Below are 57,671 nucleotides of genomic sequence, written 5' to 3'. Positions count from 1 at the left end.
TTAAAAACAAAGATGAAATTGGGGATATGGCGGCTGCCTTCAACAAAATGGGGACAGATGTAGCGAATATGGTACGTAAAATTAATGTTTCTGCTACACAGTTAGCGATTCAGTCAGAAGAATTGTCCGCAAGCTCAGAGGAAAGTTTGGCATCTTCTGAAATGGTTGCCAAGACTGCTGAGAATCAGTTAATGGGTAGTGAAAAGCAGCAGGGAATTATCGAACAATCCAGTTCTTCCATGGAAGAACTATCATTAGGAGTTGCAGAAATTGCAAACAATAATGAAGAAATGTTGCAGTCAACGGAAACTGTATCGAAGCTTGTTACGACGGGGTCGAGTGTAGTCGGTGAAGTATCAGTTCAAATGTCAACAATTCATACGACAATCCAGGAATCTTCCGTCATCATGGAGGAAATGGCACAGCATTCAAATGAAATACAGAAAATTACGACTCTCATAACTTCCATTGCCGAGCAGACGAACTTGCTTGCACTCAATGCTGCAATCGAAGCCGCACGTGCAGGAGAATACGGCAAAGGCTTTGCAGTTGTAGCAGAGGAAGTCCGAAAATTAGCAGAACAATCGAAGACGTCTGCTACAGAAATCGGCACAATGGTAAGCATGATCCAAAACGCGTCCAAACGGGCTGTCACATCCATCACCGCTGGCAGTGAGCGCGTAGATATCGGTATCGCTGCCACCGAACAGTCGCGTTTGGTCTTCGAAGAAATCCAGAACGCAGTCGGCGATGTTGCAACAAAAGTCGAGACAGTTTCTGCCGCAATTGAAGAAATCCAAGCGATGGCAGACGAGGTGAGCCATGGTGCCGGGGAAATCGCACAGTTGAGTGGCGAAGCGGCTGCGTCTGCAGGTGATACAAGTGCAGCTACAGAAGAGCAGTTGGCTGTCAATGAAGAGATTTCATCCAGCGCGCAAGCACTTGCAAAACTTGCCGAAGATCTCCAAATGGAAATGAAGCATTTCAGAGTGTGAATATCAAATAAAGAGACAAAGCGTGCAACAAGTCTTCGGACATGTTGTTCGCTTTTTTTATATACCTTGGTTTCAAGTATCTTTAAATGGAGACTTTTTATTTGGAATAGTTTTAAATAAAGATGCAAAAGTCCTGCATAATTGGTTATATTTGAAAAACTAGTGCAATAAGAATGGTTTTTCAATTAAAGAATAATTATAATACATCTAAAAAATAAGTGATTCTTTTATACAACGGTCTACAAAGTCAAAGTGCCTATGGTCTATTTGACCATGACAGCTCAAAACTTAATGAAATTTTTTTGACAATTTAGTAATGAAATGATAATTATATAGTACTAGGTTGGAGAAATCTGGGTAAATAGGAAACTGGATTTACATAGGTAGACTTTTGGGAGGTTAGACAAATTTTGAGGACGTTATTGTTTATAATAATAGGTTGTTTTATTTTTGTACTTACTGGTTGCAGCGAGACAGAAGCACGGCCTGATAAGAATGAGAACAAGCAAGTAGAAGCTCAAATAGAAGACGAACAGGGAAATGCAGTAGAAGAAACGAGACCGATAAAATTTAACGATGCACCATCCAGCGCGGAAGATATCATAGCGGCGGGCGCTGGTGTAAAGATGAAAGACATGTCCACATCTTCAAAGTGGAAATTGAATCCCGAAGACCTTGCTATTATGGAGGGATTTCCAGTTGAAGAGTTAAGTAAAGATGAAATGATCAATGGGATCGTAGAATGGTTTGCTATGGATTATACAGATGTCCATAAACCTCTTATCGATTTTGAGGCGGACTATGGCGAATACGGGATTGATAAACGAGAGATGAAGCAGTTGAACCTCTCAGTCCTTATTGATGCAAGTGGTAGTATGAAAGCAACAATCGATGGGGAGCAGATGATGGCACTCGCGAAAGATGCGGTGGAACGATTTGGAACAGAACTCCCGGAAGAATCAATTGTTTCTCTCCGAGTTTACGGTCACGCCGGAACCGGTTCAAAGGCAGATAAGGCGATGTCCTGTTCCAGTAACGAGTTGATATATGGTCCCGATAGTTATAATGATACAGAGTTCAAAGATGCATTAACGAAATTCGAAGCGGCCGGTTGGACTCCGCTCGCCGCTGCTATCAAAGCAGGCGGAGGTGACTTACGGACGAGAGCATCTGAAAAGACTCAAAATATGATATTTGTAGTGAGTGACGGTGTAGAGACATGCGACGGAAACCCGGTTGCAGAAGCTTTAGAGCTTGCCGAATCAGATTTGGACGTGGAAGTGAACGTCCTCGGTTTTAACGTGGATAATGAGGGACAAAGACAATTAAAAAAAGTAGCAGCAGAAGGAAATGGAAAGTATGCAAACGTCAAATCAACTATCGACTTTCAAAATACATTTAAAACGATGTTGGAGGAAGCAAATGCTGAAGTCAGGGAATTGAGCCAAAAAGTGAACAATGGAATGCAAATTGATAATAGGACGATTCAATTAAACGATCAAGTTCTAAAACTGACTTCGTCATTTAATGAATTTGCTGCTTTGGAAAATAGCAACATGAGAGCAGCAATTAGCGTGTTGCGTGAATCGGATAGAATCGATAATGAAACACAATTTGGATTGAACGATAGGATTGATGAACGTCGAGAAATAATGAATGAGTACGGAAAATCATTAAAAGAGGAAAAATTTGAATTGATTAAGAGAACCCGACAGGAACTCTATGATGCTATGAAATGAGGGGGCTGACTGTGCGTATATTAATCGATCAAACATTAGGGATACCCATTACGTCAAATAGGGATGTAATAGTTCGGAAAACACCTTTGAAAAAAGATAGAAACCTCGAGGAAATAATTATAAAAAAAGAAAACAGTGTTTTGAAAACAAGATTACCTATTGTAAAACGGACAATTCAGGAAGAACTCGACCAAATTGGCACACTCCTAAAGAAGCATGGACGTATCCTTTATATTTACGACGGCAAGATGACGGACAAAGAGGTACTGGATCGGATGCGTAACTGGTATTTACCGGACTATACACTTCAAATATTGGATGGATCGATTCATAGAGCCTATGCACTTTATTTGATCAAACTCAAAGAAGAAGGACAATCCCTTGCCACTTCATTACCGCCTGAACAAGGTATTTTAATAAGTAACTTCAGTAAATTCACAGTCTCTAATTATCAAAAAGTAGGGCGAAAAACGAAAAAGAAATGCTTCATACATTCTAAAGAGCAGCAAAAAAATAAAAAAAGAGAAGAACATACGATTTTACTGGAAAGGCTAATGGAGAGTTACCCTGCAGTAAGATTTATAGCTGTTGGAAACATGGACATTCCCGTAATGGCCAATATGGAATTTTATCCATTAGAAAAATGGGCCTTTCCGAATTCTGTAAACTATCTTTCTATCTTTCCACTCCCGGAAAGATCTGATGGAAATTAATGTGTTAAATGGAGTGGAAAACTGATGATTGATTCGAAAAGGAAAGCGATCATATTTTTAACAATATCTTTCGTATTGGCAGTCGTGACTGCTGGAGTGGTCCTGGTGCAAATTAGTCAAGCGCAGGAAAGGCTCGGTGAAATGGTAGAGGTTGCTTCCGTTACAAAAGATGTGGCATCTTATAGTGAAATTGATATGAATACTATTGAATGGGTGAAGTTCCCAAAGAACAATGCATCTTCATTTTTCATTACAGATAAAAAAGAGTTGGAAGAAGTAATTACAATTGTCAATTTAGATTCGGGTGACTTATTGACGAAAAATCTAGTTCGAAAAAGGTTAGATATTCCGGTGAATGAACGTGTTGTATGGTTAAATGCGACTGAAATCGTATTGATCGATCAACAGGTCACCGAAGGCGATCTTGTTGATGTCATTGTTTCCAGAGAAGTTGAAAAAAGCGTTGAAACGAAAAGACTACTATCTAATATCAAAGTTGTGCAAATTGAAAAAGGTCTAGAAGGTAGTGAAGGCATCAAAATTTCTTTGCCGCTTGAACAGGCGGAGCAATTGATCCACTATCAAAATTTCGCAAAGCAGATTCGCGTTCTCCGTGTCAATCAAGCAGAGGATGACAAGACAAGTACTGTTGTGGATCCTCCCAAACCTATTATTGAAAAGAAACTTGAAGTGAAGGAAACGGACAATAAAAAGGTAGAAGAAACAAAAGAGGCAAAAGAGAAAAAAGATAAAGCACCCGTAACAAAGATTGAAGTTGAGGAAAGTACTGCTGACTAACGATTGATGTAAAAGAGGGATGTGAATGCATGTTTCAGTTGAGTGCACTATTGCTAACAGAAGACGAAGAATGGAAAATGAGGATTTCTAATTATGCGGAAAAATACGGACTTAACTTATCTGTCTCAAAAGAAATGCAAAAAATGTTGGGGCAACAACATTATCATATTTATTTTATGGACTTAGATGTCGTTAATCTTCAACAAGTTCTTCCGAAAATGACGGCAACTAGTGCTGTTATTGGATTAACACGAAAAAAAGATTTTGAAATTACGAGAGAATGGCTTGTAAGAGGGGCGAGAGACGTCGTCGTTTTCTCCCAAGAGGAGATGAGACTTGAGATTCTTATACAAGAAGTTGTCAAGCAGTATACGATTCAAAGGGAAGCCGACACGGGTCTCGGAACCGGAGAAGTCCATACATTTTACAGCGCTAAAGGTGGCAGCGGATGTACAATTTTAGCTGTCATGATGAGCCAGACGCTAAGCATACATCATCAAAAAAAAGTGCTACTAATAGATTTGAATGCCCAGTACGGTGTAACAGATACACTTTTTTCAATGCAACCCCAAAGATCTTATTATGACTTACTGCCCGTAGTGAATGAAATGGAAATGAGACATTTGCAAAATATCGCGAATGAACATACTGAAACAGGAGTGTTCGTTATTTCGAGTCCTTCTGACCCTGAAAAAACGGAAGAGATTACGGATGAACTCATTGCCAAACTTATTCGGGTAGCAAGGGTTCACTTTGACCATGTCGTATTGGATCTTCCATCTGCTATGAATTCAATTACATTTACCGCGCTCAGCGCAGCTACAAGATTGCATTACGTCATGACACCCGATAGTTTAGGTTTGCGATCTTATAAGTATGCTACACAATTGTTTAAGAGGTTTTCCATCGGCAATGGCATTACGATGTCTTTATTGCTAAATAAAGTTAATCCGAAGAGTGAAATGACATCATCTGATATTGGAAAAATAACTGGTACTGAAATTGATGCGCAAATTGCGGACGACTTTTACGGCATGCAATCTAACATAAATATGGGCTCTGGTTTTTATCGGAATAAAAAACATAAAGGTGATTCGAAAGCCGCGAAAGACATGAAAAAATACATAGATTCCTTTGTATTACGATTGAAGGAGTGAGGGTATGTCATGGATTGAAAAAGTATCTAGCAAAAAACAGATGAAAACCAATTTAGAAGTTACCCTATCACAGGTTGATATTTGGGTAAAACATTATAAAAGTAGGCTTATAAAAGAGGCTAATTTAGAAAGTATCATTGTTCTAAATCCGATGGAACGAAAACAAACAATTGAAAGACTCGTTCTACAAATGATTAATGAAGAACGGGTCATCATTCCGAATGAAGAGATAGATGAAATTATTCAGCAACTTATTAACGAATCTGTTGGATATGGCCCGCTTGAAGCGTTGCTAAAAGATGATTCGATCACAGAGATTATGGTTAACGGTCCTGATGAGGTGTTCATTGAAAGAAATGGAAAGCTCGAACAATCAGGCGTGCGCTTCAACAATGAAGAACATATCCGACATATTATTGATCGAATCATTGCCCCTCTAGGCCGTAGAATTGATGAAAGTTCTCCAATGGTGGATGCACGTCTACTTGATGGAAGCCGTGTGAATGCAATCATTCCGCCAATTAGTTTAGACGGACCTTCAATGTCCATTCGGAAATTTAAAAGAGACCCCTATGTTCTAGATGACTTAATGGCATTTGGTAGTTTTTCGATGGAGATGGGAGAGTTTCTAAAAGTTGCTGTAAAAGCGAAGATGAATATTCTTGTATCGGGTGGGACGGGAAGTGGAAAGACAACGCTTCTGAATGTATTATCTGACTCGATTCCGGCGGGTGAAAGAATTGTGACAATCGAGGATATGGCAGAGCTCCGTTTTACGTATGATAACCTCGTTCGGTTAGAAGCGCGACCTCCCAATATGGAAGGAACCGGCGAAGTGATGATCCGTCACTTGGTGAAAAATGCACTTAGGATGCGTCCGGACCGAATTATCGTAGGTGAAGTTCGGGGATCGGAAGCAATTGATATGCTGCAAGCAATGAATACCGGACACGAGGGATCTCTAACGACAGTTCACGCAAATAGCCCGAAAGACGCTCTTGGTAGATTGGAAGCAATGGTTATTATGGCTGGTTTGCCTCTAACGGTTGATGTAATCCGGGGCTATTTTGTTGGAGCATTGGATTTGATTGTTCAAACGTCTCGTTTTTCCGATGGCAAAAGAAGAATTGTCAATATCGCGGAACTAATTGAAGAAAATGGAGAAATAAAAGCAAAAGATATTTTTGTTTTTCAGCGAAAAGGAACACTTTTCGACGGCAGTATAGAAGGTGAGTTCCGAGCAACAGGCTATATTCCGAAATTGATGGATCGGTTCAAAAGTTTTGGAATCGAGTACGATGAAAGTATTTTCAAAGAAGGTATATACGTATGAGTTGGACGCTACCGTTATTGACTTTCGCAATATTCACTTTCCTTGTCTCGATTTATTATCTGCTTAGGGGAAAGCGTCAAAAAGAGACGCGTAAACGCGTAGATAATTGGTTCGAAACTGATTTACAAAAGGAAAGAAACAGTGTGGTACTTCTATTAGGTGACTTTTTCGACCGATCCGAATTGTCACAGGAATTGGAGAAAAAGCTGAAACAGGCGAATTTATCTCTTAAACCATCAGAATATATGGGGATTTATGTTCTTTTATTAAGCTTGTTTACATTTGTAAATCACTTTTTATTAGGTCTTTACCTTCTTATGTCACTTTTAGTTGCATATTTAATCGTTATGGGGAGTTCAAAAGCATTTTTGAGTTCAAGGAAGAATAAAAGGACCGATTCATTTAATAGCCAACTGCCTGAGATATGCCGGACAATGGCGAATAGCATTAAAGCGGGGCAAACGATACCACAGGCAATCGAAATGGTTGCAAAAAACACAAAGGCACCGAATGGCCCGGAGTTTCAAAGGTTTAATCAGCAATTGAAACTAGGTGACAATTTGGAAACAGTCATGAACGAGTTTCGTCAACGAGTACCCAGTAATGACGTATCGATATTTGTTGGAACCATTTTAATTCAACAGCGAGTTGGCGGAAACTTATCAGCAGTATTGGGGAATATGGCTGAAACACTTGAAGAAAGAAATCGAGTCCATAAGGAGATTTCTACAATCACAGCGGAAAGTCGTTCTATCGCCTATATTCTTGTCGTCATGCCATTTTTAATGGCACTTATGATGAACTTGTTTATAAAAGGGTTTTTGAATGTCTTATTTACACCATTTGGACTAATCTTGTTTGTCGTTTTTACTGCAATAGTGCTGTGTGGGTTTCTTATAATTAAGCGGATTACGGATATAAGGGTGTAATTAATGGAGATTATCGGTTTTTTTTCTATCATCATGTTCAGTTTAATACTGATTTCTTTATTTACCAGTTTTCTATTTTTCTATCTGTATATTGCTAAGAGAGAGAATTTAATGCACTCTCAAGGTTACTTGAAAGACAAGAAAAAGAATATGCCACTTCGAAAAAGAATAATGGAACCTTTGGTGAAATGGGCGGAGAAAGCCAGTCCCATCGGAATGAAATATGCTCTATTTCTAAATGTAGAAAAACATGAAAAATGGTTGAAGGAAGCGGGAAGACCCCTTGAACTGACATTAAAGTCATTTTTTGGACTTCGTTTCGTTACAGGGCTGATTGGATTATTATTCGGCACTTTATATACATTTTTAGGTTTGCCTTTTGCCTTATTTGTTTTGATGTTGTCAATTGGCGGTGGCTTTTTCGGACCTTCCATTTGGCTTTACTTTTCAGCAGTAAGGCGACAAGAGGCAATCAGTACAATGATGCCAGATTTCCTAGATACGGTAAGTATTACGTTGCAAGCTGGTGTTAGTTTGGATGGCGCACTGCAACATGTGACGAGTCAGCTTGATGGACCGCTATGTGAAGAAATAGACCGTTTTAATAAAGAGGTACAACTAGGCGTTCAAAGAAATACTGCTTATAAAAGTTTGATGGATCGTAATTCTTCAAAAGAATTACAGTCACTTGTAAATGCCCTGATACAAGGTTCTTCTTTAGGGGTGGCAGTCGCTCGGGTATTTAAACTTCAAGCGGAGGATTTACGGATTACACGAGGTTTTACCGCAAAGGAAAGAGCCGCGAAAGCGAACCCGCTAGTAACATTGGTCACAACATTCTTCATTGCACCAGCTGTCTTTGGATTTATTATGGGTTTAATAGTCTTAAATATCATCTATAATCCAGCAGCATTCGGATTAGATGCATTCCTGCGATAGCAGATATTAAAAATTACTGGAGGTTAGGAAAATGATGAAAAAACTAGTAGCTAGAATGAATGAAAAGTATTTTGTATATGTTCGAAATGAAAAAGGAGCTCAAGCACTTGAATGGGTTGCACTTGGACTTGTTGTTATCGCAATTATGTCTGTCATTGCGATGGGGATTCAAGGATCAAGTATAGGTGAGACAATCATTTCAAAATTGGAAGAGATGATTCAAGGAATCGGTGGTTCTTAATACAACGAGGGTGATGATGGAATGTTGAAAGAGTGGGGTTCCTATGTAAAGAATGAAAGAGGTTCACAAGCTCTTCAGTTTTTAGGATTGTTTCCGCTTGTGATTTTATCCATGTTAATCATTTGGCAAGTTGGGCTTATATCTTATACCGTTGTAGTCGCAGAAGCAGCAGCTCGTGATGGCGCTAGAGCAGCCTCAGCACACGATGAAAAATGGAAAGAGATTGCTGAGAACTCAGCATTTGGTCTGGAAATTGAAGTTTCCGGTGGAGCGGGAACTGATATGGCAACTGTCAAAGTGAAAGCGAAAGCACCTATTATCAGTTTGCCTCTAATTGATAACATGATATTCGAATTTACTGCTGATGCAGTCATGCCGATGGAGAAAAAGAGGGATTAGGATAAGATGAATTACATCCGCAAGTATGTACAAAATGAGCGGGGTGATGGGTTAATGCTCGTTATTATCGGCATGCTTTTTACATCTATCTTCCTTTGTTTTGTTTTCTTTGATTTTTCAAATGTATTTATTAATAAACGTGTCACGCAAACTGGTGCTGATTCGGCTGCACTTGCAGGTGCGAGAAGCTCGTCGGAATATATGAGCGAAGTGTTGAAAGAGAAAGTTGAAGAAGAGCTTCAAAGCTTACTACAATCTTGGGAAGACTTTTTGACAGCAGCGTTGGCAACAGCTGAAGATTTGGAAGAAAAGAAGAGTGTCGCCGAAATTTTCGATGAGTTTATAGAGGGCATCGAAACAAGTTTAGGGAAATCGATGCCCGGTGATGTGAAAAGCTATGTATGGAGCGGCGGGGGAGAAGTCGAAGGCAATCCGGCATTGCTTTTCTTTTTTAAGGATAATCAAATTAGTACGATGGCATGTCAGGCTGTACTTGAGAATCTTACAGAATCGTATAACGAAGCCGTGACTTTTGCGGAAGCAAATCAAAATGATCGGATCGTCGAATACGAATTTCTAAAAGAGGAGTTTAAAATCTACGCAAAGACAGAAAGAAAAGGTCAATACATAACTGTTCCAGACAAATCGGTCAGTGCAATATCTGCACAAGCTTCCGTTCAAATTGGCTCGCCGAAGGGAGTAACGATTACTTGTCCTTGAGAATTTCCAAAGGTTTGGTTAGTGGGTAAAGATGTGAAGAATGATCTTTGTACAAATAATGGAGTTTATTAACTGAAAAAAGGAGTACTTAAATATGGAGTTTTCAACGGCAAAATGGATTGCAAGTATATTAGGTTTATTAAGCGTGATTACAATAACTGTATATTTCGTATTAGAAGAGAAGGAGATTATGATTCCTGCGTTTTCTGCAAGTTTCATGACAATTGTTACTATTACGCTCCTTCCAGCAGTATTCTTGCTTGGCGCAATGATGATGGCTGAAGCGAAAAAAGAAGATAAGATATCGGGTAAGAGCCTCCAGAGGGCATTGGTTCTTATTGTAGGCTTACTTATTTTCAGGTTGCTGACCGGATATTTTTCATGAACCACATCAAGGAATAACTGGCTATTTTCCGTTCTCTTTTGATGCGAATATAGGGTCGTGGATGACTTTGGTAATTAGTGGATTATTTAGTTTTAGTTGATCTGAGAGGGTGTGAACAAATTTGAAACATAGATTGAAAATAGGTGCATTAGTTGCGGTTTTCATAACATTACTCTTTTCAAATTTTTCTAATACCACCTTAGCGGATGTTACAGAAATAGACTATGACTCTCCGTCATTCGTTGAGACAGACAATCAGGAATTAGATAATAATAATTCTGCAGATACCGGAGATTCACGTAATTGGTTTGAGAAACTATTAGATAAGATTAAGGATAAAGCTTACGATGGAACAGAGTATTTACTAGGTGAGTGGGAGAAGTTCGAAGATTGGTCTGCAGAAAAATGGAAGGATTTTAAAGAATGGGTTCCTGGAGCATGGGATATAACGAAAGAATGGGTTTGGGGTGTAATTGAAGATGTAGGCGACTTTTTCGTATGGGTATGGGAAAACGAATGGGTTCAAGTCGTTGTTGGTGCAGTAGTAGCAACGGGTGTTGTTATTGGAGGTTTATTATTAATAGGTACACCGATAGGGTGGGGCATTCTAGCGGTTGTAGGCGGAGGAGCCTTGTTAGCTGGAGGTATTTATAAGCTATTTGCAGGGGATAACTTCAGTTTTTTAGGATCTCTAAGCTGGTCATTACTTGGTGGGCTCTCGGGACTAGGAATTTATGCAGGAGTTACATCAGGATTCTTTGCACTAGTAGGAGGAACTCTAAGAACAACGGCAATGAGAGGGTTTGCCGCTTCACGTATCTTCATACTTGATGGGCTAGTAAAGTTAAGGTTAATGGGCTCTTTGGTTACCGTACTCGTTAAAAGAAAAATTATTGGCGGATGGACTGCCGCAGTTGCATGGGCTAAATCAGGGGTAAGTCTTTTAGGAAACAAAATAGTGAGTGGTTGGGCATATGTCAGTTCCCAAATAGCACGTGCTTTCGGAGCGGTTACCTCTAAAATTGCCCCCTATGGTTGGAAGGCATTGGCTTCAATGGCGGCGAAATCAGGTTTGTTTGGAGCAGGTTTTAACGCTTGGCTATACTTAGCACTTACGCCAGTCAGCGAGAGAAATTTAAAGCATTTATTAATAGATACAGTGATTGGTGGAATTTCAGGCGTATTATTAAGTCCATTTTTATATTTGGAAAAAATGACTAAAGGCGCTTATGCCTTCTTGTCTGGATATGCTGGTATGGAAAACTTTTTAGCTGAGGGAATTAAAAATGGAACGTGGTTATGGGAGAATATTGTAATCGGAGCGGTTGCTGGAGCGATTGTTATACGAGGTGCATCTCCTTACCTTAGTAAAGGCACGCAGGCTTTAAAAAATCTAGTCATGGGTGAAAAAATTCCATTAAGTAAAATAGACGATATTATTATTGATAATGCTACAAAACCGTTTTCGTCTGAAATTCGTTCGGAGTTGAACGATAAAATAAATCCGAACGATATACCGGATTCGAAGCCAGAACCACAGCCAGATCCGAAGCCAGAACCACAGCCAGATCCGAAGCCAGAACCACAGCCAGATCCGAAGCCAGAACCACAGCCGGATTCGAAGCCAGAACCACAGCCGGATCCGAAGCCAGAACCACAGCCGGATTCGAAGCCAGAACCACAGCCAGATCCGAAGCCAGAACCACAGCCGGATCCGAAGCCAGAACCACAGCCGGATTCGAAGCCAGAACCACAGCCGGATCCGAAGCCAGAACCACAGCCGGATCCGAAGCCAGAACCACAGCCGGATCCAAAGCCAGAACCACAGCCGGATCCGAAGCCGGAACCACAGCCGGATCATCCTGTTGATGATGGGAATGAAGAACAAATACAAGGTGGAGAAGAATTAGACCCTGTTCAAGAAGTAGATGACACTGATAGTTCATCTGATGAAATTTCAGATGGAAAGCAGAATGAATCAAAAGAAGAAGTCTTATCAGGTAACGAAAAGAATGGGGAAAACAAAAGATTTGATGGCCTTCAGCCTTCTTTTACAAACTAACATGTCTGTTAAGTTAGCACATTCTTATATCAATCATTTGCAAGATAAACGTAAAATTCTACGTCACTTATACATTTCTGGTTGCTTTAGACAAAATAATAACAAAACCTCTATCGCTTCTAATAAAGCCTTCTTTGCTTATTTTAGTAAAGATATTTTTAAAAGTAATGGATATACTTCGATATTCTAAACAAAAAAAGTTAATTCAGCTTCTGAACGGTATCCATTTATGGAGCATCCCGAAAAAATCTGAAGATAGGACAAACCAGAAAGCTAAACGGCTATTTTAGTATTTCAGCTTGAAAAAGGAGCTTTTAGGGTATTAATAATACTATCGATAAAAAGGAGTGTTTTTAATGTCTGAAAAAAAACAGCAAGATTCGAAAAAAGAAAATGACAATGGGTTTACGGGAATGCCGGAAGAGAAGCCGTATCCAGACTTCGAGCCAAAGAAGAGTGAAGAAAAGCAAGTTGAACAATTTAAGGATACTGCAGAAAATGGCAAGGGAGATAAGTAACATAATTAATGAGACACTTCCCAAAGTGTCTCATTTTCCTCTACCATACTTTTAGTTTCTACGAAACGCTATTCAGCACTAACTTCCGGTCTATAATGAGTTAGGTAGTTGTGAAACTCTAAAATTAGCATGACTGGGGATAGTATATTGAAAAAGAAACTATTTGTGTTATTGATTACTATGTTTATACTAAGTGGGTTTAGCTTACGTGATTATATGGGGGAGAAGTCCACCGTACCTGCCGATTTTGCAGAACGCAGTATACCGGTCACGCTGAATATCGAGATTGAGATGAAGTCGTTAACCATTGGTATGATTGGCGATATTCTTCTTCATAATCCACTCTATACATACGATAATTATGATTTTGCATTTGCAGCTGTGAAAGACCGACTGACAGGCATCGATTTCTTACTCGCTAATCAAGAGTCAATGCCGGGTGGTGTGGAACTTGGACTGTCTGGTTATCCGAGCTTTAACAGTCCCAAACATATTATCCGAGATTTGAAAAAGAACGGCGTTGATATGGTCTCGATTGCAAACAATCATGCAATTGACTTGAAGGAAGCAGGTCTGCGGAAAGCAATTAGCAATATTAAAGAGTATGGCATGCCCTATGTAGGCGCATATACATCTAGTGAAGACAAGGAGAAAGACCGAATCGTAGAAGTTGATGGCGTTCGGATCGGCATTCTAAGCTATACGCACAACACGAATGGCAACCCTATTCCGCGAGGAAAAGAATATCTAGTCTCCGTCACTGAGCGAAAACAGATGCGTGAAGAGATTGTCCACCTAAGGAGCTTGGTCGACGTGTTGGTTGTTTCGATGCATTGGGGGATGGAATATCAATTAACGATTTCAGAAACGCAGGAGGAGATTGCACAGCTTGTTGCAGATGCTGGTGCAGATGTCATTTTTGGTCATCATCCACATGTGTTGCAAAAATATGATGAGGTAGGGAAAACGAAAGTGTTTTATTCACTTGGTAATTTCTATTCTGCGCAGCAGTTTGACTCGACGAATATAGGCGGCATCGCAAGAGTTTTCGTGAATCATACGGAGTTCGCAGGGAAGCAATACATAGGAATAGGGAAGGCTGAATTTTTCCCGACTGCCGTGACACGAGATGGCAACGGAAAGTACATGGTTGTTTCATTGAAAGATGCAGAATTGGATGGAATGTATAATGAGAGGTGGGTTAAATCACAGGTAGGTCTTCCGTCATTTTAATGAACAGAAAAAGCGTTCTTGCACACTATAAGAAGTTTGCAAGAACGCTTTTTTCCTTAATTAAAAGATCATAGATGAAGTGCAATAAAGATTCCCTTCAAATCCGCTGCGGCTACCTCTTGTAAGGCGCCTTCACTCAATTTATAGAGGTAATCACTTATTCAACATATATAGAAGGTTTTCAACCTAGCGCAGTTTCAAGATTCTGAGCGCCTTCCATTTTGCTCATTCAGCCTTTTTCACTTGTTTTACATTGTAAATGAAATTTGAAACGATTTTTGCAGCATGTTCGCGTGATGTTGATTGACCAGGCATGAATTTCCCGTCAGAGCCTGAAGTAATTCCAAGTTCATGAAGCATGGAAATTGCGTTTACGGCTTCCGTATCATAATTTCCGAAATCTGTAAATGGAGCTTTTTTAGCTGCTGTGTACTTTTTGCCTGTGTAATTTTCATACGCACGTTCAAGCATCAATGCGAATTGCGCACGAGTCACTTTTTCGCTAGGCATGAATTTGCCGTTCTTGCCTTTAATAAGCCCATTTTCAAATGCTGCAGCAATTTCAGCTTTTGTATCGGCTGCGTAACTATCGATGTCGCTAAACGGGGCAGCTTTTTCTGCTTTCAAATCAAGTGCACGGACGATCCAAGAAGCCGCTTGTGCCCGTGTCATTTCTTTTTGAGGACCATATGTCGCACCTGTCCCCTTTAAAATACCGCGGTAGTAGAGATCTGATACATACGGATATGACCAGCTATCGTAGGCAACATCACTGTAAGGGACTTTTGCCAGAATACGCCCTTCAATACCTGAGTGGATTGTACCAATGGATTTCATATGATCTGCGAAGTTCTCCCAGTCAGAGAAACCAGGCTCGCTGACACGCCCATCTTCATATGCCTTTTTTAGAACTTCATAGTTGTCGCCGCCTTGAGCAGTGAAGACGTTAGTTGTGACTTTATACATTTTGTCGGCTTCTATTTCCTTGCCGTCAGTTTTCATGGAGATAACACGATTGCCGACTTCAGCTTCTGGATTGAAGATCAGTTTCATTCCAGCAATGTGAAGGAAACCGCCGTCTTCTTCAGGGTATTTCTCAACGGATCTTTCAAAAACAGCTTTCAATTCTTTACCGCTTAGTTCCATCAATGCAAGTGTATTTCCGAATGGCAGTACAGAAATTGCTTGGCCATATGTAATCGGCCCTTGCGGAATGGAAGTCCGGATACCGCCGCCATTTTGGAATGCGATAACAGTGGAAGGATCGATTTCTTTTGCTTTTGCCAGCATACCGTCCGTGATGATGTTCCCAAGATTGGTTTCACCTGCACGAACACCGCCTAGATCGCGGAGACCGCTTAGGAATACGCCAGCAGTTGCGCCGGTCGGTTTTTCCATCGTCTCTTTCACTTTATCAGCGTAAGGTTTGATAAGTTCTGCTGCGTCCGCGTCAACTGCCGCATTTTCACCGCCGACAGTATGCAGAACGCCGCTATAATCTTTGATGATACCTTTGTTATCGAATGTGATATCAAGTTGACCCAGGAATTTGTTATATTCATTCGCCTGAACGACTATCACTGGGACATCTTTTGTACCGGCATTTACAGGTTCTTTCAGTTCAGTATGTGTATGTCCACCTACGATAATATCAATCCCCGGCACGTTTTTCGCAAGAAGCAGGTCATTGTCAACTTTGTCGGAGTCATTATGGCCAATATGCGTAAGGGCAATAATTTTGTTAACGCCGGCATCTTCAAAGGCAGCGACTGCCGCTTTTGCTTCCACAATATAATTCGTGAATGTTATTTTTTCAGGGCTTGAAATGTCCTTTGTTTCTTCCGTTGTTAAACCAAAGATTCCGACCTTTTCTCCATTTATTTCTTTTATAATTCCGTTATAAATTTTACCGTCTTCTGCTTTTGCATCGACAGTTTTAAATTGAAGGCCTTCAAATAGCGGATCTGCTGAGAAATCAGTGTTGGCGCTAATGAAAGGGAATTTTGCACCTTTGATGAAATCAGCTAGCGCTTTATGTCCATCAGCAGATCCACCAAGATCAAATTCATGGTTACCAAATGTCATGGCATCGTACTCGAGGTAATTCATAACAGCGAGGTCGGCTTGTCCTTCAAACTCATTGAAGTAAAGCGTCCCAGAAAAGACATCACCTGCATCAAGAAGAACATTGTAAGGCTTTTCTTCGCGTAGTTTTTTGACGAGTGCTGCACGTTCCGCTGTCGTAGCAAGATTTGCATGCGTATCATTCGTGTGGAGCACTGTCAGCGAGAAGTCCCCTGTTGCGGAAACTGGTGTTTCTGCTGCCATTACAGGTGTGATTGCGGCTGTACTCAATAGAAGCATAGTTGCCGCAGTGCTTTTAAAGTATTTCATAGAAAGAAATCACCTTCCTTATCCTTTTTTTGCTATTTTATCATTAATCGAGTTTCTACCATAATGACGAAATAGTCTGCATCTCAAGTGTATCATTATGGTCAATAGCGGACAATCAGATTAATTGAAAGTTTACAAAAAAATATGCTGGGGAAGAATAAATTCATTCTTCTCCAGCATATTTGATTACTCTGCGGAATAGTATTGTACTAGACCTTGATAGATTGCTTCTGCGTATATTTCCAAATAGGCATCGCTCGTTAACTTTTTAAAATCATCTGCATTGGAGATGAAAGCGAGTTCGACGAGGACAGCTGCGATATTGTTGTTCTTAATGACATAAAAACGATTGTCTTTCACACCGCGGTTAACCATATTAGCTCTTTTAACTATATTATTTTGAATGTAAGTTGCTAAGGATTTACTCTCCGCAGAGTTAGCATTCAAAGATGAATCAAAGTACGTTTCAGTTCCTTTAGCCGATGTCGCAGTGGCTGAATTTACGTGAATCGACACAAATGCTTCAGCAAAATTTTTCTTGGCAAACTGAGTGCGTTGTTCAAGTGAAAGGAAAGTGTCATTTGAACGTGTCATAACTACTTTTGCGCCTGCCTTTTTCAATTTTCCTTCGACAAGTTTACCGACTTTCAGTGTGATGGCTTTCTCCGTCACCTTATTTTTCGAAGCCCCAGGATCATGTGCGCCGTGACCGGGGTCTAAGACGATAATACGATTAGCAAGTGGATTACCTTTTTGATTGATTAGTTTCAAATATGTTTTACTAACGTAACCTGTTTTAGAATTCACACGGATTTTAGCCCAATTACCATCAAGTGATAGCACTTCGACTTTTTGTCCTAGTTTTAATGCATCGATAACAGGGGAGCTAGTGCCAGCACTTTGTCGTACGTTCAAGCTTTTTGTTGTCACTTTTCCTAACAGGTTGCCTGTAACGGATGGTTCCGAAGGTTTTTCTTCAGGAATCGTCGGCTTTTCAGGTGTCACTGCGTTGTCATCGGGCGTTTCAGTTCCAGCTTCAACAGTATATTTGCCGTTGATATAGCCTTCACCGTCATCCAGAAGGATTAGTAACCAGTCTCCTGTTTGACCGACAACTTCGACAATATCTTTATTATTTAGATGTGTAATGATATTTCCATCCACTGATGGAAGTGAGCGTACGTTCAGCGTTTCTCCGCTTGTCGCCACTTTTACAAAATACGTACTTGAAGTTTGATCAGGCAGTTTAACGGGTAAAGCATATTTATCATTCATTGCGCGAGCAAGGAATAATGAGAACTGTGAGCGCGTCAAGAAATCATTCGGCAGGAACTTTCCTGCATCACCTTTCGTTACTCCAGCGTAATAAAGTCCATTGATACGTTCAGCATATTGATGACTCTTCATATCCGTCAGCATCATTGGTTTTTCTGTTGAAATCTTTTCCGAAAGATTGAAAGCGACCGCGAGTGCATTACCCATCTCGTCACGTTTTAAGTTTTCGTTCGGTTTGAAGCTTCCGTTAGATCCCGCTTTAAAATAGCCGAGTGAAACGGCACGGCTTATATATTCATATTGTTCCGTACCAGGTTTAACGTCTTTGAATTTTAAAGACGGGGCAGGGATGTTCTGCTTTTTAGAAGCGATGACAAGCATTTTAGCAGCTTGGGCACGCGTTAGGTTATTACCAGGTTTGAACTTTGAGATACCATTTTCCATGTATCCTTTAATAATATCAAGATCTGCTATGTAATTGACCTGTTCATAATATTCCTTATCAGGTGTTACGTCCGTGAATTGTGTTTTTGCGAAAGACTGTCCCGGGACCATGGAAACGAGTACAAAAATCATCATCGCCATTGCTGCCCACTTAATTGTTTTCATTGTGTCCTCCCTTGATTTACTAGAGTTGTAGATTCATTTTAACAGTGATTCTTACATATTGCTATACTAATAAATAACTATAATTGAATTTTTATATAAATAAAACCGGATGTTCCTTTTAGTGGAACACCCGGTGATTTTGGAATTAGTTATTGAGTCGGTCAATGAATTTACCAAACTGGCTTGCAGTAACTTTATCGTTTAAACCATAATTACCATCGCCATAACCGGTTGTAATATCGTTGTGATAAAGGATGTTGATATACTCATTTGCCCAATGATTTTTTGGGACGTCTTTGAAGGAAGTTTCTGAAGCTCCTTCTAGATTAAATGCTTCTACAAGAACTTTAGCAAGTTGCGCACGTGTCATTTCACCAGCAGGATCGAATTGACCGTTGTTACCTGAGAAGATACCTGCATCTGATACTGCGATAATAGAATCGAATTGTGGATGAGTAGCCGCTACGTCAGAAAAAGGAGATTGTGTGCTACTTTTCTTTAAACCCAGTTCGTCTACAAGTGTTTTAGCAATTTCTGCACGAGTTGCATACTTAATGGCTTTTTTAGCTTCAGTTGGTACATCAGCCGATGCAACAAGAACTTCAGGTGTGAAATCTTTCACACGGCGAGCGCCGATATAACGGCTACCCCAGTAAGCAGGATCATTTATTGAAGAAATCATGACTCCCTGGCTAGTGGAAGAATGAATGAATTTTCCGGAACCAATGTAAATTCCGTTATGTGAAACGCCACTGCCGCTTGTGTTGAAGAATACAATGTCTCCTGTTTGAAGATCACTTTTTGCAACAGATGTTCCCATAGCATGCTGTTGACCAGTAGTTCTCGGGATGGAAATTCCTACTTGTTTAAATACGTGTTGCGTATATCCTGAGCAGTCAAAACCGGAAGTGGTTGTCCCTCCATATGAATAAGGTGTACCTATATAGGATCTTGCTGTACTAACGAGATCATTTGCAGAATTCGCTGAAGTCATGGACGGGATGGACGTTGAAATTAGTAAACTTGCCAAAACCAAAAATAAAAGACGTTTCATTCGTTTCTCAAAATCCCCTTTCGCACATATACATGCTGTGTGCTTTGTCTGTGAACATCTTAGCATAGCTAAACCTCCATTTCGGTTACAGTTACATTACAATAGCGTTACAACGCTTTCATTTCACCTATAAGTACTCTTTAAACGCCATTTGACGGGATTCTACCCTATCGAAAGGTGTTTTTTTATGGTGAATAACTAGTTTGTAATTGCAGATTTACCGTCAAGAGGTCGATTGTCAGGTGATATGTTATAATAATTGAATGTAAATAATGGTCTACAGATGTTGAATATATGAATACAGCATAGACGCCTTACAATAGGCAGTCGTAGCAGATTCGAAGGATTTTTATTTCAATTTATAAAGTTTGTATATAAGTTGAAATAAAGAATTCTATTGAACCGCTTAGGCGCTAGGGGGTGCCTCCCGTCAATAAGCAAGGGTGCTGAAAAAGTACGATTTCCTTCAATCCCGTTGATTTCCTTTCCGAGCGGACGCTTTCCGCGGGCACGGCTTCAGCCAATCGAACTACGAAGGGTTCGATTTGCCGTATTTCTGTGTTCTTTGCAGAAATTAAGGCATTCTTGCCCGGTGCTCCCAACGCTAGCGCTTTTGCTCGCAAAAGCCGTTCTTCGTAACGGCTCTTCCTGCGGGGTCTTCAGCTCGCGCTGTTCCCGCTGGAGTCGCCGCTCTCCACTACAATCAACTAGGACTTACTAAAAAAACTTTTTCAGTGGCTTCCAATAAGCCTGGCAGCTTCGCCACCAGTCTTATGGCTTCGTCTCCCCCTTTTAAGGCGCTTTCGCTCGATTAAGATACCGGATTCAATACTTCAACTTATTTAGATTATTAAAAGATGGGGTTGGGAAATTAAATGGAAAAAGTAGTCGTATTCAGCAATATGTATCCATCACCGCAGCATCCGACATTTGGTCTATTCGTCAAGAATCAGGTTGAACTTCTTCAATCTGCAGGCTTGGATGTCGATGTAGTTGCTATTCAGGATCCAGGTAAAGGGAAAATACAGGCAATGAAGAAATACATGACATGGTTTTTCCGTTCTTTTTTATACATGATGAACAATCGTAAGCGTTTGTCTCTAACGCATTCGCACTATGCGTTTCCAACAGGAGTTCTTTCATTAATAGGAAAAAAGATATTTGGCATTCCTTATGTAATCACTGTTCACGGCGGGGATATCGATAAGATGGCGGCGAAGAGTAAGCGTATCGCTGACTATACAAAAAGAATTTTAGGACAAGCGGAATCGGTCATCGTGGTTGGCGACAAACTTCGGGATGATGTGATAAACCGTTTTGAGGTTCCGGAAGCGAATGTGCATGTCATGAGTATGGGCGTTAATACTACTATTTTTAAATATGTCCCTAAGGTGGAAGCGAGAGAAAAGCTCGGTCTTCCTATAGAAGAGAAAATGTTAATCTTCGTTGGAAATGTGATTCAAGCAAAAGGTCTTTTGGAACTTGTTGAGGCGTTCGATTCACTGAAAATGACGTTTCCTGATAGCTCGTTGTATATGATTGGTTCGCAGAAAGACAGTAATTTTGTCGAAACGCTGCGGTCATTCATCCGTGATAAGGATGTTGAAGATATCAAATTCAAAGAGCCGCTGGGTCAAGCGGATTTGGCACTTTGGATGTCGGCGGCCGATGCCCTTGTGCTTCCCTCGCACCATGAAGGATTTGGATTGGTCGCACTAGAGGCGATGTCAGCGGGGACAAAAGTTGTCGCAACAGACGTTGGAGGGCTTTCTTATTTATTGAAAGATCAAGCAGGAATCCTGGTCGAACCAAAAAATCCGGATTCGCTGGCGGAAGGTTTGTGGAGTGCGCTGGGCGAAAGCTCTGATGGCATCGATGAAACAGTTGTGCAGGCGAAAATTGCACAGCACTCATTCGACACGATAGTAAAGAACTTGCTGTCGATTTATCGTTCAGCCGGGAAAGGTCAGGTTGATCCTAAATGAATAAAATGATGAAAATTATCGGGGCCGTAGCGATTATTAATATTGTTGCGAGGCTGTTTGGGTTTGCAAGGGAAATGGCGATTAGTAATCAGTATGGTACTTCAAAAACTGCGGATGCAATTATTACAGCCTATACAATACCGAATTTCATTTACCTAGTAGTTGGAGGTGCTTTGACGACAGCATTCATATCTGTCTATCATTCGACTAGGACGGATAAAGCATTGTTCGTTCGAAAATCGTTTACGACAGTTCTTGTAGCGGCAGTTGCGATTACGGCCGTATTGATGATTTTTACAGATCCACTCTTGCGTTTATTTTTCAAAGATATGACTGCTGAAAAATTTGCGATGACGCGAACTCTTTACCTATGGATGATGCCGTCTTCTATTATTCTCGTTTTGTCAACGTGGATGAGCGGTGTATTGAATGTAAACGGCAAGTTTAACCTGTCCAGTATAGCAGTGCTTCTATATAATGCGTCCTTCGTCGGAATCGCTGTTGTGCTGACAAGTTATTTCGGTCCCGAATCATATGGGATTGGTGCACTAGCCGGTGCGGCATTAATGGGTGTGTTTTTATATGTAGGACTTCGAAAATCAAAACTCTATTCCTTGAAACCTTCATTTTCCATGTCTGCAGATACGAAACGACTATGGGTTATTGCATTACCAATTTTGTTCGGTGGTGCATCATTGCAATTTTATGCTGTTATTCAAAGAATTGTAGCCGGCGGGTTTGGGGACGGGACAATTTCTGCAGTCAACTATGCTTCTAAATTAACTGGCTTTCCGCAAGCGATAATGATGACTGCTGTCACAACCGTAATTTATCCACTTCTCAGCAAAAAAGAGGGGGAAGGGGATATGGAAACAATCCGCAAGCTTTATAAAAAAGGGATGCTTTATTTGGTTGCATTGCTTGTGCCGGCAACTTTGATCGCTTACTTTTTAGCGGATCCACTTGTCCGTCTTGTTTTCGGGTACGGGGAAATGACGGAGGAGTCTATCCTGCTAACAGTGCCACTTTTCCGCGTATTTACATTGTCGATGTTTTTCCTTGCTGTGAATACCTATATAACACGATTCTACTACGCAAAAGCCAATTCGATGGTGCCTGTCATATTCAGTTTGATAAGTGTCTTTGGGATTAATATCGGAGTTATCTATCTGATGATTGACTCATACGGTGCTTCGGCAATTGCATATGGTACAGTCATTAGTGCCGCTGTAAACTTCGTAATGCTCGCTATTTATGCGAGAGTGAAATGGAAACTGTAATTGAATTTATTGATGAAGTTGCTCTGGAATGTTCGGGGCAACTTTTTTAAATTGTATGGAGATGGTAGACCGAAAATAGATGTTTTCTCAGAAAGCATAACTGTGCGGTGACCGCCCCTACCCGCCCCTACTCGCGTATAGACCGCTCATATAACCCGCCGAACCGCTCCTATCCGCGTATAGACCGCTCATATAACTCGTCGAACCGATCATAACCGCACGCCGACCGATCACATATGCCAATACAACGCTCATATCCACACACCAACCGATCATATCCATTTCCAAACTGCTCTTTATATTTCGTGGAAAGTAGGTTATTCTGAAAGATGTGAAGTATTGAAAAATAGATGATGACATGCAGACTGATTGGAGTGTTTTAATTGGTAGTCAAAGAGAAAATAGGGGAATGGTTTGAACATTTTCATGCCTATCCAGAAGTGAGCTGGAAAGAAGTAGAGACAACTGCTAAACTGGCGGAAATCTTAACGGAAATGGGTGTGCAACATCATACGTTTGACGATGTAACGGGTGTTGTTGCGGAAATTGGCGAAGGTGAACGGATTATCGCAGTACGTGCCGATATCGATGCATTGTGGCAGGAGGTCGGGGGTGTCTATAAAGCGAATCATTCTTGTGGACATGATGCAAATATGTCAATGGTGTTAGGCGCGCTTAGTTATTTGCGACAGGAGGAACTGAGCAGTCGGATCCGGTTTATCTTTCAGCCGGCAGAAGAAAAAGGGAATGGCGCAAACTCGATGATTGAGCGTGGAGCGGTCGATGGTGTATCTTATTTGTTTGGTGTGCATTTGCGCCCGCAGGAAGAGATTCCGTTTGGGAAAGTGACACCGGCAATTCATCACGGAGCGGCAGTGTTCCTTGAAGGGAAAATCATAGGTGATGATGCGCATGGCGCGCGTCCTCAGCAAGGAAAAAATGCACTTGATCCATTATTTGCGATTGCCCAGTTCGTGAAAACGATTCATTTCTCACCTTACGAAGCGTATTCGGCAAAATTGACAAAAGTACAAGCTGGTGGAGAAAGTCTCAATATCATTCCAGGAACTGCAACGTTTGCAATCGATGCCCGGGCACAATCCAATATAGTGTTAAGTGAGCTGAAAGAACGTATTTCCAAGGGGATTCAAGCAATTGGACAGATGCACGGCGTTGAAATTGAATTGGCATGGAGTGATTATACGCCGGCTGCCGAAGTGTCCGAAGAGGCGACAACTATTGCAAGAGAAGCCATTTTGGCAGCGGTCGGGGAAGAGGGATACGCACCCGACGTCATTACATCAGGTAGTGATGATTTCCATTTCTACACGATTCATAATCCAGATTTAAAAGCCGCTATGATTGGTATTGGGGCAGATCTTGGCCCAGGGCTTCATCATCCAGACATGACGTTCAACAAGGAAGCACTTGATATTGGTGCACGTGTTTTAGCGGAAACGTTGAAAAAAGCATCTTATTGGGGGAAATAATTAAACAAAGCCTTTTGGCATTACGGATTATCGTGATGCTGAAAGGCTTTTTTAACGAATAAGAAAGTATAAGTTTTTCAACCTGGTGCATTGTCTAACCCCAGCACCTATCCTCTCAGAGTTGCCAAGGCGCTTGGGCTTTTTTATTGTCTAGTTTAGGACAAGTGGAATATTTCAACCAACTGCCACGTAAAATGAACTTAACAATCTACGAATCTAACTTCCGATTTGAAAACGTTCACACAGGACATTAAATAGAAATTAAACAAGGGGGTAACAAAGTGAGGAAGAAAAAAGTACATGTATTATTTTTCTTGGCGATAGGAATGGTACTAGTCTTATCTGCATGCGGCGGTGGAAGTAAAAACATTGCGATTGGACCGGCGGCAAGTGAAACGAATAATGTGGCGAAGTTGATTTTGCAGGCATATGGGCTTGAAGATGGTGACTACAAGGCATACCAAGAAGGATTTGGAGATGCTGCGGACGGCGTACAAGACGGCAATATCGATGTGTCAATTGGTATTCTTGGACTGCCTGCAGCAAGTATTGAAAGTTTGCAAGCGTCTGCTGGAGATGTAAAAATGCTTGGTCTTTCTGATAAAGCAATTGAACATATTGAAAAGAATTCAGGTTATCGACGACTTACAATCCCTAAAGAAACGTACGATTTTCTTACGGAAGATATCGAAACAGTTACTGCATACGCGATCCTGATGGGCAGCACGGATACGATTGATGAGGAACTAGGGTATGAGATTGCGAAGAGTATGATTGAGAATGCTAGCGAAAATACACATGCTCAAGCGCAACAAATGACATTGGAAAATGCATTGCGTGGGGCGGAAGGGCTTTTAATACATCCGGGAGCTAAAAGATATTATGAAGAACAAGGACTGACAGTTGAAAATGAAGTTGCGGAACTCACTGCTGATGCAACGAAGCGAAAGAAAGAATTTATACTTGGAACGGGTAGTCAGGGCGGGACATATTATCCTCTTGGCGGCGAGATGGCCAACCTCTGGAACAAATATATTGATGGCATGAATGTAACGAATACGGAAACGGGCGCCTCCGTGGAGAATTTATCCTCGATCCGTGATGGGCATATGGATCTAGGTATGTCTGTACACGTTCCTGCCCTGCAAGCATTAAATGGAGAAGCCGAATTTGAAGGGCACGAAGTGAAGAATGCGGCTTTCATCGGCCATATCTATCCTGAAGTTATTCAGATTGTCACAAGAGAAAAGACTAAAATTAAAAGTCTTGGCGATTTGAAATGAATTATAGAGCCGCGTAATTAAATAGGAAGGGAGTACGCCAATTGAAAGCTACCCAGCAGAATGACGCACAAGCAATCCTAGAGAAGTATGATAAAGAAAATCAGTTTCGCACTCAAATTGGAAAATGGGCATGGGCTGTAACATTTCTCGGCGTCGCACTCACGGTTTTTCATCTATATACAGGCTATTTTGGTACACTCCCTTCCCAAAAACAAGGAGCGGTTCACCTCGGGACTGCTTTAGGGATTATTTATCTCCTCTATCCTGCAAAAAAGGAATGGAGAAATACGCACAAAAAAGTTCCATGGTATGATGTTACGCTAGCTTTTACTGCAATGTATGTGACCTATCATAAAATCATTTTCTTCGATTCGATTTTGCAAAGTCGAGTTTCTGGCTATAGTACAATTGACATTATCATTTCCATTCTAGGGATCGCTTTGGTTCTTGAGGCGACAAGGAGGACAGTCGGTTTGCCGATTGTCATTGTAGCTAGTGTGGCTATTATTTACACACTTGTAGGAAAATATATCCCGACGCAGATTCTTTCCCATCCGGGATTTTCAATGGACCGGATTACGACGAATCTATGGTACAGAGAGAGCGGCATCTTCGGGACGCCCATACAGATTTCGGCGAAGTTCATTTATCTTTTCCTCTTTTTTGGGGTCATTCTTGTTCATACGCCAATTGGTAAGTTTTTTAATGACATCGCTTTCGCTTTAACTGGACGGTTTACGGGCGGGACTGCCAAGGCGGCAGTTGTGGCAAGTGCGTTGCAAGGGACAGTTTCGGGCAGTTCAGTTGGAAATACAGTAGCATCGGGATCCTTCACGATTCCGATGATGAAAAAATCTGGTTTTACACCGGAATTTGCCGGCGCTACGGAAGCTGCGGCTTCTACTGGTGGACAGATTATGCCGCCTATGATGGGGGCCGCAGCATTTATAATGATGGAATACTTAGGTGTTTCATACGCCACCATCATGTTGGCAGCAGTTGTTCCAGCGATCCTGTACTTTACGGGAATATTCATAGGAACACATTTCGAAGCGAAGAAATTAAAAATTATTGGATTACCAAAATCCGAATTGCCTCGATTCAAAGATCTACTAATTAGAGATGGTTATATGCTGATTCCTCTATTTGTTATTATCGGGACTATCATGTCCGGCTTCACACCACAACGGGCAGCACTTTTTGGCATTCTATCTGCATACATTGTTTCGCTCGTTCGGAAGGAATCTCGAATGAATGTACGGCAAATCGTCAATGTCCTTGAACAAGGCGCACGTGTTGCTTTGCCGGTTATCGCAGCGGTAGCGACTGCGGGGATAATAGCTGGAGTCGTCAGTATTACGGGACTCGGTGCGAAATTTGCTTCTGGCATTATCGCGTTATCAAGCGGGCACTTGATACTTGCACTCTTTTTCACGATGATTGCCTGTATCATACTTGGGATGGGGCTTCCAACAACCGCGAACTATGTTGTGACAGCAACAATTGCAGCACCTGCATTGATTAATGACTTCATGGTTGCTCCGCTTGCTGCACATATGTTCGTGTTCTATTTTGGTATTGTTGCCGATATTACGCCGCCCGTTTGCCTAGCCGCCTATGCAGGGGCGGGTATAGCAAAAGCAAATCCTTTTAAAACAGGGATTACTGCGGTGAAACTAGCGATTGCGGCATTTATCATTCCGTATATATTCATTTACAATCCAATGTTGGTCCTTGTAGATGTGACTGTTTGGAAATTGATTATAGGAGTCTTGGCAGCTGTACTGGGAATGATCGGTGTGAGTAGTGGCGTCATTGGTTATTTTATACGCAATTCGAAAATCTGGGAGCGGATTGTATTATTTGGCGCGGGGCTTATGTTAATTATTCCTGAATTTTTATCTAGCGGAATTGGGCTCGTGTTGATTGTTGTTATCTGGTTTATTCAGAAGAAAAGACCTGAAGAAGATACGCCTAAATTGCTCACCCTATAGAACACATAAGAAAAAGAGTTTTAACCTGTAATGGTTTTAGCTCTTTTTTTGATTGCTTCTTTTACTTTTTTCTTTATCAACGCCATTCACTTGATGCAGAATCGTAATTTTTTGGCCAGTCTTGAAAGCAAATAAATTGCAAGGGACTCGAAAAAGGATTATTGTTTAGACATTAAAGTATATTGAAATGGAGTGGTCATAGTGGGTAGATTACAAGACAAAGTTGCATTTGTAACAGGCGGAGCATCAGGTATGGGTGAAATGATGGTCAAGCTGTTCACAGCTGAAGGAGCAACTGTTATTGCAGCAGATATTAATGAAGCTGCACTCGAAGAAAAATGGGGTAGCAATGAAAAAGTAATGACGGTTAAATTGAACGTCACTTCCGATGAAGAGTGGGAAGCAGCGGTTGTTAAAGTGGTTGACAAGCTTGGGAAAATTGACATTTTAGTAAACAACGCGGGTATTTCTACGGAAAAAGGGTTGAATGAAATCACAATTGAAGATTGGCGCAAACTATCGGATATCAATGGATTTGGCCCATTCCTCGGCATGAAACATGTACTTCCGTATATGAAAGAAGCAGCTAAAGGATCAATCGTCAATATCTCTTCCTATACAGCACTTATCGGAATGGGTTTGAATCCTTATTCTGCATCAAAAGGAGCGGTTCGAGCAATTTCACGTGCGGCTGCAGCAGATTTTGGACAATATGGAATCCGGGTCAATACTGTATTCCCAGGAGTCATTGAAACACCGATGACAAAAGTACTCGAATCTTCGCAAGAGATGGTCGCTTCTCTTGTGAAAATGACACCGCTTGCCCGTCTAGGACAACCTGAAGACGTGTCGAATGCAGTACTTTTCTTGGCATCGGACGAAGCAGCTTATATAACAGGCGCGGAACTTGTGATTGATGGCGGCTTCTCAGCACGGTAATCGATAGTCCCAGAATAATGTAATAGGAAAACCGGTACTGCAATTTTTGCAGCACCGGTTTTTTCTATCTCTAGCAAGTTGGGAAAATTTATTATGAGGAAAGGTAACATTGCAAATGGGTTTAATATAGTAGTTTATACATATCGAAGGCATGTCCGAACTCCTTGTAAGCGCTATTAAAATAATGGCAAAGGTTGGATATGAAAGTTTGCTAGCGCATGGTAACTTTAATTTGCCCACTATTCAAATGATTTAGAATGGTGTAATCGTAAAAAAGGGGGAAATAATTTGAGCATGATAAAACGAATCACCTTGTTAGCAGTGATTTTTGTGCTGACATTCAGTACAGCAGTTTTTGCTGCAGCAGGGCCTGCTTCATTCGGCAATAAGGGTGGAGGACTTGCTCCTGCTAATGGAATGACTTCTGTGGATAAAATACCTGAAAGTCTCTTGCAACCGGAAAATCCAGAACAGATGGTGCGCATCATCATCGAACTGACGGCACCTCCGGCAATTGAGGGAGCAACGATGAAAGGGCGGCTCTATAAGGAATTGTCCGAATCAGAACGGGACAACTTAGAAAAGGGCGTCATCTTTCAACAAAAAGCGATGCAAATTAGTTTGGAAAATGCATCCCCAACTAGTCTTATGCACGAAAACTTTACAACAGTATTCAATGGATTCTCCGCTGATGTAAAAGCGGCCGATATTGAAAAGATAGCGGCAATCAAGGACGTCAAGGCAGTGTACGAGTCAAATGAATACAAACGGCCTGAAGACAAGCCTGAAATGATTCATTCAAAAGAACTTGTACAAGCCCAGCGTGCCTGGAATGAATATGGCTATACAGGAGAAGGAATGGTTGTCGGTGTTATTGATACAGGTATTGATCCGGCCCATCGTGATATGGTCCTGACAACTCCTGCAAAAGGGGCCATTAAAGAAGCGGGTGTAACACGTCTTAAACGGAACGGTTCGTTAAAGGGTGGAAAATATTATACAGAAAAAGTGCCGTTTGGCTATAACTATATGGATGGCAATGACGAAATTCTAGATCTTGGTCCGGATGCATCCATGCACGGAATGCATGTGGCAGGCACGGTCGGAGCTAATGGTAATGAAGAGGCGGGCGGCATTAAAGGGGTTGCACCGGAAGCACAATTGCTAGCATTGAAAGTTTTTGGCAATGATCCATTATATCCTTCGACGTATGGTGACATCTATGTGAAAGCGATGGATGACTCCGTTAAGCTTGGAGCGGACGTATTGAATTTATCGCTCGGTTCTACAGCTGGTTTTGTTGATGGGAATAGCCCTGAACAGCAGGCAGTTGAGCGGATGGTGGAAAATGGGGTTCTTGTCTCAATTTCAGCCGGGAACTCAGCATTATACGGAAATGGTTCATTCTACAATCATGTGGAAGACCAGGATTACGGTTTGACAGGATCGCCAAGTGTATCTTACGAGTCACTGGGCGTAGCATCATTTGAAAACTCAATGATTACGGCATATAGTTTCGCCTATTCCTTAAATGGAAAAGAAGCGGGCCGATCGTTATATATGTTGTCGAGTGATGCTGATCCAGCAAAACAGGGCGGGAAAGAAATTGAAATCATGGACGCAGGTCTTGGCAATGTGAGCGATTTTGCAGGCAAAGACTTCAAAGGTAAATATGCACTCGTTTCACGAGGAGATATTGGCTTTGTCGATAAAGCCCTGAATGCACAAACAGCAGGTGCGGCGGGCATCATCATCTATAACAATGCACCGGGAACCATCAATATGGCTGGCGATGCTGCCATTAAAATTCCTTATATGTCGATCATGCAAGCGGATGGCGTGAAAATGTCAGAAGCTGCAAAAAAAGGTGAACGCGTTACAGTGAATTTCGACGGGGAATATATGAACACGAAAAACCCAAATGCCGGGAAAATGAGCGGCTTTACTTCTTGGGGACCGACACCGAACTTGGATTTTAAACCGGAAATTACAGCCCCAGGCGGCAATATTTTTTCGACATTGCAAAACAATGAATATGGAATTATGAGTGGGACTTCAATGGCGTCGCCTCATGTAGCGGGCGGGACAGCTCTGGTGTTTGACCGCGTTGATTCCGATTTCGGCTTGAAAGGAAAAAGCCGTGTGGATTTAGCGAAACAACTTCTGATGAATACAGCGAAACCAGTTCTATTCGATGAAGATTACGGCGATTATGTATCACCGCGACGTCAAGGTTCGGGTCTTATGCAACTTGCAAATGCACTTTCAACAGATGTTGTTGCGACAAATAAAGCGACAGGTGAAGCAAAAGTGGCATTGAAAGAAATCAAAGGCAACACAATCACGTTCACATTAGAAGCAGAAAACTTTTCAGATGAAAGCAAAACCTATGCAATCGATTATGCATTGCAGACAGATGTTCCATACGAATTGAACGGTGTTTGGGTAACTGCGTCCAATGAATTGGGCTCCCATATCATTACAGATGACGTTACAATTAATGCCGATCGAACAGTCGCAATCCCTGCGAATAGCACAGCATCAATCCAGGTGTCCATTGACCTATCGGGGGCTAGTTACTTGGACGACTATTTCTCGAACGGTTATTTCATTGATGGGTTCGTCTTGCTGACGGATCCAGAAGAAGAAACGACAGGCAATGTGCCACTGACGGTTCCCTTCTTTGGATTTAAAGGCGTTTGGAATCAATCACCGATTTTTGACGCCTTTAAATGGGAACAAAATTCGTACTGGGGAATGACAGTTTTGGCGGATGAAAAAGGTCAATTCATTACCGGGGGAGGGAATTACGATCCATTACGTTTTGGATTTTCTCCGAATGAAGATGGCTTCCGCGATAAAGCGATACCTGTATTTTCCCTTATCCGAAATGCCAAGCATTTTGAAGTAAATGTACTTGATAACAGTGGCGTGAAAGTCCGTACGATCCGGACTTCGAATTGGCTGCGTAAACATTATATCCAGAACGCGAGTACAAATCCGTACACGTTCAGTCAGAACTATGCGTGGGATGGAAAGATTAACGGGGAAGTAGCACCAGATGGTCAGTATTATATTGAACTGCGCGGCGTAATCGATTTTGAAGGGGCAGAATGGCAGTCTATTCAATTCCCTGTGAAAATCGATACAACTGCACCGGTCGCCAAAGCTTCTTATGATATAACAACAAAAACAGTGACGGTAATGGAACTAGAAGATAATGAAGGTGGTACAGGGATTGAAAAGTGGGAAGTATTGTTGAATGACAAAGTTATTAGCGGTAATCCGCTTAGTGCTGAAACACTGACATTCACGGTGGCAGAAGATATCGGACCAGAAGATATACTGACCATCCGTGTATGGGATTCTGCGTTAAACGCTGCAGATTTTCCTGTTGAAGCGGGCGCGCCGGTAGTGAAACCGGTCGTCTATATCACATCACCTGAAAACTTTGCTGCATTTGGAGAAAACACAGTGACTGTCACCGGCAAAGTGGAATCTGAATCTGAAATTGCATCTGTTACCGTAAATGGTGTAGAAGCAGAAAACTTCGATGGCAAAAATTACTCGCATACACTGACATTTGAAGACGGATTCCAAGAAGTAAAAGTGCAAGCAACCGACAAATACGGAAATGAGATGGGAATTGCACGACGTGTATTTGTAGATACACAAGCAGCGATTCTAACTTTTGAAGACAACAATGTAAAAGAGACAAAAGATGAAAACGTTAAGTTGAAAGTACGTGTTCAAGATAACTTTGACGATCTTCGTATGTATGTTAATGGAAGCGAAGTATTTGCGCACGACTTGTCACAGCCATATGGCATGACAAACTTTGACAGTGTAATAGAGGTCGAGCTTAAACTTAAGAATGGAATCAATGACTTCACATTTGAAGTGATTGACCTTGCTGGACATAAGACTGTACAAAAAGTGTCAATCACGAAAAAGCCTGCCCTTGGCAACGGGGGACAATTGAACGACAATAAGAAACCACTTCCAGGCTCCGATCAATTACAGCCGGGGATTGACGATTCAATCATCATTTCTCCACAGCCAACAATAGAAGCTATATAAAAGTTAAAGTAATGAAATTGGTGGAGGCAGGAGGCGTCCCTTAACGTCCCGGCGGTTCAATGGAATTCACTTATATAGTTGAATTGTTAAAAAGGATTGCACACTTCGTGCAATCCTTTTTGGTATTTAAACTCCTCTAAAAGGCTAGAGTTGTAAGACTTCAGACAACTTCATCTATTATTGTTCAAAAGTGCAGATTTTATCCGATGTAATAGAAGCAGAATAGATTGGTGAAAGTGAGTGGAGTAGATGAAATTTGCTAGGCTAGTAATTCTTTTATCGGTTTTGGTAATACTCGGTGGCTGTGGTCTTGAAGAAAAAGATCCACTCGAGGGAAAGGTCAAAGTGGGTGTCATGCTTTCTGAAAATGGCCTTGGAGATCAGTCATTCTCCGATTTGGCATTCGCAGGCTTGACGAAGGCACGGGATGAAGATGATATCGTCATCGAATACTTGGAACTTGCGGAAACGGATACATATGAAAAAGGATTTAGGGAACTTGTCGAAAACGGTAATGACTTGGTGTTTGCGCTTGGTTTCACAGGTCAGCAGGAGTTGGAAAAGGTGGCGCTTGACTTCCCGGACCAAAAATTCGTTCTTGTGGATGCCGTTTCGGAAGTCGCGAATATAACGTCAGTAACATTTAAGGAAGACGAAGGAAGTATGCTTGCAGGAATTGTGGCAGCAACAGTTTCGGATTCACAGGTAATCGGTTTTATTGGCGGTGTAGAGGCCCCGGTCATTCAGCGATTCGAGAAAGGGTTCATCCAAGGGGCAAAGTCGATCAACCCTGACATCGTTATTCTTTCTGAATACGCCGGTGACTTTGATAACGACAACCTAGGGGCAGAGATGGCTTCGAAGATGATTGATAAGAAGGCGGATGTCCTTTACGCTGCTGCTGGCTTCACAGGTGTAGGCATGCTGGAAGAAGCTGAAAAAAGGGGAATATATGCAATTGGTGTAGATAGTGACCAGTATTTTTATGCTGAACAAGCCGTCATTACCTCCATGATGAAAAATATTGATAGCGCGTTGTTTGATATCATCCATTCTTACAAGGAGACAAGCGAAATACAAGCGGGTCACATTGAACTAGGTCTAGCCGAAAAAGGAGTGGGTCTCGCGCCATTTAGAGTGCTGGAACTGTCAGAAACTGAAAAAGGCAATTTAGATACGCTAATTGAACAAGCAGCATCGAAAATGGAATGATAAGGGGAAAGTTGAAATGACAATAAAGAAAAAAATAATAATCAATTCACTTTTCGTACTCGGCCTATCGATTGTGATGATTGCAGTTATTATATTCAGGATGCTGGCGATTCAAAATACGAGCAGTGATTATGTCAACGTGCTATTAGCGGTGCATGATGTGAATGCAGAAACGAAAGCATCGATGGAAAGTTTAAATACACTTGCCTACAATATGACAGACGGGAATAAAGAGGACGTACGCAAGCAGCTTGAGTTTACTTCTGAAAAATTCACGATTGCGGACAATCTTGTAAAAGAGAAAGAGCCGAGGCAAATTCTTTTAAAAGCACAAGAGAAATTTGGTTCGTTGAAAGAAGAAGCGCTTGTAGCTGTTGAGGAAAATAACTCTGCTGAAATCAATCGGCAATCACTGCGGAATGTGGGTATTGTCAATGATATTTATATGGTAGATCTCTATACATCTGCTCATTACGACTATTTACAAGAAGCACTTGCCTCTAAAATTAAAGGCATAATTACATTTGCGATTATAGGAAGCATACTTGTCATCATGGGAACGATGGTAATCATCATCCGGCTTGCAAATGCAATTACAAATCCTCTCAAGAAGCTTGCCGCGAACGCGGAAGAAATTGCAGCAGGCAATCTTGTTGTCGAGCCGATTCAATATGATAAAAAAGATGAACTTGGACAATTGAACCATTCATTCACCTCGATGACCAATCAGTTGCGGACACTTTTACAATCAGTTGACGGGGCGAGTCGGAAAGTGGATGACTATACAAAAGAGCTTGAGATGGAAAACCGTTATCTTGCCGAGGCGAGCAACCAAGTGACGCTCTCGACGGAAGAGCTTGCAAAGGGAACTCAAAGCATCTCCGAAGACTTGCAAAGTTCGGTTGAGCTCATAGAGCGGATGAATGGAGAATTTGGTCTTAATGTCGACCGGGCAAGAAATTCGGCTGATTCGGCAGCAATGGCTAACGCGGCAATCATGGAAGGGCGCCGCGCCATCGATGAACAGCGTGAGCTTATCGACAGCAATGGCGCAGCAACGCAATCGATCAAAGACGCGACTGCCCAATTTACACACTATGCGATAAGAATTGAAGATATGGCGAAGACGGTATCCAACATCGCTTCGCAGACGAACCTGCTTGCGTTGAATGCGGCAATCGAGGCCGCACGTGCTGGAGAGGCAGGCAAAGGATTCGCAGTCGTCGCCTCAGAAGTCAGGAAACTAGCAGATGAATCAACAACCGCGACTGCGCAGATTTTCGATATGGTTAATCTGATTAAAAACGGGCTAGGCTCAATTTCAGACTCAGTTGAAAGAGGTGCCGAAATTGCCAAAGCACAAGACGGCAATGTGACGCGAACACTGAATACGTTTACCAACATTGAAGAAAAGATGGAAAGTATTACCGAGGCATTGACAAATCTTGTGGCAGGAGTGGATAACTCGAAGCAGTTCAATGATACAGTGCTTGAGAATACCGAAAACATCAGTGCGGTCGTGGAACAAACGGCAGCAGGTAGTGAGGAAATTTCCGCCTCTGCAGAAGAACAACTTGAATCCATCGAAAAAGTAGTGGACAAGGTGACTGCGCTCCGTGAATTGACCGATGATTTAAATGCAACGATTTCCAGATTCCAATTGTAAAATAGATTAGGGGCGGGACTACAGTCGAGATTAGTCGACTAAAGGCCCGCCCCTATTATTTATTCCTTACTAATTTCACTTTCTCTCAATAAAATCCCCTCATAACCCATCTTACGGGCTAGTTGTGTAAGATGAGGCTGCTCAAGACGGGCGGTGTGAAGAATAGCTTCTTCTGCAAAAGCATTACGCGTAGGCCCGTCGAATAATAATTGTCCGTTACTGACTATAACCGTCCGACCAAATGTCTCGGCGACAAAATCCATATCATGCAAAATACAAAGTACAAGTTTACCTTGTGCATGTAGCGCGCGAATAATCTTTTTCAAAATTATTTTACCGCGTGTATCTTGCCCCATTGTCGGTTCATCGAAAATAACAATGTCGGTATCCATTGCAAGAATGGATGCAACAGCAATCAATTTCCGCTCGGCGAGGCTTAAGTCGTATGGATTTTCCCCTGCTTTATTCAATAGTCCAACGCGTTCGAGCATCTTCTCTGCATTGGCGCGCGCAATTTCAGGTGGTTGTCCGACGTTGAGCGGCCCAAACATCACTTCATCCAGAACATTATTTTTGAAAATCTGGTCATTTGGGTTTTGGAAAATGAGCCCGATTGTTCCTGCGAGTTTTGCCGCGGTTGAATCACGCGTATTCATGCCATTAATGAGGATATCGCCTGCATCCGGCTTTAATAAAGCTTTCAACAATTTAACGAATGTTGTTTTTCCTGCACCATTTTGTCCAATAATTGCAGTGGGTTCACCGCTTAATGTAATGCTGATTCCATGCAAAATGGGGCTTCCTTCGGTATAGCTGAACTGGAGATCTTTCACGGCGATTTCAGGATTCCCCGCATTTGTTAAAGGTGGAGATTCACTGATAATCTGTATTTTTTCGCTGGATAATCCACTTGCCGGCATTTCTTCTAGTGAAATCGGATAGAGGCCCGTTTCTTTATTACCTAATTGAAGAGCTTTTGCGACTGTCGTATAAACGGGCGGTTCGACTCCGAAAGTTAACAAATCATCACGTGAGAAAATTTCTGCCGGCGGTCCAGAATCAATCAGTTTACCCTCATGCATTAGAAAAATTCGATCGGAATAGGTGGCAAGTTTCTCCATTTTTTGCTCGACCATTACGATTGTCATTCCTTCTTTCGAGAGGTTTTCAACGACGCGAAATACTTCTTCGGAACCTTGTGGATCTAGCTGTGATGTTGGTTCGTCAAGTATTAAAATATCAGGTTTCATGGCGACAACACTGGCGATTGCGACACGCTGCATTTGCCCCCCAGAAAGGGAAAATGGATTTTTATCCTGTAACGTCTCAATGTCGAGAAATTGCATACTTTCTTTAATTCGCCTGTGCATTTCATCACGAGGGATGCCTAAGTTTTCAAGCCCGAACGCAATTTCATCATAAACCGTAAATTTAGCGCCGGTCATTTGGGAAAAAGGGTTTTCAAAAACAAGCCCAACTTTCGCTGTAATCGCACTGATTTCGTGTCCAAGTACGTCCATGTCGTTAATGAAAACATCTCCGCCGTATGCGCCTTTGAAAAAGTGGGGAACCAACCCGCTGAGTGCATAGCAAAGGGTGGTTTTACCGGCAGTATTCATACCTGCAATACCGATGAATTCACCTTTTTCAATTGTGAAAGAAATGCCGTCAAGCGCAAACGTATCGGTGTTCGGATATTTATATTTCAGATTTTTAACACGGATACTATTCATGAAACAATCCTCCAGACTATAGCGGCAATTAATAGGATAACAAGTATGATTTTCAAGATGAGGCCGTATTTATAATGAAAGGATTCATTTACAAATGTTTTCGTTCCCTTTGCATTGAATCCGCGTATTTCAAGTGCGATAGACCTTTCACGCGTATCGTTCAATGAATTAAGGATAACTGGACCGAGAAGCGGGATAAATGACTTGATGCGCGTCAGTAATTTACCTTCTGTTTCCATTCCACGGGCTCGCTGTGCATCGGTAATTTTACCGGTCATGGCTATCATTTGCGGGATAATCTGCAAAACTGACAGAAAAACATAGCCGATTTTAGGAGACATTCCTTTATTAATAAGCGATTCGACAAGATTATCCGGTTTCGTTGTTAAGATAAGGACACCGAACGCACACACCATATTAATGATACGGAGGGTGAGGAGCAAAGCGAATGCGAATCCCTCCTTATAGATAGGAAGAGAACCAATTTCAAAAAGAATCGTCGCCCGGTCCGGATGAAAGAAACCTTGAACGATGATAATAGAAATAATCAACAGCAGGCTAACACCAATAACCGGTAAAATGTACTTGAACACTTTACCGGTAAGGAGTAGAAGGAGTGTAAATGCCAAGACACAGATGATAAATAAATGAGTCGGCAGGATATACGTCAATGCAATCGATATAAAGACGAATAAAAGCTTTGTAAGTGGATCAACGTCATGGATGACCGAATCCTTATTTACATACAGTGTCATGTTTTTCACGGAAATCCTCCTTTGCAGCCTTTTAAAGTCGTTCGATTTCTGAACGATTGTCGTACATATTTGTCAAATTCTTCGGCAGTCCTTTAAAAATAAGGAAACTAATGAGTACGGTTGCCATTTTGTCAGGAACATCGACAACGACACTGTCTGCGAAAGATGCAAACCAAAGCGGTAGATCTTGTGTCATCATTGTTGCAAAAAGTGCATCACCCCAAATGTTCCCCGTTTGTCCACCCCAAAACATGATATTAAGCGGAGTCGAGACAGTAGCAGCGATTAAACCGACAACGAGTCCAAGTACAAGTGCTTTTCCAACGTTTGCAATCCACCCTTTATATGCCATAATTCCGACGATAAGACCGATGACCGCGGATGTAATCGCATAGACAAAAGAAATCGGATCGGCTGTAAAACCGTAAATAATATTATTCACAATCCCCGCAATGGCACCGATAATTGGACCCGCTAACATACTGGCAAGCACTGTACCAATTGAGTCGAGCCATAGTGGCAATTTAAGTAGACCCGCGAACAATTTTCCTAGATAGTTGATGCCGATTGCTGCTGGAATAAGAACTAGAGCGGCAGTCGTGAAATTAAGTGACCACATACTGTTTTTCTTCATGAATTATTTCCCCCTTTATTTCTGTTTTTTTAAAAGATAAGAAAGTATAAGTTTTTGAACCTGGAGCAGTGTCTAGCTCCAGCGCTTTTCTTATCGTATGAGGCGAATGCCCAGAGCGACACAACATAAAACAAGGTGTCTTTACATGTGTATATTCAATTATAGCTTATAATCGTCTCGCGGAATAGATAGAATTTTAGGGGGAGAAGAAGTTTGAGGATTGCGCTTGGACTCTGACGAACTCCCTAAACAGAAGCTATTAATGCAAAAAAACAGCTTCCCCAAGGTTGGGGAAAGCTGTTGGTATCAGTTAAGCTGATTGAAGCGCTTGAAAGCTGTGAATTTATCCTTCCAGTAAATCGAATTAATTGAGGAGATCTCGACTTTTTGCGTAGCTGCGTGAATGAAGTTCCCATCACCCAAATAAATTCCAGCGTGTGAGATGCCGCTGCGGTATGTATTTTGGAAAAACACTAAATCGCCTGGCATTGGCTCGTCCACATTAAAAGAATTAGTATGCATTCCAATAGTGTCGAGTCTTGGCATTTTTAGTCCTGCTTGGCTAAAGACGTAATGAATAAATCCGCTGCAGTCAAAGCCTTCCGTAGTTGTACCCGCCCAAACGTAAGGTGTGCCTAAAAGTGGAAGTGAAGTTTCGACAGCGTTGGTTAAGATCTTTTTAGAGGAAAGTGTCGGTTCCTTTGGCTTCACTGTTGTGGCAACCGCATTCTTCCAAGAGTTAGTGGACGATGTTTCTTTTACAACAGTTCCAACTTTTGCATTTGGTTTTTTTGCTACTGATTGCTGACTAACGACTTCTTTTGAGGAAACGGTCAATTTTTGATTGGTTTTAATCGAATCAGAAGCAAGACTGTTTAAGCTTTTCAATTCGTCAACGGTCAATTTATGCTGCGAAGCGATTTTCCATAGTGTATCCCCCGGCTTGACGGTGTATGATTCAGTTGCTGCATCTGCACTCCCGACTGAGATAAACGTCGCAAGGGCAAATGTCGCCAGCACCGAAAAAGCTCTCTTTTGCATCTATTTTCCCCTCTCCACGACAAACAGTTCTATATATCTATTCTATCGGATTAATAGAACTAGAACAATAGACTGTTAAATTACATTTATATTACAAAGTGATTACAAGTATATTGCGGAGTGTTTTTATGCCAATTGATATAAATAGATGAATACATTTAATTCAACAGAATCCCGTATATAGTAATTAAAAAAGGCATCGCCATGAGTCGAGAAATAACTCCTGGCGATGCCCTCTAATTTTTAGTCCGCCTGAATCGAAATATGACGAAATTCATTAACATCAAATAATCCAGTATCCGTCAATTTCAGTTCAGGAATGACTGGGAGACTTAAGAAGGATAATGTTAAAAATAAATGAAAGTCTAAGTCTGGATGAAGTTCATGCAATGCATTGTGCAACTTGTGTAAATTTGCAGTAGTTTCCACTGCAGGACGATCTGTCATTAACCCAGCAATCGGCAATGCGAGTGAAGCGAGCACTTTCCCTTCATTGACGATGACAAATCCGCCTTGCATGCGTTGCAATTCTTCTGCAGCAATCAGCATATCTTCATCACTGACTCCAAGAACAATGACATTATGGGAGTCATGTGCAACGGTTGTGGCGACAGCCCCACGCCGTAATCCAAAACCATTGACAATGCCAAGACCGATAGTTCCAAGTCCATGATGGCGTTCAATGACGGCTAATTTTAATAAATCCTGCTGACTATCTTGCTTGAAAAGTCCGCTTTCAACAGGTACTTGCAGCACTTTCTTATAGGTCATCAACTGATTTGGAATGATTTCCATAACATGAGCGAGCCCTTCATTCGTAAACGGTATAGCAAAGTCATCCACTGTTAATTCGGGAAGATGAACGGTTTTCGTGATGCGTGATGAGGGGGGACTTTTCTCATCTCTTAAACTAAGCATTTGCCCGTTTTCCGCAACTTTAACGCCATTTTTCCAAACTGACTGCGCACGAAAACTTGCTATATCATCAATCAGAACCAAGTCAGCAACGAATCCCGGGGCAATCGCACCTCTATTGTCTAAACGATAGCATTCCGCAGCGTTAATGGTCGCGAGCTGAATCGCTTGGAGCGGGTCCATCCCTTCTTGAATCGCAAGACGGATGGCGTAATCGATACTGCCTTCTTCCAACAACTCGTCCAAATGCTTATCGTCTGTGCAAAATAGAAATCGGCGTGCATTTTGAGGCGTGACAGCAGGAAGTAACGCGCGCAAGTTTTTTGCGGCGGAACCTTCGCGAATTAGCACATGCATCCCTTGAGAAACACGGTCCAACGCTTCTTCTGCCGTGACGCATTCATGATCAGTATGAATACTAGCAGCGCGGTAGCCCCGAATCTGATCTGAATTAAGGCCTGCACAGTGTCCGTCGATCATCACATTTGCTTCGCGCGCCATGAGTAACTTATCGATGATTTCGGATTCTGCATTCAGGACAGACGGGAAATCCATCACTTCTGCCAAACCTAAGACGGATACATTTGCTAAAAAGGGTTGTAAATCTGAAGCTCTCAGAACCGCGCCGGCATGCTCAAACGGTGTTGCAGGGACGCTTGAAGGAAGCATAACGAAAATATCCATTTCGCACGATGCTGCGTCATCAATCATAAATTGAATCCCTTCAGCCCCGGCAACATTTGCGATCTCATGGGGATCTGTAATGACAGCTGTTACCCCATGAGGAAGCATGACGCGACTAAATTCAGAAGGGGTCACGAGCGATGATTCGATATGAATATGCCCGTCAATTAACCCTGGGATGACAAACTGTCCAGTTGCATCTTCCTCTTGAGTGGCTTCAAACAATCCGTGCTCGTCAACAGCCACAATTACCCCGTTTGTTATGACGATATCAGCTCTAATCCAACGCAACGAAAAAACATCTGCAACCTGTGCATTGCGTAAGATGAAATCTGCCCGTTGCTTCCGTTGCGATGCAAGGATTTGTTTTTGTAGTTGTTCTTTAGTCAGGCTCATTTAATTAACTCCCTTATAGAGGTTTCCTCGTATTATACGGTTAATTGTCGAAATAGGATAGAAATTACGTTTTAATTAGATATGATTTGCGCCTGTGGATATTCTTTATGCATTTAATGGTTAGAAATACGAAATTAGTATCGGTCCAGTACCTGCAACATCGTATAGTGATGGAATAAAAGCAACGCTAAAATGGATGACGGATAGAGAGCTGGAGGTTAGTAAGGAATCCTCAGCAATAAATCGCTAGATATTTTGAACAGATGAGATTCTTTCTCTCAACATATCAGATGATTCTATAGGAATATAAAAACCGGCCCCCGTTTTATACGGAAGCCGGTACATTTTGTTACATTGGAAATTATGAATTTCTCGACCTTAAGATAATATGGGAATCGTGATAATACACGTCTAGACACCAGCTGACTTAGGCTGTGTTCACCTTGCAGGCGCCTTGCACTTTTGTTCAAAGGTAAGAAAGTAGACGTTTTTCAACTTGGAGCAGTGTCTAGCTCCAGGCGCCAGCCGCTCGGGTCATAAGCAATCTAGCTATGTGGCGAAGAGCGCCACGTCGTGCCTGCAAGGATGCAGGTATGCAGTAGGGAGGGATTGAACTTCATCCCTCCTTGTTGCGACAGGACGTCGCGATCTTAGACTGCCTTCATTTATCGACTTATGCCTTTCGGGTCTACCAAGGCGCTTGCGCTTTTCTTAATCAAAACGAATACTGTTTCAATAAACCTTCTAGTTTTAATGCGAGACCAATATTGCCTTTAACTTTGAGTTTACCCATCATAAAGGCAGTGGTCGAATTCAAGTTGCCGGCAAGAAGCTTTTTAAAGTCTTTCACACTCATCGCCAATGCACAATCAACTTCCCCGGGATCACCGATAAGCGTAACGGCTTTGCCATCTGCTAGCGCTAAGCCGTATAGGCCGCCATCTTCACCGGCTAGGTTGAATGAATAGGTGACAGTCATTCCTTTAATCGGATCCGGTTCCTCGTTTAACTTTTCATCGATTTTAAGCCAAATTGCCGTCATTGTCATCTCATCAAAATGTATCTTCACTGGACAACCCTCCATCATACTGAATGCTCATTCAGTATAACTGAAACTGGAAAGAAAAGCTGAAACTTTCTGAGAATTAAACTCTTTTCTTAAATAATGGGCTCAGAATTACACCAACAAGTGCACCGACAATCGCAGGCACAAGCCACCCAATTTGCTGTTCATAGAGCGGGAGATAAGCAAGCACATCATTGACAGGCTTAATATCGATACCGGCTCCTTTTAATCCGTCAAAGATACTAACAAAAGCAGTTGCAAGAAGCGCCAAGATATAGACAATCGGCTTTCTGCCAAATGACTTGTCGATGAATGACATCAGCATCAGCACAATAGCGAGCGGATAAATCGCGAGCAAAACTGGAATTGAAATTGAAATAAGTTGTGTCAATCCAACGTTCGCGATAATTGCACTGAACCCTGCGAAAATGAATACATAAGTCTTATATGAATTACGCGGGAAAACATGTTCAAAATACTGTGCACATGCTGAAACAAGACCAATCGACGTCGTCAGACAAGCGAAAATAATCGTCATCGCGAGAATCATTGTTCCATATGGACCGTATAAAACAGTCGATGCAAGTGCGAGAACTGCGCCTCCATTGTCCTGTAAACCAATAACGTCGACGCTTGTCGCTCCGATGTAACCAAGTGAAACGTAAACAAGTGCAAGCCCGGTAGCCGCGACCAGTCCAGCAAAAACCATTGCTTTCATGACAGCACGGCTTTCTGTTACACCTTCTGCTTTTAGCGCATTAATAACAACGATGCCGAAAACAAGTGCCGCAATGACATCCATCGTCAAATACCCTTCAACAAAGCTGCGGAAAAACGGTTGCGCCGCAAACTCGTCTTGTGCTTGTCCGATATCTCCTATCGGCGACACAATACTCTTCACAGCGAGTGCCCCAATAACTAGGAATAAGACAGGTGTCAACACTTTACCTATTCGATCGACAAGTTTCGCAGGATTTAGAGCAAGCACCACCGTGATGATAAAGAAGACAATCGTGAACAACGCAAGAGGCCAGTTTGAGCCGGATATGCTATCAGGCAGAAACGGAATCACACCGATTTCATATGAAACGGTAGCTGTTCGTGGAATGCCGAAGAATGGACCAATTGCCATATAAACAATCATTGTAAAAGCAATTCCAAAATAAGGATTGACACGACTTGCAATGGTTTCCAAGCCGCCTCCTGCATTGGCAATGGCGAGAACAGCAATTAGAGGTAATCCGACTCCCGTGATTAGGAACCCAATCATAGCGATGAAAAGCTCATCTCCAGCCATTTGTCCGAGAAGCGGAGGGAAGATAATATTGCCCGCGCCAAGGAACAATGCAAAGAGCATAAGCCCAATGATAAAATTTTTCTGTAAAGACAAGTAAACTGCAACTCCTTGAGAGAATGATATTACGTAACGTGCCACTATTCATTATAACCGAAAAAAGGAGCAATCGTCTAATAAATTCGATAGTTCTATGGATATAGAGAGGATTAACGAATATTATGAATGAAAGTAGTTCAAACTGTCTATTAATCTACAAAAACCATGCTATAATCTTTATAATAGTTTCTTTTTCGACAAACTATGTATCCATTTCCATTTTTAGAAAACTGCTTTGTAATATAGAAGTGAATAGTAGGAGGATGAAGTAGTGAAAACAATTCGAGCAAAAATATGGGCAGGCTTCGGAGTGGTCGTGATTCTTGCAACGTTGCTGGGTCTGAATGGAGCCACAGGAATCAAGGGTCTTGTTGAAACATCAAATGACATCAGTAATGAGCAATTACCGATGCTTATTACTGATTCAAGGCTAGCTTTCAATATAGCGGAGCGGGTAGCTATGTCAAGGGGTTATATCATGTATGGGGATAATAAATATATCGAAGAGTTCAACCGATTAACGGAAGTAAGTGTGACCCTTCAGGATGAACTTGAACAGAATACTAACTCGGAGGAAGTAAGGGGGTTAATCGCCAATAGTATCGAATGGCGAGAAACGTTGACGAATCAGGTTTTTCCAGCTGTCAAAGCTGGGAAACAAGAGGAAGCTGAGCGTCTTGACCATGAAATTGCAGAGCCGCTTGCAAATGAATTGATGGAAGGGTTCGATGCCCTTGCGATATCAAGACAAGATAGAATCATGAGTGATGGAACTAAGAATGTGGAAAAAGGTAAAAAAATACAACAGGTAAACTTCGCCATAATGATTGTAGTTATTTTACTAGCCATCCTAATTAGTTTTTATATGGCACGAAGCATTTCTAGACCGGTCATAGCGGTTTCCCGCAGAATGGAACGGATGTCAGAAGGGGTTTTGAACGATCCTCCTCTTGTAACAAAACTGAAAGACGAAGTTGGACAACAAATCCATTCTATTAATAAAATGAGAGAAGAAATGCAGCGTATTTTAGCTGATACCTTAACGATTTCACGTCAAGTGAATAATAGAAGTACAAATTTATCCGATACGTCAGAGATTGTAAGTGACTCCACAAATCAAATCGCAGCAACGATGGAGCAACTCGCTGCTGGATCTGAAGCACAGGCGAATACTGCTTCGAATATGGCGGAAATGGTCGGTACTTTTTTTGAGGAAGTTCAACATGCAAACGAAGCCGGTGGACAAGTTGTAGAATCTTCACGAGCAATTTTACAGCGGACAGTGAGTGGAAACGAAATGATGGATAGTTCCGTTCACCAGATGAATGAAATTTATGGAGTAGTCACTGAGTCCGTTGAAACAATTAAACAGCTGGATAATCAGACGAAGGAGATTTCGTCACTCGTAACGGTCATTAGTGAAATTGCTGCACAAACGAACCTGCTTGCGCTTAATGCGGCAATTGAAGCAGCACGAGCAGGTGAGCATGGAAAAGGCTTCGCTGTCGTTGCAGATGAAGTGAAAAAGCTTGCGGAACAGGTTGCGAATTCTGTTAGTGAAATTACAACAATTGTCAACGCTGTTCAAGCAGGATCTTCACATGCAGTAAAAGCTCTTGAAAGCGGCTATCAAAGTGTTACTGATGGAAAGCAGAAAGTGCTTGATACAGGCGTTGTCTTTGAAGAAATTTCAAAACTTGCTTCCGAAATGAATAAATTGACGGCTGAAATGTCTGAAGATCTAGATCATCTTGAGGAAATCGGCGGCAAATTGACAAGTGGTGTGACTGAAGTCGCTTCAATCGCCGAGCAGTCTGCGGCAGGAGTTCAACAAACGACAGCATCTGCCGAACAGACGTCTTTCCAAGTCGAAGCGATGAGAGAAGCTGCCAGTGAGCTATCAACACTTTCTGAAGCATTGGAAACATCTGTGAATCGGTTTGCAATCGAAGAAAACCGGGACTTGAGCTAAAAAAGGCAATAAGATTCAGTCTTATATACGTTGAACAAATGAGTACAGCGTAGGCGCCTTACAAGGGGCAGCCGAAGACATAAGACTAGCGGCGAAGCTGCTTGGCTTATGGCGGGAGGCATCCCCTAGCGCCGCAGTGGGTTCAATGGGATTCTTTATTTCAACATATATAGTAAGACAGTTCTTGATTCGGGATGTATTGAATGGGAACTGTTTTCTATTAAATAGATACTTTAATCATAGTCAAAGTAAGATATTGGTCGCATTTGAAAAGGAGGGGAACATATGGAACGTTCTATTGAGATGTCAATTGAGTCGGCAAATTCGGTATTAGAAGAACTTCATGAACAACAGCAATTACTTTTTTCGCAGGCAAAACAATTAAAGCTGACAAGTGATTCAATTAAACCCATTCTAGAAGAAACATGTAACCGAATTCTAGAAGTGATGCAGTGCAATCGGGTAAGTATTTGGTTATTTAATGAGGACAGGACATCATTAACTGCTCAAATGATTTGTGATCACCAGACTTCGAATCAGGCGTCAGGCGACGTTCTATTGCAAACGGATGTCCCTTCCTATTTTGAAGCGATTCAGCGTGAGCGAACATTAGCGGTGGAAGATGTAATGGCGAATCAAGCTACGCGTGATTTTGAAAAGGCATATTTTAAAGAACAGATACCCATTAGTTCAATTTTAGATGCCTCAATCCTTTTAAGTAGAGGAATCGGCGGTGTGCTTTGTTGCGAAACAGAAAAAAAACGTTCGTGGACAACGTTTGATAAAGTTGTCATTGCATCACTGGCCGATATGCTTGCCTTCTTGTTTGACCGGCTTTACCGGCTTGAAGTGGAAGAGCATGTGCATAAACTCGCATTCACTGACACCCTGACAGGACTTGACAATCAGCATTCATTCACAGAAAAAGCGACACAACAATTACAGTCTTTGACTGGAAAAGAGCGCGGTATTTTTATATATATGGTCCTCGATCAGTTTACGGAAGTGCAAGGGGCGCTTGGTTATGACGGCGGTGAGCAAGTACTGAAGAAAACTGCAGAGCGACTGCAATTCTTGTTTCCTGAACCGGCGTTAACCGGCCGTATTGGCTTCGACCATTTCATTATTTTTTATCCATATACAGGGAATCGGGCGACGCGCGAAATGAACTTGGATTTCGTCGCCCAAGTACTGCGGGAACCGATGGATATTGGTGGACAGGAAGTGTATATGACATTCAGCTACGGTGTGTCGTATTTTCCCGATCATGTTAGTAATGTGAAGGAAGGCTTACAAGCAGCCCAGATGGCACTCGGGATGGGGCGGAACAAGTCACCCCGTAAAGCACGGGGTGTCTATAAAACGGGCATGAGGAAATCCATGAAAGAAACAATGCTATCCGAAATGAATTTGAGAAAAGGACTGGATTTCAATGAGTTCAGGCTGTTTTATCAACCTCAAGTTAATTGCAATTCTGGAGAAGTAATTGGATTTGAGGCGCTTATTAGATGGCAACATCCGGAACGCGGATTAATCTTCCCGGGAGATTTCATCGAACTTGCCGAATCCACTGGGCTTATAACGCCAATCGGTGAATGGGTCATTAAAGAAGCATTTAATCAATTAGCCATCTGGAAAGAGCAGGGACAAGGACATTTCACAGTTTCTATCAACTTATCGCCACGGCATTTTCTTCATCCTAAACTTCCAGCTTGTTTGATGAGATATGCAGATGAGACTGGTGTCGATCCGCAAAAACTTATTTTGGAAATAACGGAAAATGTCGCGCTAGAAGATCATGTTGCGGTAAAAAAACGGATTCATAAACTGAGCGATTGTGGTTTTGCAATTTCAATTGATGATTTTGGGACAGGCTATTCTGCTTTCATTTACTTGCAGCATTTCCCCATCCAAGAAATTAAAATTGATCGTCAATTTATTAGCACGTTGGATGAAGATCCAAAGAGTACTGCTATCATTCAAACAATTATCAGTCTTGCACAAAGCCTAGGTCTTCGTACAATTGCAGAAGGTGTTGAAACGGAAGAACAGTGGAATAGTTTGAGAGCAATGGGGTGTGATGATATCCAAGGCTTTTATTTTAGCAAACCGTTGCCCATTGAAGAAATAAATAGACTAATGGCATTGTTCATAGGGGAAGAGAAGTTGTACTTGCCTGTAAAATAGGCAAGTACAATTGAAGAATAGATGCCGTAATTTCCCACTTCATGTGCTAGATTGCGCTTTTCTTAATATAAGAAAGTAAATCATTTACGACCTGGTCTTAACCGTGTAAAATGATGCAAGGGTAGTATAATCAGGAGGTTTTAAAATGGAACAAGTTCAATTCATGCGTAATCTAATCATCGAGACGCCTTCGGTGCCGGGGAATTTCGCGAAAGTCGCGTTAGCTATCGGGCAATTAGATGGAGATATTGGTGATATTCAGACTATAAAAGTTGGAACATTATCAACGATACGAGATATTTCAATTCAATGTGTAAGTGAAGAGCATTTGATGCAGATTGTGGACGCTGTCAACCAAATTGGCGAAGGAATTAGCGTCCATGCTGTAACGGATGATGTATTGCAAGCACATGAAGGCGGAAAGATTCATATGAAAGGCCGCATGGAAATCCGTTCGCTTGGCGATCTGCGTCGCGTCTACACACCAGGCGTAGCGAACGTCTGTGAAGTTATCAAAAATGATCCGGAACAGGCAAAATATTTCACGGGAATATCAAACACCGTTGCAATCGTAACAGATGGTACTGCAATTTTAGGTCTAGGGAATATCGGACCCGTCGCTGGAATGCCTGTAATGGAAGGAAAGGCTGTCTTATTCGATCAATTTGCTGGGATTAGCGGTATTCCTATTTTGCTTAATACGAGTGATCCGGATGAGGTTGTTGAAACAATAAAACATATTCATCAAGGATTCGGCGGTATATTGCTAGAAGACATCGGTTCACCGCATTGTTTCGAAATTGAAGAACGGCTAAAAGCAGAGCTGTCAATTCCTGTTATGCACGATGACCAGCACGGTACAGCTGTTGTCACGCTGGCTTCTGTCATATCCGCATGTCGACAGACGAATGTTAAGCTTTCAGATGCGGTTGTCGGACAAATTGGTCTTGGTGCAGCGGGTCTAGCAATCAGCCGTATGCTCATGGCATATGGTGTGAAGGAGATGCGCGGTATCGATCGCAATGAAGTTGCGCGGGAGAGACTTGCCAGCCATGGCGGCACCATCGTTGATTCTCTTGAAGAATTGATGGCAACATGCGACATTATTGTAGCGACAACAGGGGTTGCTGGGCTTATCAAACCAGAGTTGGTACGCAAGGGACAAATCATCTTGGCCTTGTCTAATCCGAACGCAGAAATTGCACCGGAAGACGCACTTGCGGCGGGCGCGGCATTTGCGGCAGATGGCCGTCTCGTCAACAATATCCTTGGATTCCCAGGTATTTTCCGGGGGGCGCTCAATGCGCATGCAAAGGAAATTACATATCCAATGTTGATCGCTGCAGCACTAGCAATTGTCGAAAGCACAAAACCGGGCGATCTCGTTCCGCATCCGCTCGATCCAAATGTCCACCACAATGTAGCAGCTGCAGTTGAACGAGTTGCAAACAACTTATAAATAAAAGATTGAAATAAAAAGAGCTTTCTGCCGGGAATGTAATCCGGTGGAAGGCTCTTTTTATAGAGATAAGAAAGTATACGTTTTTCAATCTGGAGCATTGTCTAGCTCCAGCGCCTCTACCAAGGCGCTTGCTCTTTTCTTAATGGGGATAACTAAATTAGGGTTTGCCCTGATAGATTTGTGGATTGTTATGACCAACTGTAGAGGAGCCATGACTAACTCCGAAAAACAGCCCCAATCATCTGGGGAAATTTAGAAAATAGGGCTGTTTCAGTTACATGATCATCTGCCAATCGGCCAGTCAAATGGCGGTGAACCTGGCGGTGAATGTTTCAGTATATCGATTACGGGAATCGTATAAGCGAATAGAATCAGACCAATCGTAATCGCAATCCACAAATACCAGTTTTCAAGAATCTTAGGTGTCGGTTCTGCATTTACTTCCTCTTCAGCAATCGGGAATTCTTCAACGCCGCGCGGTGCAAAGAACGTCAGCTGAATGAAAATGTAGACCATCAAGATAATTCCGATGAAAAGGATCGTTCCCCCGACTGCCTGTGCAATTTGGTAATTAATCCACGTTGCAACTTGTTCGCCGCCCGCATACTCAGAGAAGTTAGATCGACGTGGTCCGCCGAGTAATCCTTGGATATGCATGGCACCTGACATGATTGTCATACCGATCGTCCAGATAAAGGTCTGGATGATTCCGAGTTTATTCAACTTCGGTGTCAGTCTTCTGCCTGTCAAATGCGGGACAAGCCAATACGTAATCCCGAAAAACGTAAGAATAACTGTCGTTGCTGCAGTTAAATGGAAATGCCCCGTAATCCATATTGTATTATGAACAAGTGCATTCATCTGGTGGGAAGCATTAACGATACCACCGGCACCTCCGGGAATGAATGCCACCATTCCGATGAACGGAGCAAGGAAGCGGACATCTTTCCAAGGAAGCTTCCTAAACCAGCCGAAGAGGCTCTTATACCCTTTCTTACGACCTGTTAGTTCAAATGTAGCGAAAATCGAGAATGCTGTCATCAATGAGGGAATAACAACCATGAATGTCAGCACAACTTGAATGAATTTCCATGTCGGATCAATACCCGGTTCTGTTAACTGGTGATGAAATCCGACGGGAATTGAAAACATCAGCAACAGAATGAAGGCCATTCTTGCAAGTGAATCGCTGAATAGCTTCCCGCCAATGATTTTAGGAATAATGACATACCATGCCATGTAAGCAGGGAGTAGCCAGAAATAAACGAGCGGATGTCCAAAATACCAAAATAATGTCCGACTCAGCAGAACGTTAATCGTTTCAGCATAGCCCAGTGACCAGGGGATGAACTGGATGATGACAGATGTTGCCACCCCGATGGTAGCAATGAACCACATCAGCATATTGATTGTAACCATGAATGCAAGTAATGGTGATTTCTCGCCTTTATGTGCTTTCTTCCATACATAGAGCTGACGGAAGTTGACGAACGCTGCAATCCAGCTGCCAATAATAACGAAAGCGAGGCCAAAGTAAAATGCAGGATGTGCTCGCAGTGGTGCATAGAACGTATACAATACGGATGCTTCTCCTACAAGAATCGTAGTCGCTGCCATAACGGTCCCAACGACCATAACCCAGAATGATAGCCAGGCAATTTTCCTTTGTTTATCCGAGATACCAACTGTTTTTCCCATGAGCGAAAACTGAAATCCGATGATGAAGAAAGTTGTCAAAACGAGACCGAGAATGACGCCGTGGACAGTCAGGATTGTATAGTAATTGATGTTGAAAGGCAATGTGTATTTGCCGGATCGCGCGAGTGTTTGTAATAGTCCCATCAGGCCTCCCACAAGGAGGGCTATATAAGTCACGTACATAAATGCCATATATAATCTGGAATCCTTTTTAGAAAGCGGTAATTGATTTGTAGTCATTATTCATACACCTCCACTGTTCCGTACATCTGGTGGTGACCGATGCCGCAGTACTCGTTGCAGACAATCGTGAATTCGCCCGCATTTTTCATAACCGTTTCATATCGGCTGATATGACCAGGTTCGACCATCATGTTGACATTTGTTCCAGCCACTTGGAAGCCATGGACAACATCTTTTGTTGTAATTTGATAAAGAACAGTGGAACCTTTTGGTACGCGAATCGTTTTAACAGTATTGCCTTCTTTGTCCTTGCCGAAATCATAGTTGAATGCTGAAGCGACAATATTGACGATGTATTTGCCATCAGCCACTTCACGGATACCTAGATTTTCAGGCTTAAATGCGTCATGTGCTTCAACATTTTGTGGATCGATTGTTTCAATATGACTTTGCGGATGAGTTCCTTTCCAGAAAGCAGCAAAGCCGATAATAAGTAGGAATAGGACAAGTGAAGCCATTCCGAAAACAAGCCAAATCTTTTCAAACTTATGCAAATTCATATGTATCCCTCCTCACGTAAGTATTATCTAGATAGAAATAGTGCATAAAAACCGAACCAAGCTACCAGAATAAAAACACCTAACAACATGACAGCAATGAAAGTCCCTTTCAAATTAGAGGAAGAATCATGATGACTGGGCTGATGTTGCTTTGGATTTCCTTTTCCCATTGGTGCACCTCCTTTTCGCGGCGAAGTGAATTCGTCGTCTTACCTTTATCATAGTCACAAGGAGTATTATGGGAATTAGGGAAAACCCTATGCCTTTAGATAGGGGGTCTGATGTCACAAATTGGTCACGCATTCTTCATACTTTTGACGAAATCTATTGTCGGTTGTATAGAGTAAAGTTTCAGTGACATGGAATGTACAAGAATTAATCAGGTAATCGCCATGTTGAATTCCCTTAAAGTTGACCAGACTGTTTCAAGAAATTACAATTAAGCGAGAGCAAAATCTTAATGAAAGTTGGTTGATCCATATGAAAAATCTAAAACTTATAAAAGTTGAAAGCCCCACACAAGGCGCTGAGCAGGTTTATGAAATTATTAAAGATGAACTTGAAAGTGGACGTCTAAACGTTCTTGGCTTGGCGACGGGAAGTACGATGGTGCCTATTTACGATAAATGGATCGAATCAGATCTTGACTTTACAAATATTGTTACTTTTAACTTGGATGAATATATTGGAATCCCGGCATCGAGCCCGAATAGCTATGCCTATTTTATGAATGAACATCTTTTTGATAAAAAGGAATTTAGAAAAACGAATATTCCAGACGGCATGGCGGAAGATTTGGCGGAAGAATGTGAAGCTTATGAAGAACTTTTACAAGAGTATCCACTCGACCTCCAATTGCTTGGAGTAGGGGAGAATGGGCATATCGCTTTCAATGAACCGGGGACATCTTTTGATTCAGTCACTCATGTAGCACGTTTAACTGAATCGACATTGGGTGTGAATAGCCAGTACTTTGAAAATGATGAAAAGATTCCAGAAACGGCTTTAACAATGGGAATCAGCTCGATTCTCGGTGCGAAAAAGCTGGTTTTACTTGCATTTGGTGAGAAAAAACGCGCAGCGATTACGAAATTGCTTGAAGGCGATGTTACTGTTGAATGGCCGATTACGAAATTGCTTCGCCATGATGATGTAACTGTCATTACGGATCTTGAAATTTAATGAAGAAAAAAATAAAGGTGAGTGCCTACAGTTAGTAGGCACTCACCTTTATTTAAATTGGTACGCTTAGTTAAAGATTTCATTGAATACCGCTTGAGCTACCGCACTAGTTTTTTTAAGCTAAAAAAATGTCCATTATTATAGAATGAACAAAGTGTTTCCCAGGGTACACGCTTTGGCGCTTGTGGATGCCTCCCATGAAGACGCGCCTTCGCTGGATGGTCAAGTTGAGAAAGCGCATTTCGTTTTCGGGGATGAGACCTGCAACCAGGCGTGCCATAAATCGATTGAATGTGATCAACGAATGTTCCAATACATGAGGGATGCATTAGAAATCCTGCTAATACCGCTTCGGCGCTTTGTGGATGCCTCCCACGATAAGCCGGAAAGGAAAGCACTTTCAGTCTTATCGCTCCGGCTACCACGAAGTCGCGCCTTCGCTGGATTGTCTATGCGAGAAAGAGCATTTCGTTATCTGTGATGAGATCTGCAAACTGAAGTGAGTCTTTCTTGAATCTAATTATATATGTTGAACTATTGAATCTGGTGTATAAAATGAGCGAAGGCGCATATTCAGGGGGAGCCGAAGCTATAAGAATGGCGGCAAAGCTGCTTGGCTTAGGGGAAGCCACTGAAAAAGTTCTTTTTTTAGTAAGAACTAGTTGATTGTAATGGAGAGCGGCGACTCCGCAGGAAAAGCGTTAGCGTTGGGAGCACGAGGAAATGATGCCTTAATTTTTTCCAAAAACGCAGAAATACGGCCAATCGAACCCTTCGTAGTTCGATTGGCTGAAGCTGTGCCCGCGGAAACATACTAACATTAGTAGCACAAACCATGGCCATGGTTTGTGCTACTATTTTTTATGGTAGAAGTGAAGCGAAGTCGTGCGGACGCTGGAATCTTTGAATTCGTATAAGGAAACCGACTCACTTCACATCCTTATTTGAATCAGTTTAGTATGTTGGATCTTCGAGATCGTGTATAAGAAAGTGGAATCGATAAGGCAATGTGAAGGCTTCTATGAAACATAAGAGGAGGATGTAGGATGAATAATGTAGTTGCTTTTGACGTGAGTATGGGAAAAAGTACAATGGTGGTGTACGATCACAATCAACATTGCCGATTCGAGGGCGAAATGGAACATACAGTCACTGGGTTCATGTGGCTAAAAGAGAAGTTGAACAATTTGAAAGAACAATCTGGCAGAACACCTGAGATCGTGTTTGAAGCTACCGGGGTCTACTCACAAGGACTGGAACGCTTTCTTAAGGAGGAATGTTATCCATACAAAAGGCTAAATCCCCTACAAGCGAAGCTGCAAATGGCCTCTATGCGCAGAAATAAGACAGACATTAGTGACGCACATGAGTTAGCCAAGTCCCATTTTAAGGTTGACCGTGAAGAAACGTATGTCCAGGAGGCCTACTTTGAACAAATGCGTGCGTTGGGGCGTTACTACGACGATGTCGAGAAAGAGATTCAGCAGTATGCGAATCGATTACACGCCTTTCTACAGCTGAGTTTTCCAGCACTGGAAAAGGTGTTCTCCAAAAGGTCGGTCTTGTTTTTAAATGTGGTTCAATTGTATCCCCATCCAGATTGTCTAAAAGGTCAGTCAAAGGAAGAAATTGCGAAAAACATCAAACAAGCCACTTATAAGCACCTCTCGATTCACAAAGCAGAAGAGAAAACGATGGAACTGCTCATTGCCGCAGAAGACACGTATCCAGCTATCAAACAGGACGATGTTCGGTGCCTGCACTTAAAAGAAGACGCAGCCCGTATAGCAGAGCTAAGACAAAAGAAGAATGAAATCATTAAGCAGATGGTGGCACTCTCCAAAGAACGTGTAGATTTCCAAGTACTTGTATCCTTTCCGGGCATCGGAACACCTACAGCAGTCCGGCTTATCGCAGAATTGGGGGATATCCGTCGCTTCAAGAATCCGAAACAGGTAAATGCCTACGCAGGAATTGATATCCAACGGTATCAATCCGGGAAGCTGCAGTACCAGGATCGGATAAATAAGCGAGGGAACCGTAGGTTGAGAAAAATCCTATATTTCATGGTGATGTCCATGATTTCTTTGCGACAACGAACGAAGAATACCATTGTAGACTATTATGATCATTTAAAAAAGCAACCTCAGAGGAAACCTCATAAGGTTGCGGTCATAGCTTGTGTGAATAAGTTCTTGAAAGTCGCATTTCACCTTATTCAACACAGAGTCCTTTTTGATTACGAAGCAGCCCAAACCAGTTCGTAATAAGGATATCCAAACTATAGCACAGAAGACCTTTCGAAAAAATAGATAATCGTCAGGTTTATTTGTGCTACTTAAATTCTCTAGCGGAGACCCCACGTATTCCTATCCTTTCTTGATTTCTCTCTTGTTGCTTGTAGTGGAAGCGCTCGACTCCTGCGGGAATAGCATGAGCCTTGAGACCCCGCAGGGAGCGAAGCGGACGAGGAGGCTCAAGCCATGCCCGCGGAAAGCGAGCGCTGGAACGAAAAGCAATTGCCTTGGGCTATTCTTTATTCCCCCACCAATTTTTTTAGAAATTACTTGACTAGAGGTAAGAAAGCGTCTGCTTGGAAAGGAAATCAACGGGATTGAAGGAAATCGTACTTTTTCAGCACCCTTACTTAGGGCGGGAGGCATCCCCTAGCGCCGCAGCAAATTCGATGGGAGTCTTTATTTCAGCATATATAGTAGAGAAGATTTGAGCAACCAAAATTGTATCTTTGGAGAGTAGCGAAGGAACGGTCACCATATCATTACCGAAAAAATGTATAGGGATACGACTTTGTCGCATCCCTATACATCAAAAAATCTCGGTAATGATATAGATGTCATTTTCATCTAAAGCGATCCAAAAGCATCTGTACACAGAACACCCAAGTTATTTTACCGGTTCTTTTGGTTAATCAACATGTGTGAATTTACTTATGTTTATCCAATGCACCAAAAGTAGATCGGATTTCTTCAATTTTATCGCCACGTTGCTGTTCTTCAAGTAATACTCGTTGATCTTCATCGATTTGTTCATTTAAGAGGTCAGAGGGTGGGACTTTGTTTTTCGTTATTCTATCTTCTCCAACGGGACTCCGTTCTCGGTCTTCTGATACATGGAATCGGCTATCTTCTTGAATGGGTTCGTAATCACCTGCGGCAGGGTCAAGAAAAGGATCGCGGATATAACTTCGGCCGGTAATTTTTTTCTCGATTTGTTCGTTACCTACCCAGTGACCGGCTTTTTCTTGTGTCTCAAGAAATGTTTCTTTCGTATCTTCCGAAAAGTCATCTTCGTGTTTCACTTCAATCGCCTCCCATAAAATAGATGTTATATAACTAAATTCCCTCTCTTATAAACTATAAACCTTATGAAAAAGCTATTATGTTTCAAAAAACTACTTTATTGCGTTTTGTGTAACGACCTTGTTACACAACTGTAATATAAGGGGTGTTTCAAACATGTTAAGGTTGTAACAGATAGTTTTTCAGATAAATTAAGCCATTGGGGGAACACATGAAACTTACATTTACGATGAAAACGACAATTACGATTATTGCAATGTCATTTCTATTACTAGTTGCACCATTCACGGGACAAGCCGAAGCTTCATCTAAAACGGCTGCTATTTCAAAAACAGCAACAAGTCTTATAGGGGTTAAGTATAGTTACGGAGGCACAACAACAAAAGGATTTGACTGCTCAGGGTATGTCTCATACGTCTTTAAGCAGAACGATATCCACGTGTCACGTACAGCAGCTAGCATGCACGCATCAGGTACAACTGTTAATAAAGCGAACTTGGAAACCGGAGACCTCGTATTTTTCAATACGTCAGGCAAAGGGGTTTCGCATGTTGGCATATACATAGGTGATGGTAAGTTTTCACATGCATCGACATCAAAAGGTGTACGTGTTGATAAGTTAAATGATCCTCATTATTGGGGCTCGCGCTACGTAGGTGCAAAACGCATCACGGGCGTGAACTCAATCGCTTCAGCGAAATAAAAAATGACAGTACTAAGCGTCCTGATGAGGGCACTTGGCGCTGTCATTTTTTAATTTTTTTATAAAAAAGGCTGCATACCCGAATCAGGTAGTAACTGATTTGGATATGCAGCCTTTTATTGATATATAGGAAATTAGATAATCTGATTCTGTGAATAGGTTACCATAAAGTGATTTGCTGTCTAGGCCCCTGGCATCGAATGCTCAGAGGATCAGAAGGAAGGGGTACGATCCCTTCTATAGTAGCCACATTCGTTTTTATTTTTAAGCGTTTTGTTGTGGTACACGAACTGTCCAACGTGACAAGTCAGGCTCTTCTTTTTGAATCAGTTCTTTTGGATAGATGAATGTCCATGGTTTTGAAG

Annotated in this window: 48 protein-coding genes (2 of these 48 cut by a window edge); 32 read left to right on the top strand and 16 right to left on the bottom strand. The window is 41.9% G+C overall.

The window, feature by feature from the left end; genetic code table 11:
* The 15 genes from MKZ11_RS23840 to MKZ11_RS23770 all read left to right on the top strand — a co-directional run.
* Positions 1-995, top strand: the 3' portion of a protein-coding gene (locus tag MKZ11_RS23840) for a methyl-accepting chemotaxis protein (RefSeq protein WP_340796828.1). 694 nt of this gene lie to the left of the window's left edge; 995 of the gene's 1,689 nt are visible here — the last part of the coding sequence; its start codon lies off the left edge, out of view; it ends in the stop codon at positions 993-995.
* A 410-nt stretch (positions 996-1,405) separates the two neighbouring features.
* Complete coding sequence (locus tag MKZ11_RS23835; RefSeq protein WP_340796827.1) at positions 1,406-2,734, top strand: VWA domain-containing protein; 1,329 nt, start codon at positions 1,406-1,408, stop codon at positions 2,732-2,734.
* Positions 2,735-2,745: 11 nt separating this feature from the next.
* Positions 2,746-3,447 carry a hypothetical protein gene (locus tag MKZ11_RS23830; RefSeq protein WP_340796826.1) on the top strand — a complete coding sequence of 234 codons (702 nt, stop codon included), beginning with the start codon at positions 2,746-2,748 and terminating at the stop codon, positions 3,445-3,447.
* Between the two features lie 24 nt (positions 3,448-3,471).
* Positions 3,472-4,245, top strand: a complete 774-nt coding sequence (locus tag MKZ11_RS23825; protein ID WP_340796824.1) for a hypothetical protein — start codon at positions 3,472-3,474, stop codon at positions 4,243-4,245.
* A 29-nt stretch (positions 4,246-4,274) separates the two neighbouring features.
* Entirely contained in the window at positions 4,275-5,402 is a 1,128-nt protein-coding gene (locus MKZ11_RS23820; protein ID WP_340796823.1) for an AAA family ATPase, read from the top strand.
* A gap of 4 nt (positions 5,403-5,406) precedes the next feature.
* Entirely contained in the window at positions 5,407-6,735 is a 1,329-nt protein-coding gene (locus tag MKZ11_RS23815; RefSeq protein WP_340796822.1) for a CpaF family protein, read from the top strand.
* Positions 6,732-7,664 (top strand): type II secretion system F family protein, encoded by a 933-nt coding sequence (locus MKZ11_RS23810; protein WP_340796821.1) that lies wholly within the window; start codon positions 6,732-6,734, stop codon positions 7,662-7,664. The genes MKZ11_RS23815 and MKZ11_RS23810 overlap by 4 nt, the downstream gene beginning before the upstream one ends.
* Before the next feature lie 3 nt (positions 7,665-7,667).
* Positions 7,668-8,603, top strand: a complete 936-nt coding sequence (locus MKZ11_RS23805) for a type II secretion system F family protein (protein WP_340796820.1) — start codon at positions 7,668-7,670, stop codon at positions 8,601-8,603.
* Positions 8,604-8,634: 31 nt separating this feature from the next.
* On the top strand, positions 8,635-8,844 hold the full coding sequence (locus MKZ11_RS23800) for a hypothetical protein (protein WP_340796819.1): 210 nt from the start codon (positions 8,635-8,637) through the stop codon (positions 8,842-8,844).
* A gap of 21 nt (positions 8,845-8,865) precedes the next feature.
* Complete coding sequence (locus MKZ11_RS23795; RefSeq protein WP_340796818.1) at positions 8,866-9,243, top strand: TadE/TadG family type IV pilus assembly protein; 378 nt, start codon at positions 8,866-8,868, stop codon at positions 9,241-9,243.
* A 6-nt stretch (positions 9,244-9,249) separates the two neighbouring features.
* On the top strand, positions 9,250-9,963 hold the full coding sequence (locus MKZ11_RS23790; protein WP_340796817.1) for a Tad domain-containing protein: 714 nt from the start codon (positions 9,250-9,252) through the stop codon (positions 9,961-9,963).
* Between the two features lie 94 nt (positions 9,964-10,057).
* Complete coding sequence (locus MKZ11_RS23785; RefSeq protein WP_340796816.1) at positions 10,058-10,348, top strand: hypothetical protein; 291 nt, start codon at positions 10,058-10,060, stop codon at positions 10,346-10,348.
* 121 nt (positions 10,349-10,469) lie between these two features.
* Positions 10,470-12,410, top strand: coding sequence for a hypothetical protein (locus MKZ11_RS23780; protein ID WP_340796815.1), 1,941 nt, complete (start codon positions 10,470-10,472; stop codon positions 12,408-12,410).
* A gap of 356 nt (positions 12,411-12,766) precedes the next feature.
* Positions 12,767-12,928 (top strand): hypothetical protein, encoded by a 162-nt coding sequence (locus MKZ11_RS23775; RefSeq protein WP_340796814.1) that lies wholly within the window; start codon positions 12,767-12,769, stop codon positions 12,926-12,928.
* 147 nt (positions 12,929-13,075) lie between these two features.
* Complete coding sequence (locus MKZ11_RS23770; RefSeq protein WP_340796813.1) at positions 13,076-14,161, top strand: CapA family protein; 1,086 nt, start codon at positions 13,076-13,078, stop codon at positions 14,159-14,161.
* A gap of 225 nt (positions 14,162-14,386) precedes the next feature.
* Here the strand turns inward: MKZ11_RS23770 and MKZ11_RS23765 are convergent, their stop codons facing one another.
* From MKZ11_RS23765 to MKZ11_RS23755, 3 genes are all read right to left on the bottom strand, one after another.
* The gene (locus MKZ11_RS23765; protein ID WP_340796812.1) at positions 14,387-16,555 is read right to left on the bottom strand and encodes a 5'-nucleotidase C-terminal domain-containing protein; all 2,169 of its coding nucleotides are present in this window, start codon (positions 16,553-16,555) and stop codon (positions 14,387-14,389) included.
* Positions 16,556-16,741: 186 nt separating this feature from the next.
* Positions 16,742-18,439, bottom strand: a complete 1,698-nt coding sequence (locus MKZ11_RS23760) for an N-acetylmuramoyl-L-alanine amidase (RefSeq protein ID WP_340796811.1) — start codon at positions 18,437-18,439, stop codon at positions 16,742-16,744.
* A 145-nt stretch (positions 18,440-18,584) separates the two neighbouring features.
* Positions 18,585-19,559, bottom strand: a complete 975-nt coding sequence (locus tag MKZ11_RS23755; RefSeq protein ID WP_340796810.1) for a C40 family peptidase — start codon at positions 19,557-19,559, stop codon at positions 18,585-18,587.
* 809 nt (positions 19,560-20,368) lie between these two features.
* Here MKZ11_RS23755 and MKZ11_RS23750 point away from each other — a divergent pair.
* A complete protein-coding gene (locus MKZ11_RS23750) occupies positions 20,369-21,478 on the top strand; it encodes a glycosyltransferase (RefSeq protein WP_340796809.1) in 1,110 nt (369 codons plus the stop codon).
* The gene (gene murJ, locus MKZ11_RS23745; protein ID WP_340796808.1) at positions 21,475-22,758 is read left to right on the top strand and encodes a murein biosynthesis integral membrane protein MurJ; all 1,284 of its coding nucleotides are present in this window, start codon (positions 21,475-21,477) and stop codon (positions 22,756-22,758) included. Before MKZ11_RS23750 ends, murJ begins: the two co-directional genes overlap by 4 nt.
* Positions 22,759-22,875: 117 nt before the next feature.
* On the opposite strand, the gene MKZ11_RS23740 is transcribed toward murJ, so the two are convergent.
* Positions 22,876-23,013, bottom strand: coding sequence for a hypothetical protein (locus MKZ11_RS23740; RefSeq protein ID WP_340796807.1), 138 nt, complete (start codon positions 23,011-23,013; stop codon positions 22,876-22,878).
* A gap of 128 nt (positions 23,014-23,141) precedes the next feature.
* Between MKZ11_RS23740 and MKZ11_RS23735 the strand changes: the two genes are divergently transcribed.
* From MKZ11_RS23735 to MKZ11_RS23705, 7 genes are all read left to right on the top strand, one after another.
* The gene (locus MKZ11_RS23735) at positions 23,142-24,248 is read left to right on the top strand and encodes an amidohydrolase (protein ID WP_340796806.1); all 1,107 of its coding nucleotides are present in this window, start codon (positions 23,142-23,144) and stop codon (positions 24,246-24,248) included.
* 281 nt (positions 24,249-24,529) lie between these two features.
* Positions 24,530-25,531, top strand: coding sequence for a TAXI family TRAP transporter solute-binding subunit (locus MKZ11_RS23730; protein WP_340796805.1), 1,002 nt, complete (start codon positions 24,530-24,532; stop codon positions 25,529-25,531).
* A gap of 41 nt (positions 25,532-25,572) precedes the next feature.
* Positions 25,573-27,525 carry a TRAP transporter permease gene (locus tag MKZ11_RS23725; protein ID WP_340796804.1) on the top strand — a complete coding sequence of 651 codons (1,953 nt, stop codon included), beginning with the start codon at positions 25,573-25,575 and terminating at the stop codon, positions 27,523-27,525.
* 201 nt (positions 27,526-27,726) lie between these two features.
* A complete protein-coding gene (locus tag MKZ11_RS23720) occupies positions 27,727-28,464 on the top strand; it encodes an SDR family NAD(P)-dependent oxidoreductase (RefSeq protein ID WP_340796803.1) in 738 nt (245 codons plus the stop codon).
* 294 nt (positions 28,465-28,758) lie between these two features.
* Positions 28,759-32,544: a S8 family serine peptidase gene (locus MKZ11_RS23715; protein ID WP_340797102.1), complete on the top strand. Its 3,786-nt coding sequence runs from the start codon at positions 28,759-28,761 to the stop codon at positions 32,542-32,544.
* A gap of 249 nt (positions 32,545-32,793) precedes the next feature.
* Positions 32,794-33,756, top strand: a complete 963-nt coding sequence (locus tag MKZ11_RS23710) for a BMP family lipoprotein (RefSeq protein WP_340796802.1) — start codon at positions 32,794-32,796, stop codon at positions 33,754-33,756.
* Between the two features lie 16 nt (positions 33,757-33,772).
* Positions 33,773-35,422 carry a methyl-accepting chemotaxis protein gene (locus tag MKZ11_RS23705; protein WP_340796801.1) on the top strand — a complete coding sequence of 550 codons (1,650 nt, stop codon included), beginning with the start codon at positions 33,773-33,775 and terminating at the stop codon, positions 35,420-35,422.
* A gap of 59 nt (positions 35,423-35,481) precedes the next feature.
* Here the strand turns inward: MKZ11_RS23705 and MKZ11_RS23700 are convergent, their stop codons facing one another.
* The 7 genes from MKZ11_RS23700 to brnQ form a co-directional block, all read right to left on the bottom strand.
* On the bottom strand, positions 35,482-37,155 hold the full coding sequence (locus MKZ11_RS23700; protein WP_340796800.1) for an ABC transporter ATP-binding protein: 1,674 nt from the start codon (positions 37,153-37,155) through the stop codon (positions 35,482-35,484).
* Entirely contained in the window at positions 37,152-37,910 is a 759-nt protein-coding gene (locus MKZ11_RS23695) for an energy-coupling factor transporter transmembrane component T family protein (RefSeq protein ID WP_340797101.1), read from the bottom strand. The genes MKZ11_RS23700 and MKZ11_RS23695 overlap by 4 nt, the downstream gene beginning before the upstream one ends.
* A gap of 31 nt (positions 37,911-37,941) precedes the next feature.
* Positions 37,942-38,544: an ECF transporter S component gene (locus tag MKZ11_RS23690; protein ID WP_340796799.1), complete on the bottom strand. Its 603-nt coding sequence runs from the start codon at positions 38,542-38,544 to the stop codon at positions 37,942-37,944.
* A gap of 306 nt (positions 38,545-38,850) precedes the next feature.
* Entirely contained in the window at positions 38,851-39,585 is a 735-nt protein-coding gene (locus tag MKZ11_RS23685) for an NlpC/P60 family protein (RefSeq protein ID WP_340796798.1), read from the bottom strand.
* Between the two features lie 243 nt (positions 39,586-39,828).
* Positions 39,829-41,580 carry an adenine deaminase gene (gene ade, locus MKZ11_RS23680; protein WP_340796797.1) on the bottom strand — a complete coding sequence of 584 codons (1,752 nt, stop codon included), beginning with the start codon at positions 41,578-41,580 and terminating at the stop codon, positions 39,829-39,831.
* A gap of 715 nt (positions 41,581-42,295) precedes the next feature.
* Positions 42,296-42,649, bottom strand: coding sequence for an SCP2 sterol-binding domain-containing protein (locus tag MKZ11_RS23675; protein WP_340796796.1), 354 nt, complete (start codon positions 42,647-42,649; stop codon positions 42,296-42,298).
* A 76-nt stretch (positions 42,650-42,725) separates the two neighbouring features.
* Positions 42,726-44,036, bottom strand: a complete 1,311-nt coding sequence (brnQ, locus tag MKZ11_RS23670; RefSeq protein WP_340796795.1) for a branched-chain amino acid transport system II carrier protein — start codon at positions 44,034-44,036, stop codon at positions 42,726-42,728.
* Between the two features lie 274 nt (positions 44,037-44,310).
* Here brnQ and MKZ11_RS23665 point away from each other — a divergent pair, with 274 nt between their 5' ends.
* From MKZ11_RS23665 to MKZ11_RS23655, 3 genes are all read left to right on the top strand, one after another.
* A complete protein-coding gene (locus MKZ11_RS23665; RefSeq protein WP_340796794.1) occupies positions 44,311-46,011 on the top strand; it encodes a methyl-accepting chemotaxis protein in 1,701 nt (566 codons plus the stop codon).
* 285 nt (positions 46,012-46,296) lie between these two features.
* On the top strand, positions 46,297-48,198 hold the full coding sequence (locus tag MKZ11_RS23660; protein ID WP_340796793.1) for a sensor domain-containing phosphodiesterase: 1,902 nt from the start codon (positions 46,297-46,299) through the stop codon (positions 48,196-48,198).
* A 145-nt stretch (positions 48,199-48,343) separates the two neighbouring features.
* Positions 48,344-49,657 carry an NAD-dependent malic enzyme gene (locus MKZ11_RS23655; protein ID WP_340796792.1) on the top strand — a complete coding sequence of 438 codons (1,314 nt, stop codon included), beginning with the start codon at positions 48,344-48,346 and terminating at the stop codon, positions 49,655-49,657.
* A gap of 285 nt (positions 49,658-49,942) precedes the next feature.
* Here the strand turns inward: MKZ11_RS23655 and MKZ11_RS23650 are convergent, their stop codons facing one another.
* Genes MKZ11_RS23650 through MKZ11_RS23640 form a run of 3 tightly spaced genes read right to left on the bottom strand, consistent with a single transcriptional unit; the run spans position 49,943 to position 52,271 of the window.
* Positions 49,943-51,598 carry a b(o/a)3-type cytochrome-c oxidase subunit 1 gene (locus MKZ11_RS23650; protein ID WP_340796791.1) on the bottom strand — a complete coding sequence of 552 codons (1,656 nt, stop codon included), beginning with the start codon at positions 51,596-51,598 and terminating at the stop codon, positions 49,943-49,945.
* Entirely contained in the window at positions 51,598-52,101 is a 504-nt protein-coding gene (locus MKZ11_RS23645; RefSeq protein WP_340796790.1) for a cytochrome c oxidase subunit II, read from the bottom strand. Before MKZ11_RS23645 ends, MKZ11_RS23650 begins: the two co-directional genes overlap by 1 nt.
* Before the next feature lie 23 nt (positions 52,102-52,124).
* On the bottom strand, positions 52,125-52,271 hold the full coding sequence (locus MKZ11_RS23640; protein ID WP_340796789.1) for a cytochrome c oxidase subunit 2A: 147 nt from the start codon (positions 52,269-52,271) through the stop codon (positions 52,125-52,127).
* Positions 52,272-52,581: 310 nt separating this feature from the next.
* On the opposite strand from MKZ11_RS23640, the gene MKZ11_RS23635 reads away from it, so the two are divergent.
* The 4 genes from MKZ11_RS23635 (at position 52,582) to MKZ11_RS23620 (ending at position 55,550) form a co-directional block, all read left to right on the top strand.
* The gene (locus tag MKZ11_RS23635; protein ID WP_340796788.1) at positions 52,582-53,283 is read left to right on the top strand and encodes a glucosamine-6-phosphate deaminase; all 702 of its coding nucleotides are present in this window, start codon (positions 52,582-52,584) and stop codon (positions 53,281-53,283) included.
* Between the two features lie 154 nt (positions 53,284-53,437).
* Complete coding sequence (locus MKZ11_RS23630; protein WP_340796787.1) at positions 53,438-53,764, top strand: hypothetical protein; 327 nt, start codon at positions 53,438-53,440, stop codon at positions 53,762-53,764.
* Positions 53,765-53,945: 181 nt separating this feature from the next.
* Positions 53,946-54,101 carry a hypothetical protein gene (locus tag MKZ11_RS23625; protein ID WP_340796786.1) on the top strand — a complete coding sequence of 52 codons (156 nt, stop codon included), beginning with the start codon at positions 53,946-53,948 and terminating at the stop codon, positions 54,099-54,101.
* A 228-nt stretch (positions 54,102-54,329) separates the two neighbouring features.
* Positions 54,330-55,550 carry an IS110 family transposase gene (locus MKZ11_RS23620; protein ID WP_340796785.1) on the top strand — a complete coding sequence of 407 codons (1,221 nt, stop codon included), beginning with the start codon at positions 54,330-54,332 and terminating at the stop codon, positions 55,548-55,550.
* 677 nt (positions 55,551-56,227) lie between these two features.
* Here the strand turns inward: MKZ11_RS23620 and MKZ11_RS23615 are convergent.
* Positions 56,228-56,602, bottom strand: coding sequence for a hypothetical protein (locus tag MKZ11_RS23615; protein ID WP_340796784.1), 375 nt, complete (start codon positions 56,600-56,602; stop codon positions 56,228-56,230).
* A 212-nt stretch (positions 56,603-56,814) separates the two neighbouring features.
* Here MKZ11_RS23615 and MKZ11_RS23610 point away from each other — a divergent pair, with 212 nt between their 5' ends.
* The gene (locus MKZ11_RS23610; protein WP_340796783.1) at positions 56,815-57,306 is read left to right on the top strand and encodes a C40 family peptidase; all 492 of its coding nucleotides are present in this window, start codon (positions 56,815-56,817) and stop codon (positions 57,304-57,306) included.
* A gap of 264 nt (positions 57,307-57,570) precedes the next feature.
* Here the strand turns inward: MKZ11_RS23610 and MKZ11_RS23605 are convergent, their stop codons facing one another.
* A protein-coding gene (locus MKZ11_RS23605; protein WP_340796782.1) for an accessory Sec system S-layer assembly protein crosses the window boundary here: on the bottom strand, positions 57,571-57,671 show its final stretch. It continues 802 nt past the right edge of the window; the window shows 101 of its 903 coding nt (coding positions 803-903); the start codon falls outside the window, past its right edge — the gene reads right to left on this strand; it ends in the stop codon at positions 57,571-57,573.

The organism is Sporosarcina sp. FSL K6-1508 (assembly GCF_038007465.1).
In the GTDB taxonomy this organism is placed as follows: Bacteria; Bacillota; Bacilli; order Bacillales_A; family Planococcaceae; genus Sporosarcina; species Sporosarcina psychrophila_B.
This window is presented reverse-complemented; position numbering and strand designations above follow the sequence as displayed.

What these genes read in the sequence shown, in the direction of transcription:
- MKZ11_RS23825 (WP_340796824.1), top strand. Translation starts at nt 3,472, where the DNA reads ATGATTGATTCGAAAAGGAAAGCGATCATATTTTTAACAATATCTTTC.
- MKZ11_RS23820 (WP_340796823.1), top strand. Translation starts at nt 4,275, where the DNA reads ATGTTTCAGTTGAGTGCACTATTGCTAACAGAAGACGAAGAATGGAAA.
- MKZ11_RS23815 (WP_340796822.1), top strand. Translation starts at nt 5,407, where the DNA reads ATGTCATGGATTGAAAAAGTATCTAGCAAAAAACAGATGAAAACCAAT.
- MKZ11_RS23810 (WP_340796821.1), top strand. Translation starts at nt 6,732, where the DNA reads ATGAGTTGGACGCTACCGTTATTGACTTTCGCAATATTCACTTTCCTT.
- MKZ11_RS23805 (WP_340796820.1), top strand. Translation starts at nt 7,668, where the DNA reads ATGGAGATTATCGGTTTTTTTTCTATCATCATGTTCAGTTTAATACTG.
- MKZ11_RS23800 (WP_340796819.1), top strand. Translation starts at nt 8,635, where the DNA reads ATGATGAAAAAACTAGTAGCTAGAATGAATGAAAAGTATTTTGTATAT.
- MKZ11_RS23795 (WP_340796818.1), top strand. Translation starts at nt 8,866, where the DNA reads ATGTTGAAAGAGTGGGGTTCCTATGTAAAGAATGAAAGAGGTTCACAA.
- MKZ11_RS23790 (WP_340796817.1), top strand. Translation starts at nt 9,250, where the DNA reads ATGAATTACATCCGCAAGTATGTACAAAATGAGCGGGGTGATGGGTTA.
- MKZ11_RS23785 (WP_340796816.1), top strand. Translation starts at nt 10,058, where the DNA reads ATGGAGTTTTCAACGGCAAAATGGATTGCAAGTATATTAGGTTTATTA.
- MKZ11_RS23775 (WP_340796814.1), top strand. Translation starts at nt 12,767, where the DNA reads ATGTCTGAAAAAAAACAGCAAGATTCGAAAAAAGAAAATGACAATGGG.
- MKZ11_RS23765 (WP_340796812.1), bottom strand. Translation starts at nt 16,555, where the DNA reads ATGAAATACTTTAAAAGCACTGCGGCAACTATGCTTCTATTGAGTACA.
- MKZ11_RS23760 (WP_340796811.1), bottom strand. Translation starts at nt 18,439, where the DNA reads ATGAAAACAATTAAGTGGGCAGCAATGGCGATGATGATTTTTGTACTC.
- MKZ11_RS23755 (WP_340796810.1), bottom strand. Translation starts at nt 19,559, where the DNA reads ATGCTAAGATGTTCACAGACAAAGCACACAGCATGTATATGTGCGAAA.
- MKZ11_RS23750 (WP_340796809.1), top strand. Translation starts at nt 20,369, where the DNA reads ATGGAAAAAGTAGTCGTATTCAGCAATATGTATCCATCACCGCAGCAT.
- murJ (WP_340796808.1), top strand. Translation starts at nt 21,475, where the DNA reads ATGAATAAAATGATGAAAATTATCGGGGCCGTAGCGATTATTAATATT.
- MKZ11_RS23740 (WP_340796807.1), bottom strand. Translation starts at nt 23,013, where the DNA reads ATGAGCGTTGTATTGGCATATGTGATCGGTCGGCGTGCGGTTATGATC.
- MKZ11_RS23715 (WP_340797102.1), top strand. Translation starts at nt 28,759, where the DNA reads ATGATAAAACGAATCACCTTGTTAGCAGTGATTTTTGTGCTGACATTC.
- MKZ11_RS23710 (WP_340796802.1), top strand. Translation starts at nt 32,794, where the DNA reads ATGAAATTTGCTAGGCTAGTAATTCTTTTATCGGTTTTGGTAATACTC.
- MKZ11_RS23705 (WP_340796801.1), top strand. Translation starts at nt 33,773, where the DNA reads ATGACAATAAAGAAAAAAATAATAATCAATTCACTTTTCGTACTCGGC.
- MKZ11_RS23700 (WP_340796800.1), bottom strand. Translation starts at nt 37,155, where the DNA reads ATGAATAGTATCCGTGTTAAAAATCTGAAATATAAATATCCGAACACC.
- MKZ11_RS23695 (WP_340797101.1), bottom strand. Translation starts at nt 37,910, where the DNA reads ATGACACTGTATGTAAATAAGGATTCGGTCATCCATGACGTTGATCCA.
- MKZ11_RS23690 (WP_340796799.1), bottom strand. Translation starts at nt 38,544, where the DNA reads ATGAAGAAAAACAGTATGTGGTCACTTAATTTCACGACTGCCGCTCTA.
- MKZ11_RS23685 (WP_340796798.1), bottom strand. Translation starts at nt 39,585, where the DNA reads ATGCAAAAGAGAGCTTTTTCGGTGCTGGCGACATTTGCCCTTGCGACG.
- ade (WP_340796797.1), bottom strand. Translation starts at nt 41,580, where the DNA reads ATGAGCCTGACTAAAGAACAACTACAAAAACAAATCCTTGCATCGCAA.
- MKZ11_RS23660 (WP_340796793.1), top strand. Translation starts at nt 46,297, where the DNA reads ATGGAACGTTCTATTGAGATGTCAATTGAGTCGGCAAATTCGGTATTA.
- MKZ11_RS23655 (WP_340796792.1), top strand. Translation starts at nt 48,344, where the DNA reads ATGGAACAAGTTCAATTCATGCGTAATCTAATCATCGAGACGCCTTCG.
- MKZ11_RS23650 (WP_340796791.1), bottom strand. Translation starts at nt 51,598, where the DNA reads ATGACTACAAATCAATTACCGCTTTCTAAAAAGGATTCCAGATTATAT.
- MKZ11_RS23645 (WP_340796790.1), bottom strand. Translation starts at nt 52,101, where the DNA reads ATGAATTTGCATAAGTTTGAAAAGATTTGGCTTGTTTTCGGAATGGCT.
- MKZ11_RS23640 (WP_340796789.1), bottom strand. Translation starts at nt 52,271, where the DNA reads ATGGGAAAAGGAAATCCAAAGCAACATCAGCCCAGTCATCATGATTCT.
- MKZ11_RS23635 (WP_340796788.1), top strand. Translation starts at nt 52,582, where the DNA reads ATGAAAAATCTAAAACTTATAAAAGTTGAAAGCCCCACACAAGGCGCT.
- MKZ11_RS23620 (WP_340796785.1), top strand. Translation starts at nt 54,330, where the DNA reads ATGAATAATGTAGTTGCTTTTGACGTGAGTATGGGAAAAAGTACAATG.
- MKZ11_RS23610 (WP_340796783.1), top strand. Translation starts at nt 56,815, where the DNA reads ATGAAACTTACATTTACGATGAAAACGACAATTACGATTATTGCAATG.